Below are 56365 nucleotides of genomic sequence, written 5' to 3'. Positions count from 1 at the left end.
TTCAGGCGCACCGCCCAGGCGCCGCAGCAGGGCGCGTCGGGCGAGCATCACGATCCCCTAGGACGGGGGGCCGGGCGGCCCCACCACCAGTTGGTACATCCACACGATAAAGCCGTAGCCACCGACGATGGCCACGGAGAGCAGAGGGAACAGGCAGATCACGAGGAACAGGAACAGCCGGGTTTCCTTGCCTTTATCCGTGCCGGGTCCGGTCTCTTCAGTCATTTGGTCAGCCTCCCGCCAACGACTGGAATCAGCCTAGTCCCTGCTCCGAGTGTGGGCAAAATCCCGCATGCGGTATTCTTTTTTCATACAGCGCTTTCGTTCAGCGATGGTTCAGCGCTCTGACAGGTTCCGTTCAGAGCCCGCCTCGTAACCTTTTCCCCGTCAACACATTACTGACCTCTGACGGGAGAATCCCAATGAAAGCCATGAAGAAAATCGCCCTCGCCACCGCCATCCTCGGTGCCAGCGTCGCCGCTACCGCCGCCAATGCCGCCGACACCTTCGTCGGTATGACCTGGGGCGAAACCAGCAACAACATCCAGAAATCCGATGCGCTGAACCGCAACCTGGGTAACCCGAAATTCGACAGCGTGATCAACAACAGCGGCACCTGGGGCGTGCGCGCCGGCCAGCAGATGGAGCAGGGCCGCTATTACATCACCTATGAAAATGTCTCCGACACCGAGAACGGCCTGAAGCTGCGCCAGCAGAACCTGCTCGGTAGCTACGACGCCTTCCTGCCGCTGGGCGACCAGGGCACCAAGCTGTTCGGCGGCGGCACCGCCGGGCTGGTCAAGCTGGAGCAGGACTCCAAGGGCTACAGCCGCGACAGCGATGTGGGTTACGCCCTTGGCGCCCAAGCCGGTATCCTCCAGGAACTCGGCAAGAACGCATCCGTGGAGGGCGGCTACCGTTACCTGCGTACCAACGCGAGTACCGAGATGAGCCCGCACGGTGGCAGCAAGGTGGGATCCCTTGACCTGCACAGCAGCTCCCAGTTCTACCTGGGCGCCAACTACAAGTTCTGACCGGTACCGCAACCGGGCCCCGCGTGGCCCGGTTGCCTGACTCAGGGAGCACGCGCATGAAACTGCTGGTGGTGGAAGACGAGGCGCTGTTGCGCCATCACCTGTATACCCGGCTGGGCGAGCAAGGCCATGTGGTCGATGCCGTCGCCAACGCCGAAGAGGCGCTGTACCGCGCCAGCGAATACCATCACGACCTGGCGATGATCGACCTTGGCCTGCCCGGCATGAGCGGCCTGGACCTGATCCGCGAATTCCGCAGCCAGGGCAAGACCTTCCCCATTCTCATCCTCACCGCTCGTGGCAACTGGCAGGACAAGGTCGAAGGCCTCGCCGCCGGTGCCGACGACTACGTGGTCAAACCCTTCCAGTTCGAAGAGCTGGAGGCGCGCCTGAACGCCCTGCTGCGTCGTTCCAGCGGCTTCGCCCAGTCGAGCATCGAGGCCGGCCCGCTGGTGCTGGACATCAACCGCAAGCAGGCGCTGGTCAACGGCGAATCACTGCAGCTGACAGCCTTCGAGTACCGCATCCTCGAATACCTCATGCGGCATCACCAGCAGGTGGTGGCCAAGGAGCGCCTGATCGAGCAGCTTTATCCGGACGATGACGAGCGCGACCCGAACGTCATCGAGGTGCTGGTCGGCCGCCTGCGTCGCAAGCTGGAGACCGCTGCGGGCTTCAAGCCCATCGATACCGTGCGTGGCCAGGGCTACATCTTCAACGAGCTGTGTAAATGATCCGCTCGCTGCGTCTGCGGCTGATGATCGGGGCGGCGATTCTCGCCGTGCTGTTCATGGCAGCGCTGCTGCCGGCGCTCCAGCGTGCGTTCAGCATCGCCCTGGAGAACGCCATCCAGCAGCGCCTGGCGGCGGACGTGGCAACCCTGGTGTCCTCGGCACGCATCGAAGGCAATGTCCTGAGCATGCCCGACCACCTGCCCGTGGAGGATTTCAACCTCCCCGAATCGAAGTTGCTCGGCTTCATCTATGACCAGTCCGGCAAGCTGGTGTGGCGCTCCACGTCGGCCCAGGACGAAAGCGTCGATTACTCGCCCAAGTACGACGGCATGATCGACGAGTTCACCCGCATACGCGATGCCACCGGCCAGGAGTTCTTCGTCTACGATGTGGAGATCGACCTGCTCGGCGGCAAGCGCGCGGCCTACAGCATCGTCACCATGCAGCCGGAAAGCGAGTTCCGCGAACTGGTCAGCGGCTTCCGTGACCAACTCTACCTGTGGCTCGGCGGAGCGCTGTTGTTGCTGTTGGGGCTGCTCTGGCTCGGCCTGGGCTGGGGCTTCCGCTCCATGCGCGGGCTGCGCTCGGAACTGGACCAGATCGAGACCGGTGACCGCGAGCGGCTGAGCGACGATCACCCCGCCGAGATGCTGCGCCTGACCGACTCGGTGAACCGCCTGCTGGACAGCGAGCGCGCCCAGCGCGAGCGCTACCGCAACTCCCTGGGCGACTTGGCCCACAGCCTGAAGACGCCGCTGGCGGTGTTACAGGGCGTCAGCGAAACCCTCGCCGACGAGCCGAAGAACCGCGACCAGGTGCAGGTGCTGCAGACCCAGATCGAGCGCATGAGCCAACAGATCGGCTATCAGTTGCAGCGGGCGTCGATGCGCAAGAGCGGCCTGATCCGTCACCGCGCTGCCCTCGACCCGCTGCTGGATACCATCGCCGGCGCGCTGGACAAGGTCTACCACGACAAGCGCGTGAAGCTGGAACGCGACATCCCGCCAGGCTTGGCCCTGCCGCTGGAAAAAGGCGCTCTGCTGGAAATGCTCGGCAACCTGCTGGAGAACGCCTACCGCCTATGCCTGACCACGGTGAAGGTCAGTGCGCGCAAGAACGGCCGGATGTTCGAGCTGATCATCGAGGACGACGGTCCCGGCGTTCCCGCCAGCCAGCGCGAGCGCATCCTCAAGCGCGGCGAGCGCCTGGACACCCAGCACCCCGGCCAGGGTATCGGCACGGCGGTGGTCAAGGACATCATCGACAGCTACGACGGCGAGCTGGCGCTGGAGGATTCCGCGCTGGGCGGGGCGTGTTTCCGGATTCGCCTGCCGGGCTGATCGCGAGTCGGCGGGGATCAAGTTCGCGAGCAAGCTCGCTCCTACAAAAGGCGAATCGGGCACAGGGTTGATCCCTGTAGGGGCGAGCTTGCTCGCGAACACTCACCGCACCGCAGCCCGATGCAAGGAGCTCGCCATGCCCGTCGCATGCGCTCATGACGCGTTCCTTCAGACAGAGGCTGTGCCTTCGTCTCACTCCCCCTGCTGCGCCCGATACGCTCCGGGCGTCAGTCCTGTCCACTTCTTGAAGGCTCTATGGAAGGCCGAAGGCTCGGAGAAGCCGAGCTGGTCGGCGATGTCGTGAATCGAGAGTTCTTCGCGGCCCAGGTAGTAGATCGCCAGGTCGCGGCGCAGCTGGTCCTTCAGCTCCTGGAAGTTCGGCCCTTCTTCCCGCAGATGGCGACGCAGGGTCTGCGGGCTCATGTGCAGTTGCGCGGCAACCTGTTCCAGGTCCGGCCAGCTACGGCAGTCGCGGCCGAGCAGGCGGCGAATCTGGCTGGTCAGGCTGTCGCCGCCATCGGGGCGGGCGAGCAGGTCGGCGGGTGAATTCTTGAGGAAGTGCTTGAGCGTGCGCTCGTCCTGCAGCAGCGGCATGTCCAGGTAGCGTGCCTGCAACAACAGGCTGGTGCTGCCGGCGGCGAAGCAGCGAGGGCAGGGGAACAGCAGGTCGTACTCGGCCTGGTGCTCGGGCGCCGGGTAGCTGAAGGTGGCTTCCTCCAGGCGGATGCGCTGGCCGATCAACCAACTGGCCAGGCGGTGCCAGATCAGCAGCAGGCTCTCGGTGAGGAAGTGGTCCGGGTCGCGCAAGTGGGTCTCGTCCAGGGTCAGCCGGGCGCGGTCGCCGTCGCGCACCAGTTCGATCCGCGGCGCCTCGGGAAACAGGCCGTAGAACAGCGAGCCCCGGCCCAGGGCCTTCTCCAGCGTGCGGCAGTGGATGATCGCGTTGCACATCATGGCGAAGGTGCCGCGCTTGCTCGGCAGGCTGCCGAAGCCCATGTACTCGTCGTCCAGCGCTTCCCAGAGCGTCTGCATCAGGCGGCTGAACTGCTCGGGGTCGATCCGCGCACGGGGCTCTTCGAGGATGGCCGGGGCGATGCCGGCGTCGCGCAGCAGCGCCTGGATGTTCAGCCCTTTGCGTTGCGCTCCGTGGATGGCGGCGCGGACGAAGTGGCTGGCAATGGTGCGTTCTCGCATGTGCGGTCCTTGTTGTTATGGCCGGGCGTCCAGGAGCCGCGCGGTAATCCCGATCGAACCTGATCGGAGTTCTACAATCTACGGTACGAAGGTCGTGGCGGGTACCCGCCAGAGGGCGGGAAACCCGCCAGGGTAAAGGCGGGTTTCCGCCATTTTTCGAACCTTCGGTGCCGCGACTTTTTACGGAAGTAGCTGAATTTAAAGGGATTACAGTTTTTTTAAAGGTCTGGCACAGCACTTGCCATATGCGATCAAGGCCTGCCGTCTGGCATGCCCTGAAAACAAATTCTCCCATTGCAGGGAGATAACGCGTTCGGTCTTGTGTTCCCCCGTCGGAGCACTCGCCCGTGAGGACAGAGCTGCCATGACCAAGCAACCCTTCTACAAAAGCCTGTACGTGCAGGTACTGATCGCCATCGCCATCGGTATCGCACTCGGCCACTTCTACCCCGACACCGCCAAACTGATGAAGCCGCTGGGCGATGGCTTCGTCAAACTGATCAAGATGGCCATCGCGCCGATCATCTTCTGCACCGTGGTCACTGGCATCGCCGGCATGCAGAGCATGAAGGCCGTGGGCAAGACGGGCGGCATGGCGCTGCTGTACTTCGAAATCGTTTCCACCGTTGCGCTGATCATCGGCCTGGTCGTGGTCAACGTTGTCCAGCCGGGCGCCGGCATGCACGCCGACGTCGCCACGCTGACCGCTGAAATGAACAAGAACGCGGCGCTCACCGGCTTCATCGCTTCGGGCGAGAAGCAGAGCACCATCGACTTCTTCATGAACGTCATCCCGAGCACCGTGGTCGGCGCCTTCGCCAACGGTGACATCCTGCAGGTACTGTTCTTCTCCGTGCTGTTCGGCTACGCGCTGCACCGCCTGGGTGACTACGGCAAGCCGGTGTTCGAGTTCATCGATCGCATCACCCACGTGATGTTCAACATCATCAACGTGATCATGAAGGTCGCTCCCATCGGCGCCTTCGGCGCCATGGCCTTCACCATCGGCGCGTACGGTCTCGGCTCGCTGGTGCAGCTGGGCCAGTTGATGCTGTGCTTCTACATCACCTGCCTGCTGTTCGTGCTGATCGTGCTGGGTGGTATCGCCCGCGCCCACGGCTTCAGCATCCTGCGCTTCATCTCCTACATCCGCGAAGAACTGCTGATCGTGCTGGGCACCTCGTCCTCCGAATCGGCCCTGCCGCGCATGATCGCCAAGATGGAGAAGCTGGGCGCCGACAAGAGCGTCGTCGGCCTGGTGATCCCGACCGGCTACTCGTTCAACCTGGACGGCACCTCGATCTACCTGACCATGGCCGCTGTGTTCATCGCTCAGGCCACCGACACTCCGATGGACATCACCCACCAGCTGACCCTGCTGGTGGTGCTGCTGATCGCCTCCAAGGGCGCTGCTGGTGTCACCGGTTCGGGCTTCATCGTGCTGGCTGCCACCCTGTCCGCCGTCGGCCACCTGCCGGTTGCCGGCCTGGCGCTGATCCTGGGTATCGACCGCTTCATGTCCGAGGCCCGCGCCCTGACCAACTTGGTTGGCAACGGCGTGGCCACCATCGTGGTCGCCAAGTGGTGCAAGCAGCTGGACGAGAAGACCCTGTCCGCCGAGCTGGCCGCTGGCCCGGGCAACTCTGCTGAGCTGCAGCCTTCCTGACGCGCTTTTCAACGAGCAATTCGGCCCGGTGAACGTGAAGCACCGGAGCCTTTCCAGCCCGCTCAATTGAGCGGGCTTTTTTATGGGCGGGTGCTTGGCATCGTCGCGTGTTTTTGTAGGAGCGAGCTTGCTCGCGAACGGTTTCCCGACGGCTCTGGAGCTGGGTGGGTTCGCGAGCAAGCTCGCTCCTACAGCTGTGCCTTGGCTGCGCGCAGAGGAGGCTGGGTTTTGCAGAAGAACCGTCGGCGCGCGTAGGAGCGAACTCTGTCCGCGATTGGCCGGGCGTCGGCGAGGAGGGTGTGCGTCAATGAGAAAAGCGCACGCAGCGGCATGCGCTGACGAAGCGGAAACGGCTCAGAGAATGATCTTGTCCTTGAGCTTCTCCGCCGCCTGCTGCAGCGCCTGGATGACCCGTTCCTTGTCGTAGTTCTGCACGTTGTTGGTGTCCAGGTACATGGAGAAGCCCGGCACCTCGTGCTCGACGAAGCTGGGGTTGGAGCCCAGGTCGCGGCGGAAGTCGACTACCTGGTAGATCTGCACCGGCTTGCTGAAGCCCTTCACGGCGATCTGCCCCTTGTCGCGGCACATCAAAACGTCCTTCACCAGCGAGTAGGTCTCGTGGCTGATGAGGATCTCGCCGGCCTCGGCGGCGCTTTCCAGGCGGCTGGCGAGGTTCACTTCGCGGCCGATGATGGTGTAGTCCATGCGCGTGTCGGCGCCGAAGTTGCCCACGGTGCAGTAGCCGGTGTTCAGGCCCATGCGCACTTCCAATGGCTTGGTGATGCCCTGGGCGCGCCACTGCTGGCGCATGACCTTCATGTGCTTGCGCATGGCGACCGCCATGGACACGGCGGCTACGGCGTCCTTCTTGGCGCCCTGGGTGGCCGGGTCGCCGAAGAACACCATCACGCAGTCGCCGACGAACTTGTCGATGGTGCCGCCGTACTTCAGGGCGATCTTCGACATCTCGTTGAGGTAGTTGTTGAGCATGTCGGTGAGGGCTTCGGCTTCCAGCTCCTCGGACAGCTCGGTGAAGCCCTTGATGTCGGAGAAGAACACCGTGAGCTTCTTGCGCTGGGTTTCCAGGCGCACTGTGCGCTTGCCGCTGAAGATCGATTCCCACACCTGCGGCGACAGGTACTTGGCCAGGTTGCTGGCCAGGCGCGCGGCCTTTTCCTGCTCCAGGGTGATGTCCGAGCGGGCCTGGGCCAGGCGCAGGCCCTGCTGGTGCACGAAGAAGGCGGTGATGCAGATGTACAGGGTGGAGAACAGCACGCTGACCAGGGCGACGATGGTCGGCGTCTGGCCCTTGTAGGCCGGGGCGATCAACGCGGCGCTGAGCACCGCGGCGCTCAGCGCCACCAGTAGCGCCAGGCCCAGGGAGCGCAGGCCGCCGATGATCAGTGCGGAGAACGCGAGGATCAGCACCAGCATCAGGCTGGGCACTTCGGAGAAGCCCAGCAGCGTGGTGGCGATGCCGGCGTGCAGGGCGTCGATGAACAGCAGCACCAGGCGGGTGCGTTGCGGGTTGTCGCGCTTGAAGCGGCGGCTGATCTGCTGGGCCAGGTGCGGGTAGAGCAGGGCGTACGGAATCATCCAGAGGATGTCGTAGCCGAAGTACTTGGCGAAGGTGCCGGCAGTGATGGTCGCGGCGACGGCAATATAAGCCAGCACGCGGGAATGGTATTCGCGCAGAGGGGCGGGGGTGAGCGGACTGCTGGGGCGCTCGAGAACGTTAGGCTTCATGCGCAAGAAACTTCCCTGGTGCGCGTAGGCTCGTGGCCATTTGCGCGTCTGATTTTGGGAGGAATCTTATTCCATGCGCAGCCCCCGGGCCAGCGGCGGTTCGCCACTCTTCGTCGCGGACCGCCGGTCGCCTCGGGACCGTCAGGCCATGGTGCCGTCGGGCTTCTGGTAGATCGAGCGGCGGGGCTGGGCGAAGACCCGGCGCAGCATGGGTTCGAAGAACTCCAGGGGCAGCACTTCACCGTCCGGATCGAAGGCGGCGGCGTCGTAGCGTGCGCAGAATTCGATGGTCTGCTCGAACTGCGGGTGGTCCTTGAACTGCTCGCGCAGGTGCCGGTCCAGGCCCAGGTGATGGAAGAAGTAGTAGCCCTGGAAGATCGCGTGCTTCTCGATCATCCACAGGTTCTCCTCGCTGACGAACGGCTTGAGGATGGCCGCGGCGATGTCGGCGTGGTTGAACGAGCCGAGGGTGTCGCCGATGTCGTGGAGCAGGGCGCAGACCACATATTCCTCGTCACGGCCGTCGCGGTGAGCCAGGGTGGCGGTCTGCAGCGAGTGGGTCAGGCGGTCCACCGGGAAGCCGCCGAAGTCGCCGTCGAGCAGGCGCAGGTGGGTCATGATCCGGTCGGGCAGAAGCGCGGCGTACTGGCCGAAGTCCTTGGCGATGATCGCCCAGTCCTCGGCGCTGCCGTCTTCCATGTGGGTGAAGTTGGCGCGTGCGTTCATCGGGCTGTCCTCTTGTGATTGTTGGAGGGGGACTGCACCAGTCTAGAAGCGCAGGGCGTGGGCGGTAGTGTCCGTGCAGCGCCAGCGGGGTGTCCCGGCGCGCGCGAATGGCGCGGCATCAGCCGCGCCGATGGCGGCCGATGTTCCGGGCGCGCTCAGGGGTTTTCCGGGTCGTGCCCCAGCGATTGCAGGAACAGCGAGAACAGCTCCGGCTGCGAGCTGATGTCGAGTTTGTTGTACAGATGGCGGCGGTGGACCTTGATGGTTTCCGGCGAGATCGCCAGGCGCTCGGCCATGGCCTTGGAGGAGTAACCCCGCAGGATCAGCCGGGCGATCTCCAGCTCGCGCTCGGACAGCACGCCGGCGCCGAATTGACTCAGGGCGTCGCGCACCTGCACCGCCACGCCATCGCTGGTACCTGGCAGCAGGCGCTGGCTGCGTTGCTGCCAATGCTGCTGCATCAGCGCCAGCACCCAGGGGCAGAGCATCGCCAGCAGGCCGGTCTGCTCGCCATCGAACAGCCGGCGCATGCCCAGTGACAGCGACAGCGCACCCTGGCCGGGCAACTGGAGAATGAACTGCACCTCGTCCTCCAGCACGTTGTCGTGGAAGTAGCTGAGGTAGTACTCGCTCTGGCGGAACTGGTCCGGGGATATTTCCTCCAGCCGGTAAAGCCCGCTGGGCACGCCCTCGCGGCAGGCCTGGTAGAACGGATCGAGCTGGAACAGTCCGTCGAGGTAGATGGCCATCGCCGCCGGGCCCGCGGTGGGCTCGGCATCGTATTCCTCCAGCGCCACCGGAGTGCCGCTGGCTGGGTAAAACATCGCCAGGGCGTTATCGAAGGGCAGCCACTGGTGCAGTAGCAGGACCAGTTGCTTCCAGAAGCGCGGCTGGCCGATCTGCTCGATGGCGCGGCCGAGGTTGGCGTGCATGCCGACTTCTCGGAACAGGGTGTGCATCGGCGGGATATCTCCGAAACGGTGCGGCGAGGATAGGGCCCACGGTTTCCTCCTTTTACCTGGGCTCCGTCAAGAGGGCGTAACCCCAAATGGTGATTGGCCGCCCCTCTCGCCATGCCCAGACTGCACCCCACGCAGCACCCCGCACAGAGGGCGTGACAAGGTCTTCGTTCCTGCCTCAGCCACCAATAACAACACGAGGAAACAACGATATGAGCGCTTCCCCTGCGCCAGCGAGCGCGCTCAAGCCCAGCCTGGGCGTGCTCGACGTAGTCGCCATCACCGTCTCGGCGGTTACCCCCGCCAGTTCCGTCTTTGTCATCGCTCCGTTCGCCATCCAGCAGGCCGGCAGTGGCGCCTTCCTGGCCTTCGTCTTCGCCGGTTTCCTGGCCCTGATGTTCGCCTGGTGCTACGCCGAACTCGGCCGCGCGCACAGCTCCGCCGGCGGCGAGTACGTCTACGCCAAGCGCGTGTTCGGCGGCCTCGCCGGTTACGCCACCTTCCTTACGGTGCTGGTCTCGTTGCTGTTCATCCCGCCGGTACTGGCGACGGGGGCGGCGACCTACCTCAACAACGCCCTGGGGACGAACTTCGATACCCAGACCGTCGCCCTGGTGATAGTCGCCGCCAGCTACGTGCTGGGCATCCTCAATATCCGCGTGAACGCCTGGATCACCGGCGTGTTCCTGCTCTGTGAAGTGGCGGCGCTGCTGGTGATCGTGGTGCTCGGCTTCGGCCATGTCAGCCAGCCGATGAGCGTACTGGTGCAGCCACAGCACATCGACGGCGGGATACTGGCCGCCGCGCCCTGGGCGCTGGTGATCGGCGCCGTGGGCACTGCGCTGTTCTCCTACAACGGTTTCGGCGGTGCGGTGCTGCTGGCCGAGGACATGAAGTGCGGCGGGCGCAACGTGCACCGCGCGGTGATCTGGTCGCTGGTGCTGGTGGTGGCGATCGAGATCGTCCCGCTGACCGCACTGCTGCTGGGCGCGCCTTCGCTGCAGGACATGATCGCCAGCCCCGATCCGGTCGGCTACCTGCTCACCGCCCACGGCAACGCGACGCTGTCGCGGCTGGTCAGCGCCGGCATCTTCCTCTCGGTATTCAACGCCATCGTCGCCATCGTCATCCAGGTCGGCCGGGTGATTTTCAGCAGCGGCCGCGACGAGCTGTGGACGCCGCTGATGAACCGCGCCTTCACCCGCATCCACCCGCGCTGGGAGTCGCCATGGATCGCCACGTTGTTCCTCGGCGTGCCTTCGGCGGCGCTGAGCTTCAGCTCGAACCTGGCGGACCTGACTTCCTTCACCGTGCTGCTGCTGGTGATGGTCTACCTGGTGGTGGCGCTCTGCGCGCTGTTCAGCCGTGTGCTGCGCCGCGACCGCGAGCACCCGTACCGCATGCCGCTGTGGCCGTTGCCGGCGATGCTGGCGGTGGTCGGCGCCGGCTATCTGTTGCTCAACCTGCTACTGGACGCCTCTTCGCGGGACGTCATGATCATTGTCGGGATACTGGCCGTGTCGGTGATTCTCTACAGCACCTACGGCAAGCTCAGCCCGGCCTTTCAGAAGCTCTGAGCCTGCCCAATGTCTGCCTACGCTTGTCCATGCTGCGTTAGAAGCAGGCTCAAAATGCTCATTTACCATTCGTAAACTGCGCTTTTTTGCCTGCTTTTGCCTTGCCTGAACTGCGCTCGGCGAGACCTTGAACAGGCCCGTTTATAAGGAGACAGCATGCGCGCTCGTCAACTCGGCATCACCCTCGGCCTGGGCACGCCCGGCGAGTTCAACGCCATCACCGATGTGCCCGGCATCCGCGTCGGCCATAGCACCCTGATCGGGGAGCGCGAAGGCCGCGCCGTACGCACCGGGGTCACGGTGGTCCAGCCGCGCGAGGGGGCCGCGCGCCGGCAACCCTGCTTCGCCGGCTGCCATGTGCTCAACGGCAACGGCGACGCTACGGGGCTGGAGTGGATTCGCGAGGCGGGGCTGCTGACCACCCCCATCGCCATCACCAACACCCACAGCGTGGGGGCGGTGCGCGATGCGCTGATCGCCGCCGAGCATGCCGAGTTGGCGGACCCTTCCATCTACTGGTGCATGCCAGTGGTGATGGAAACCTACGACGGCCTGCTCAACGACATCTGGGGCCAGCACGTCGGCGCCGAACAGGTGCGCGAGGCGTTGGCCGCGGCCGAGGCCGGCCCGGTACGGGAAGGTCCGGTGGGGGGCGGCACAGGGATGATCTGCCATGAGTTCAAGGGCGGCATCGGCACCTCCTCGCGCAAGCTGCCAGCGGAGCAGGGCGGCTGGACGGTGGGTGCGCTGGTGCAGGCCAACCATGGGCAGCGCCGCGAGTTGCGGGTGGATGGCTATCCGGTCGGCCGCCACCTGGGCGACCCGCCGTCGCCCTTCGCTGAGCAGGGCACGCCCGGCATGGGCTCGATCGTGGTGATCCTCGCCACCGATGCGCCGCTGCTGCCGCACCAGTGTCAGCGCCTGGCGCAACGCGCTTCGCTGGGGATCGCCCGTACGGGGGGCGGCACCGATGACTCCAGCGGCGACATCTTCCTTGCCTTCGCCACCGGCAACCGCGACCTGCCGCCGGCGGATTACGGGCGCAAGAACCTGCCCTTCGCCACGCCGTTGGAAATGGTCAACAACGACCATATCTCGCCGTTGTTCGCAGCCGCCGCCGAGGCGGTGGAGGAGGCCATCGTCAACGTGCTGCTGGCCGGGAAGGACATGCGCACCGACGACGGTGTGTTGGTGCCGGCGCTGAGTGGGGAGCGGTTGCTGGCGGCTCTGCGCGAGGTGGGCTGGAAGGGGGAGCGCTAACCAGCGGTGCTCGGTGGCTGGGTATCCCCTGTAGGAGCGAGCTTTCTCGCGAACGGATTTTCCGGCGGCTCAGGAAGTGGGCGGGTTCGCGAGCAAGTTCGCTCCTACAAGTTGATGCCGTGCCATGAAAAAAGCCGGAGCTGCTGGGCAGCTCCGGCTTCTTCGTTTGTGTAGGAGCGGACTTTGTCCGCGATAGGTCCGCATTGCGCCGGATCCCATAGGGACGAGTTCGCTCCTACGCCATGCTCACCATCGGCGGCATGATCCCCAATCAGTTCGGGGTGTAGATCTGGTCGAACACGCCACCGTCGGCGAAGTGGGTCTTCTGCACGGTGCGCCAGTCGCCGAAGGTCTTCACCACGGAGAAGAAGTCCACCTTCGGGAAACGGTCGGAGAACTTGGCCAGCACTTCCGGGTTGCGCGGGCGCAGGTAGTTGTTGGCGGCGATGGTCTGGCCTTCGTCGGACCACAGGTACTTCAGGTAGGCCTCGGCTTCAGCGCGGGTGCCTTTCTTGTCGACAACCTTGTCGACCACTGCCACCGGCGGCTCGGCTTCGGCGGAGACGCTCGGGTACACCACTTCGAAGCCGCCACGGCCGAACTCGCGAGCGATCATCTCGGCTTCGTTCTCAAAGGTCACCAGCACGTCGCCGATCTGGTTCTGCATGAAGGTGGTGGTCGCCGCGCGGCCGCCGGTATCCAGCACCGGAACGTTCTTGAACAGCTGGGCGACGAATTCCTTGGCCTTGGCTTCATCGGCGCCATGCTTCTGCGCGTAGCCCCAGGCGGAGAGGTAGGTGTAGCGGCCGTTGCCCGAGGTCTTCGGGTTCGGCACCACGACCTGCACGCCCGGTTTCACCAGGTCGTTCCAGTCCTTCAGGCCCTTGGGGTTGCCCTTGCGCACGATGAACACGGTGGCGGAGGTGAACGGCGCGCTGTTGTTCGGCAGGCGGGTGGCCCAGTCCTTCGGCACCAGGCCGCCATTGTCAGCCAGGGCATCGATGTCGGTGGCCTGGTTCATGGTGATGACGTCGGCCGGCAGGCCATCGATCACCGCACGGGCCTGTTTGCTGGAACCGCCATGGGACATCTGGATGGTGATCTTCTCGCCTTTCTCGGCCTGCCAGTGTTTCTGAAAGGCGGCGTTGTAGTCCTTGTAGAAGTCGCGCATCACGTCGTAGGAGACGTTGAGCAGGGGCTGGGCGGCCTGGGCGGCGGAGGCCAGGGCGAGGCCGGCGGCCAGCAGCGAGGCGCTGAACAGACGTTTCACGAGCAGTTCCTTTTGGCAGTGTTGTTGGGTGTCGATTATGCCGACAGGTTATATGCCACTTAAATACTTAAAGGCTATTTGCTTATGCGGGGAGCAGGGCTCGCAACCCCCTGGCGATCCCCTCCCGCACGCTGCTTTCAATTCTGTCGCCGGGTTTCATGAACCTGCGCAATGGCGATTGCCCGGCAGCCTAGCAGGCTTGCCGGGCAATGACTGCCCCTGCGGCCTCAGTCCAGTCCGCTGACTTCCAGCTCCTTCGGATACTCGACACTGAACTTGAAGGTCGTGCTGCGTTTCTCGCCCGGCTTCAGCTGCCAGTCCCACAGCAGCTTGCCGTCGTCCTCGCGGGCGACGGACTGGCCTTCGGGCTCCAGCAGCGTCACCTTGATCTGCTCATTGCGCGAGATCGGCAACTGGTCCTTGAACTGCAAGCGCTGCTCGGTCTTGTGGTTGTTCTGGGCGTCGATGCGGAACTCGTAGGTGACGCGCTTGCGGCCGCCGGTGAGGCCGGTGTAGTCGGTGAAGCGATTGACCAGCTTGCGCTTGATCGACATGGCCTCGTCGCCGCCCAGGGCCAGCTCGAAGGTCTCGCCCGGCATCACCGCGCGCAACTGGCCGCTGGCGACGAAGGTGTTGCCCAGGTAGGTGTTGAGGGTGCCGGGCAGCAGCGGATAGTCGCTGGCATTGCGGGTGTCGGCCTGCAGGTAGGCGGCTTCACGCAGCGACGGTGTGGCCAGGTAGCGGAAGGTTGCCGGCAGCTTGAACTGGGCGATGGCGACCTTCTGCGAGCTGCCGTCGCTGTTCAGCGTGGCGCGGGTCGGGATATGGAAGGAAGCGCTGGTGGTGGCACCGCTGACTTCAGCGACGGCGACGGGCATCTCTTCCAGCGAGCCGGCCACGGCCATTTCGTCGGCGGCGAAGCGCTGGGCCTTCTTCGCCTCCAGCGCCATCATCGGTGCAGCTGGCGCCGGGGCGGGTCTGGCGGCCATCACCGTGCGCGGGTCGAAGGTGTCGACGAACCACGGCGAGAGCGCCGGCACGTTGCTGCCCAGGTTGGGGCGGGCGGTGGACAGGGTGAGGTCGACGTCGGTCCAGTCCTCGCCGCTGCTCTGCCGGACGATGCCCTGGTAGGTCATCTCGATCTTGTCCTCGCCGTCGCGCAGGCGGGCGTCATAGGCCGGGCGCCAGGAGGCGTCGTACAGTGTGTAGCTGAGCTGCAACTGGACTTGTGCCGGCTTCTCCAGCGCCACGCGAAGGATCGCGCGCTTGTAGTGGGTGCCGTCCCCGGCCAGATGGCTGCGCTGGCTCTCCAGCTCCTGCTTGCGCTGTTGCAGTTCCTCGCTCTGCTGGTCGAGCTTGCGCTGTTCGTCGAGGATGCGCCCAAGGTTGCCCTCGCTCATCTGCAGCAGGTTCTTCAGTTCATCAATGCTTGGCAGTGTCTGGTTCTTGCCCGGCTTGGTGCTGCTGGCCTGGATGTCGGCGAGGAACTGTTTCTGGTTTTCCAGCACGCTGCCACGGTCGCTGATCTCGCGCTCCTGTCGCTCGAGGTCGCGCAACTGCGTGTCCAGCTGTTGCAGGCGATTGTCCTCGGAGGGCGGCGAGACCTGCGGCGCGCTGCTGACGTCGAGCAGGGTCGCGGCGGCGCTGGCGCTGAGCGAGGCCTGCAGGCTGTTGTCGTCGATGCGCAGGGGCAACTGTTCCAGGGCGATCTCGTGTTGCCCAGCCGGCAGTTGAAGGGTGGCGGTGCGGGTGACGATGGCGCGGTCGGTGTAGACCGTGACCGCGCTGATGCGGCTGTCGGCCACCTGCGGCGCGGCCAGCAGCGAGGTGCTGGCCAGTGCGCCGGCCATGGCGAGAATCAGTGGGTGGAGTCGAAAGGGCATGTGCTCACCTCGGGGCCTGGTAGGCGACCGACACTGCGGAACGCCACCATGGCGTCCGTCCATGCCGCTTGTGACGAAGGGGGCGAGAAAATCGGGTTGAACGCGGCTGAAGTCAGATGGCCATGGGCGACGAACGGTTATCCGCGGTTCAGCTTTGAGCGTTGTCTGCCCGTGGGAACAGTGGGTTGCCGCAGCGCGAACAGAACGCCGCTCCGGCCTCGTGGCTGGCCTTGGCGCAGGCGGGGCAGGGCTTTGCCAAGCCCGGCGCGGGCTCCTGGCGCATCGCGTTGTGCAGTTCGGCGCTGAAGATGCCGGTGGGCACCGCAATGATCGAGTAGCCGGTGAGCATCACCAGGCTGGCGATCGCCTGGCCCAGCGGCGTCTTCGGAGTGATATCGCCGAAGCCCACGGTGGTCAGCGTGACGATGGCCCAGTAGATGCCGCGGGGGATGCTGGTGAAACCGTGTTCGGGGCCTTCGACCACGTACATCAGCGAGCCGAACACCGTCACCAGGCTCATCACCGAGACGAAGAACACGGTGATCTTCTGCCGGCTGCCGCGCAGGGCGGTGAGCAGGAAGTCGGCCTGGCGCAGGTACTGGCGCAGCTTGAGGATGCGGAAGATGCGCAGCACCCGCACGATGCGGATCACCAGCAGGTACTGGGCGTTGGGGTAGAAGATGGCGATCACCCCCGGCAGCACCGCCAGCAGGTCCACCAGTCCGTAGAAGCTCAGGGCGTAGCGCAGGGGCTTGGGCGAGCAGTACAGGCGCAGCAGGTACTCGATCAGGAACAGGCCGTTGATTACCCACTCGATGTCGCTGAGCAGGCCGCCGTAGGCGTTGCTGATCTCGTCCACGCTGTCGAGGATCACCACCAGCAGGCTGGCGAGGATGACGATCAGCAGCGCGCTGTCGAAGCGCCGGCCGGCGACCGTGTCGGACTGGAAGATGATGACGTAGAGGCGCTGGCGCCAGCTTTGGGGATCGGCCATGGAGGAATCCGCGGTACGGGTTCAGTCACCTTAGCCGAGATGCGGCAGGGCGGCCGGTGCCGCCCCGCCGGGAGGATCAGGCGCGCTCTGTCGCCTGCTGCTCGTCCACGTCACCTTCGGCGATGCACGCCGCCGCGGTGAACAGCACGTCGGTGGAGGAGTTCAGCGCGGTCTCCGCCGAGTCCTGGAGGATGCCGATGATGAAACCGACCGCCACGACCTGCATCGCCACTTCGCTGGAAATACCGAACAGGCCGCAGGCCAGCGGGATCAGCAACAGCGAGCCACCGGCCACGCCGGATGCGCCGCAGGCGCAGACCGAGGCGACCACGCTGAGCAGAATGGCGGTGGGCAGGTCGACGGCGATGCCCAGGGTGTGCACCGCTGCCAGGGTCAGCACGCTGATGGTGATCGCCGCGCCGGCCATGTTGATGGTAGCCCCCAGCGGGATCGATACCGAGTAGGTGTCCTCGTGCAGGCCCAGGCGTTCGCAGAGCTGCAGGTTGACCGGGATGTTGGCCGCCGAGCTGCGGGTGAAGAAGGCGGTGATGCCGCTTTCGCGCAGGCACATCAGTACCAGCGGGTACGGATTGCGGCGGATCTTGGCGAAGACGATCAGCGGGTTGACCACCAGTGCCACGAACAGCATGCAGCCCAGCAGCACGGCCAGCAGGTGCAGGTAGCCGAGCAGGGCGTCGAAGCCGGACTCGGCGATGGTGCCGGCCACCAGGCCGAAGATGCCCAGCGGGGCGAAGGCGATCACCACGCGGACGATCAGGGTCACGCCGCCTGCCAGGTCATCGAGCAGGTCGCGGGTGCTCTGGCGCGCATGGCGCAGGGCGATCCCCAGGCCGATGGCCCAGGCAAGGATGGCGATGAAGTCCGCCTCCAGCAGTGCCTTCACCGGGTTGGTGGTGACGCTGAACAGCAACGAGCGCAGGACTTCGCCGATGCCGCCGGGCGGTGCCAGCTCGCTGGTCGGAGCGCTCAATACCAGTGTGGAGGGGAAGGTGAAACTGGCGATCACGGCGATCACCGCTGCCGAGAAGGTGCCGATCAGGTAGAGCATCAGGATCGGCCGGATGTGCGTGCGCTGGCCTTGCTTGTGGTTGGCGATGGAGGCCATCACCAATACCAGGACGAGCACCGGGGCCACGGCCTTCAGGGCGGAGATGAACAGCTTGCCGAGCAGGCTGACCGCCGCTGCGCCTTGCGGCCAGAGCAGGGCCAGGGCGATGCCGCAGAGCATGCCGATGAATATCCGCAGGACCAGGCTGGTGCCTTTGAGTCGCTGCAGCAGGGTGGGAGTGGGGAGCGTCATGACGTCTTTCGCTGCTGGAAGTGGGATCGCCCCGGCGGCCGGGTACGAAAGGGCGCGGATTATGCCGTCTGATGCCGGGAAATGCGCGGTTACCCGTCGATTGATCGGTCAGGTTCTGCTTCGGCAGGTGTCAGGTTGCAGTCTGGACGGCCGCACGCGGACTGGCATTGATCCATGCCGGTCGCGGCGGGAATAGCGGGGATTCAGCCGAGGTCGGCAAAGGTTTCCGGGTCCAGGTCGATCGCCCCGACCCGCTGTACGGCGCCGCGCATGGTGACTTGGAAGTCATCGTCGACGCGAATATGCAGGTGGCCGCCGGCCAATTGCAGGTCGATGTGCTCGTCGCACAGGCCAAGCCGTCGTGCCACCGAGGCCGCCGCGCAGCTGCTGGTGCCGGACGACAAGGTGTAGCCGGCACCGCGCTCCCAGATTTCCACGCGCAGGGCGTCGCGGGACAACCATTGGACGAACTGCACGTTGGTGCGCCGGGGGAACAGCGGATGGTTTTCCAGCAGCGGACCGAGGCGGCAGGCCAGCTCGCGACTGGTGTGTTCGACGAACACCACGCAGTGCGGATTGCCCATGGAGACGGCGTTGATCTTCAGTGCTACGCCGTCGACTTCCAGGGGATAGCCCAGGGCCTCGGCGGTGTCGATCAGTACCGGAATCTTCGCGCAGGCGAATTCGGCGCGGCCCATGGACACCTCCACAGTGCGGCCCTCGTCGGATACCTGGCTGGTGACGATGCCGCCGGCGGTGACGATGTCGAACGGTCGCCCGGCAACCAGCCCGCAGTCCCACAGGTAGCGGGAGAAGATGCGCAGGCCGTTACCGCTTTTCTCCGCCTCGGAGCCGTCGGGATTGAGGATGCGCAGGCCAAAGGCGGCGTCGCTGTGGTTCGCCAGCAGGATGCCGTCGGAGCCGATGCCGTGGTGGCGGTCGCAGACGCGGTTGATCTGCACTGCCGTGAGGGCGAACGGCGCGTCGTCTGCGTAGACCAGGTAGTCGTTACCCAGGGCCTGGTATTTCACGAAGTTCATCGGTGCGATCCGTCGCCGCTAGAGGGCTCTCGACTATACACGCGGCCCGCTGTTTTCTCCCCGTGGAGCCTGCAGCAGCGCTTCCAGGGCGCGCTGGCCGAGGATCACCAGCCAGCAGGCCAGGATGAAGGGGGCGGTGAACGCGGGCAGCCCGACCAGCGCGAAGCAGGGTTGCAGCAGTACCGCCAGGAGGATGCCGCACAGCGGAGCCAGCGGGCTGCGGAAGCGCAGCGACAGGGCGATACCGGCCAGCGCACCATTCAACCCGAGCAGGCCAGCCTGGGCGGAGGAGGCGGGCAGGTCGAACAGCGGTGCGATGATCAGTGCACCAGCTGCGCCGATCAGTGCCCAGAGCGCCGCGCGGCGATCTGCCAGCAGCAGGCCGAGGGCGATGGTCAGGCCGGCGAGCGGTTCGCCAAGGAAGATCACTTCGCCGAAGCCCAGTGCGGTCGAATCCAGCAGCGGATTGGCCGCGCCACAGGACAGGCAGGCAAGGCTGTTGGCCGGCGCGAAACCGAGTGCCTTGCCCAGCGCCACCGACACCCAGCCCAGCAGCACGAAGGCCGAGGTGTACGCGGGCAGGCCGAAGCGCCGGTGCGACTGTCGCAGCAGCACGGCCTGCACCGCAACGCTGGTGAGGATGGCGGCGATGCTCAGCATCACCAGGCCCAGCGACCACTGGAACATGAAGGGCAGTAGCAGACCGATGAGGATCGGGTTGTAGTCGTGCAGGCCTGCGTCGATGTCTGCCTGCGGCTCGCGAACGAAACGTGCGGTGAGCGGGCCGAGCAGGGCGCCCAGCAGCGCGCCAGGCAGCAGTTGCGGAGCGGACCAGCCGATGGTCAGCAGCAGGATCAGGCCGAAGCGGGCGTCCGCCTGCAGGTAGATCTGGCCGAAGCCGATCAGCCGGGTGCGGAGCTGATGTTTCCAGGAGCGAGGATTCAGGTGCATGTGGGTACAGGGCAGGTTAAATGGGGCTCCGCAGCGCTTCGGTAGGTGTGGGGCATCGAGGCCCCATCGACGAGCAGTGCGTGAGCATTCTGTGACGCCGCCATACGGGGCCGCGCCACGGGGTTGGAAAAAGAAAAGAGGCTGCTGGCGGGATCACCGCCAACAGCCTCAAAGTTCCATGGCCAGCATTGGGAGTTGCTGCGTGGGGGCCATGGACCGACAAGCATTCGGTGCTGATCAAGGTCAAACCCGGACGGACGGGGACGCGGCCCCGTATTCCCGGCCCCGTCCGTCCGGGAGTGACTCGGTGCGGAGGCACGCGATATGGCGTGGCTCCTGAACTCAACTTCCCTCTCCCCCCGCCCTCTCCCGCAAGCGGTAGAGGGGGCTTGAGTGGCAGCAAGCGGAACACCTGAGTAACTGGCGGCGCCGAGCTGCCCCCTCTCCCTTCAGGGAGAGGGTTGGGGAGAGGGGCTCTCAGGCTTGCATCAAACTTCCAGTGCCGGCGCCACCGTCTCGATCCGCAGCATGTTGGTGCTGCCCGGCTGGCCGAAGGGCACGCCGGCGGTGATCACCACGGTGTCGCCACGGCGCGCCATGCGCTGGGCGAGGGCAATGTCCAGGGCGGTGGAGCAGATCTCGTCGACATGGGCGAGCTGCGCGTTGACCACCGAATGGACACCCCAGGCCACGGTCAGGCGGCGGGCGGATTTCAGTTGCGGAGTGAGGCTGAGGATCGGTGCCTTGGGCCGTTCGCGGGAGGCGCGCAGGGTCGAGGCGCCCGACTCGGTGTAGTTCACCAGCACCGCCACCGGCAGGATGCGACTGATCCGGCGGATCGCGCAGCTGATGGCGTCGGAGACGGTGGCGTCCGGTTCCGGACGGTTGATCTCCAGGGTTGCCTGGTAGTCCGGCTCGGCTTCGACCTGGCGGATGATCTTCGCCATCATCTCCACTGCCTCACGCGGGTACTGGCCCGAGGCGCTCTCGGCGCTGAGCATCACGCAGTCGGCGCCTTCGCTGACGGCGTTGGCCACGTCGGTCACCTCGGCGCGGGTCGGCGCCGGGGAGAAGCGCATGGATTCGAGCATCTGCGTCGCCACCACCACCGGGCGACCGAGCTGGCGGCAGACCTGGATGATGCGCTTCTGGATGCCCGGCACGCTCTCGGCCGGCATCTCCACGCCCAGATCGCCACGGGCGACCATGATCGCGTCGGACAGCTTCGCGATGGCTTCGATGGACTGCACCGCCGAGGGTTTCTCGATCTTGGCCATGAGGAAGGCCTTGTCGCCGATCAGTGCGCGGGCTTCCTCGATGTCTTCGGGACGCTGCACGAAGGACAGGGCTACCCAATCCACGCCCAGCTCCAGGCCGAATTCCAGGTCGCGGCGGTCCTTGGCGGTCAGCGGGCTGAGCTTGAGCACGGCCTCGGGGACGTTGACGCCCTTGCGGTCGGACAGTTCGCCGCTGTTCATTACGCGGGTCTCGATGGCATCGCTGTGGGCATTGAGCACCTGCAGGCGAATCTTACCGTCGTCCAGCAGCAGGCTCATGCCCGGCTCCAGCGCCTGGATGATTTCCGGGTGGGGCAGCATGACGCGCTGCCTGTCGCCCGGTGCGTCGTTCAGGTCGAGGGTGAAGGTCTGGCCCTTCTCCAGCTGCACCGCGCCGTCGGCGAAACGACCCACGCGCAGCTTCGGCCCTTGCAGGTCCATGAGGATGCCGATGGGGTAGTTCAGTTCGGCTTCCACTTCACGTACCCAGGCGAAGCGCTGGGCGTGGTCGCTGTACTCGCCGTGGCTGAAGTTCAGGCGGAACAGGTTGGCGCCGGCTTCCACCAGCGCGCGGATGTCGTCGCGGCTTTTGATCGCCGGGCCCAGGGTGGCGAGAATTTTTACTTTCTTGTCAGGGGTCATTTGTCGTTCTCGAGGACCAGGATGGCGCGGAAGTCGTTGACGTTGGTGCGGGTTGGCTTGGTGATCACCAAATCGCCCAGTTCGGCGAAGAAGCCGTAGCCGTTGTTGTTGTCGAGCTCGTGCAGCGGGTTCAGGCCGGCCTTGAGGGCGCGGTTGTAGCTGCACGGAGTCATCAGGGCACCGGCGTTGCTTTCCATGCCGTCGATGCCGTCGGTGTCCCCCGCCAGGGCCCAGATGTTCGGTTCACCCTTCAGGTCGGCGGTGAGGCTGAGGAGAAACTCGGCGTTGCGTCCGCCACGGCCATTGCCGCGCACGGTCACGGTGGTCTCGCCACCGGAGAGGATCAGGCACGGCGCCTTCAGCGGCTGGCCATGCTTGCGGATCTGCCGGGCGATACCGGCGTGGACCTTGGCCACCTCGCGGGACTCGCCTTCCAGGTCGCCCAGGATCAGCGTCGGGATGCCGGCGGCTTCAGCCTTGGCAGCCACCGCGTCGATGGCGTGCTGGGGCGTGGCGATCAGCTTGAAGTGGCTGCGCGACAGGCATTCGTCACCGGGTTTGACGGTCTCCGAGCGCGGGTCTTCCAGCCAGGCGCGGACGTTCGCCGGGATGTCGATGGCGTAGCGCTTGAGGATCGCCAGGGCGTCGGCCGAGGTGGTCGGGTCGCCCACGGTGGGGCCGGAGGCGATCACTGTGGCCTCGTCGCCGGGCACGTCGGAAATCGCATAGGTGTACACGCTGGCCGGCCAGCAGGCACGGGCCAGGCGGCCGCCCTTGATGGCGGAGAGGTGCTTGCGCACACAGTTCATTTCGCTGATGGCGGCGCCGGATTTCAGCAAGGCCTTGTTCACGCTGCGCTTGTCGTCGAGGCTGATGCCTTCGGCCGGCAGGGCGAGCAGGGCAGAGCCGCCACCGGAGAGCAGGAAGATCACCCGGTCGTTCTCGCTGAGGCCGCTGATCAGCTCCAGCACGCGACGCGCGACGCGCTCACCGGCGTCGTCCGGCACCGGGTGCGAGGCTTCCACCACTTCGATGCTGCGGCACTGCGCTCCGTAGCCGTAAGGCGCAACGACCAGACCCTGGACGTCACCATTCCAGTGCTTCTCAGCGACTTCGGCCATGGCGCCGGCGGCCTTGCCGGCGCCGATGACGATGGTGCGGCCGCCCTTGTCCGTGGGCAGGTGCTGCGCCAGTACCTGGGCCGGATGCGCGGCGGCAATGGCGGTGTCGAACAGCTCGCGCAGGAAGGCGCGTGGGTCGAGGCTCATGACAGGCTCCCGTGATTCTTCTTGTGGTGTATCCATGGCTCAGTCGCCTTGGCAAAAGGAGACTCAGCGATGGATTCGAACGCCCCGGCCGGCGAAGCCGTGATTCCCTCCGGCCGGGTGTTCGAGTCGCTTTGCAGCGTGGCGGGCGACGCCACTCCCATAACCTCGCCCGTCACCTTGCTTCGTGGCGTTATGCGCCCTACGTTGGCGTACCTCGCAGGGCGCATGAAGCGGAACGCTTCATCCGCCGATTCTCAGTCCTTGCGGATGGAGAAGTTGGCCATGTGCTCCAGGCCCTTGATCAGGCCGGAGTGGTCCCAGTTGCTGCCGCCGATGGCCGCGCAGGTGCTGAACACCTGTTGGGCGTTGGCGGTGTTGGGCAGGTTCAGGCCCAGTTCGCGCGCGCCGGCCAGGGCCAGGTTGAGGTCCTTCTGGTGCAGGCTGATGCGGAAGCCCGGATCGAAGGTGCCCTTGACCATGCGGTCGCCGTGCACTTCGAGGATGCGCGAGGAGGCGAAGCCGCCCATCAGCGCTTCACGCACCTTGGCCGGGTCGGCGCCGTTCTTGGCGGCGAACAACAAGGCTTCGGCGACGGCCTGGATGTTCAGGGCGACGATGATCTGGTTGGCCACCTTGGCGGTCTGGCCATCGCCATTGCCGCCGACGCGGGTGATGTTCTTGCCCATCGCCTGGAACAGCGGCAGGGCGCGTTCGAAGGTGTTCGGGCAGCCGCCGACCATGATGCTCAGGGAAGCGGCCTTGGCGCCGACTTCACCGCCGGAAACCGGGGCGTCCAGGTACTGCGCGCCGGTGGCCTTGATCTTCTCGGCGAAGGTCTTGGTGGCGGTGGGGGAGATCGAGCTCATGTCGATCACCACCTTGTTCGGGCCCACGCCTTCGGCGATGCCGTCCTTGCGGAACAGTACGTCTTCGACCTGCGGGGTGTCCGGGACCATCACGATGATGAACTCGGCTTCCTGGGCCACTTCCTTGGGGTTGGCCAGGGCGACGGCACCGCCGTTGGCCAGCTCGGCGGGAGCGGCATCGTGGTGGGTGGAAACGAAGATCTGGTGACCCGCTTTCTGCAGGTTCAGTGCCATGGGCAGGCCCATGATGCCGGTGCCGATGAATCCGATTTTGGCCATGAGGAGTTCTCCTGGTTGTTCTTGTTGGGCTGGCTGGCGCGGTGCGTACCCACCGCGCCAGCGAGTGAATTGCTACGGGTTTGGCATCAGCCGGATGACCAGGCGGGGCGCCGAAGACAGTGCTCTTGCACGGCGAGGCGGCCCAACGACGTCATACGGTTGAGGACAAATCCGTATCAGATAACGTTGTGGCTCTTCAGCCAGCCGAGGCCGGCTTCGGTAGTGGTCTTGGGCTTGTATTCGCAGCCGACCCAGCCGCGGTAACCGATGCGGTCCAGGTGGTCGAACAGGAAGCGGTAGTTGATCTCGCCGGTGCCCGGTTCGTGGCGGCCGGGGTTGTCGGCCAGCTGCACGTGGTTGATCGAGGCGAGGTTCTTCTCGAGGGTCCGTGCCAGGTCACCTTCCATGATCTGCATGTGGTAGATGTCGTACTGCAGGAACAGGTTGGCGCTGCCGACCTTCTCGCGGATGTCCTGGGCCTGCTTGGTGGTCTGCAGGTAGAAGCCGGGAATGTCGAGGGTGTTGATCATTTCCATGACCAGCTTGATGCCCGCGGCTTCGAGCTTGCCCGCCGCGTACTCCAGGTTGTTCAGGAAGGTGTTTTCGATGGTCGCGCAGTCATGACCCTGCGGACGGATGCCGGCCAGGCAGTTGACCTGGGTGTTGCCCAGCACCTTGGCGTAGGCGATGGCCTTGTCGACGCCGGCGCGGAATTCCTCGACGCGGTCCGGGTGGCAGGCGATGCCGCGTTCGCCCTTGGCCCAGTCGCCGGCGGGCAGGTTGAACAGCACTTGCTCGAGCTTGTTGGCGTCCAGGCGGGCCTTGATCACCTCGGCCTCGACGTCATACGGGAAGAGGTACTCGACACCGCTGAAACCGGCGCGTGCGGCGGCGTCGAAACGGTCGAGGAAGTCCACCTCGGTGAACAGCATGGACAGGTTGGCGCAGAAACGGGGCATTGTTTGACTCCTTGATGGCATGTTGCACGAACAGCCCCCTCTCCCTTCAGGGAGAGGGTGGGGGAGAGGGCGTCGCCGCACACTCCCGAGTTCGGTCCAGCTGATCAGTCCAGCAGCGAGATGGCGGTGGGCGCATCGACGCCTTTCAGGGCCAGCTCTTCGAACTCGTTGACCGCGTTGATCTCGGTACCCATGGAGATGTTGGTGACGCGCTCCAGGATGACCTCGACCACCACCGGTACACGGTGCTGCTGCATCAACTCGCGAGCCTGGGCGAAGGCTGCGCCGATCTGGTTCGGGTCGAACACGCGGATCGCCTTGCAACCCAGACCTTCCACCACCGCGACGTGGTCCACGCCGTAGCCGTTGAGTTCCGGCGCGTTGACGTTGTCGAAGGCCAGCTGCACGCAGTAGTCGATCTCGAAGCCACGCTGCGCCTGGCGAATCAGGCCCAGGTAGGAGTTGTTCACCAGCACGTGGATGTACGGCAGGTTGAACTGCGCACCGGCAGCCAGTTCTTCGATCATGAACTGGAAGTCATAGTCGCCCGACAGCGCGACGACCTGACGGCTCGGATCGGCCTTGACCACGCCCAAGGCTGCCGGAATGGTCCAGCCCAGCGGGCCGGCCTGGCCACAGTTGATCCAGTGGCGCGGCTTGTAGACGTGCAGGAACTGCGCGCCGGCGATCTGCGACAGGCCGATGGTGCTGACGTAGCAGGTGTCCTTGCCGAAGAACTCGTTCATCTCTTCGTAAACGCGCTGCGGCTTGACCGGCACGTTGTCGAAGTGGGTTTTGCGCTGCATCGTGCGCTTGCGCTCGCGGCAGGCTTCGACCCAGGCGCTGCGATCCTTCAGCTTGCCGGCGGCTTTCCACTCGCGAGCCACTTCCAGGAACACGTCCAGGGCTGAACCGGCGTCGGACACGATGCCCAGGTCCGGGGTGAACACGCGGCCGATCTGGGTCGGTTCGATGTCCACGTGAACGAACTTGCGGCCTGCGGTGTAGACGTCAACCGAACCGGTGTGACGGTTGGCCCAGCGGTTGCCGATGCCGAACACCATGTCCGACTCCAGCACGGTGGCGTTGCCGTAGCGGTGCGAGGTCTGCAGGCCGCACATGCCGGCCATCAGCGGGTGATCGTCAGGGATGGTGCCCCAGCCCATCAGGGTCGGTACCACCGGTACGCCGGTCAGCTCGGCGAATTCCACCAGCTTGTCGGAAGCGTCGGCGTTGATGATGCCGCCGCCGGCGCAGATCAATGGGCGCTCGGCGTCATTGAGCAGGGCCAGGGCTTTCTCGGCCTGGGCGCGGGTGGCTTTGGGCTTGTTGATTGCCAGCGGTTCGTAGGCGTCGATGTCGAATTCGATCTCAGCCATCTGCACGTCGAACGGCAGGTCGATCAGCACCGGGCCCGGACGGCCGCTGCGCATTTCGAAGAAGGCCTTCTGGAAGGCGTAGGGCACCTGGCCCGGCTCCAGCACGGTGGTCGCCCACTTGGTGACCGGCTTGACGATGCTGGTGATATCCACGGCCTGGAAGTCTTCCTTGTGCATGCGCGCACGGGGAGCCTGGCCGGTGATGCAGAGAATCGGGATGGAGTCGGCGGAAGCGGAGTACAGGCCGGTGACCATATCGGTGCCGGCAGGGCCGGAGGTGCCGATGCACACGCCGATGTTGCCGGCGTTGGTGCGGGTGTAGCCCTCGGCCATGTGCGAGGCGCCTTCCACGTGGCGAGCCAGGACGTGATCGATGCCACCGAGTTTCTTCATGGCCGCATACATGGGGTTGATGGCAGCGCCCGGTACGCCGAAGGCGGTATCGACGCCTTCGCGACGCATGACGAGTACGGCAGCCTCGATTGCTCTCATTCTGGCCATATTTTGTTCCTCGGTTCTTATACTGATTGTGTACAAAAGTTGAGGCGATTCTAGGCAGGCAATTCGACTAAGGTCAAGACAGGTTGTATACGAGGGACTGAATGGTCATTTTTCATGTAAAGCCCTCTATTACGGGGCTTTCATGAAAAAGCTGAACGATGGGTCAAACTATCGTTTGAAAAAATGTATACAAAAACAGATGCGGATTGTCCTTTTCGGTTGCTTTGAGTGAGACCTTCGGCTACTAGATTGCGTACAGATTTCTGATACGCGTGTGCGCAGCTTTGATCTCTGCGCGCGGCGTTGCCCCGGCTTGTCGACCTTGAACTGCCTTATCAACTTGAAGAGGAAAACCTCATGAGCACCCTGAGTCTGGAAACCGCACTGGACATCACCCGCCACGCCCTGGCCGCCAGCCGCGAGCTGTCCACGGCGCCGCTGACCATTGCCGTGCTGGATGCCGGCGGGCATCTGTTGAGCCTGCAGCGCGAGGACGGCGCGAGCATGTTTCGCCCGCAGATCGCGATCGGCAAGGCGTGGGGCGCGGTGGCGCTGGGCAAGTCGTCGCGCGTGCTGGCGGCGGATGCGCAGCAGCGGCCGTCGTTCATCGCTGCAGTGAACACCCTGGCGCAAGGCAACGTGGTGCCGGCCCCGGGTGGTGTGCTGATCCGCAATGCGGCCAATGAGGTGATCGGTGCCATCGGTATCAGCGGCGACGTATCGGACATCGACGAGCAATGCGCGATCCGTGGCGTGCAGGCGCTTGGCTTGGTCGCTGACGCGGGCTGATTGAATAACGGAAGGGCGTGCGGTTAACCGCGCACCTGGACGAATTTGTAGGAGCGAGCTTGCTCGCGAACCTCCATTAACACCGGACGTTTCAGGTGTGAAGCGGGTTCGCGAGCAAGCTCGCTCCTACGCGTTTTCGGGCGCCAGTAGGATGGGTGGAGTGAAACGATACCCAGGCTGCAACGGTTGAAAACGGTCAGATCGAGAGCGGCCGCAAACGCCCCTGCGGCTTGGGCTCGGTGCCATTGTCCGGCGCGGTGCCGCGCAGCACCAGGCGGGTGATGGTGTCGGTGGCTGCCTCGAAGTCCGCATCGCTGAGGCTGGTCTTGCCGGTAACCATGGAGATCTGCCAGTCGAAATCGGCGTAGGTCTGCGTCGCTGCCCAGATGGTGAACAGCAGGTGATGCGGGTCCACCGGTGCCAGCAGGCCACGATCGATCCAGCTCTGCAGGCAGGCGATGTTGCGCTGTGCCTGGGCGTTCAGTTCATCCAGATATTCCTTGGGCAGGTGCGGCGCACCGTGCATCAGCTCGCTGGCGAACACCTTGGAGGCATGCGGTAGCTCCTGGGAAATCTTCACCTTGGAACGGATATAGGCGCGCAGCGCCTCGCTCGGCTCGTCGTCCTCGCGGAATGGCGCGGACGCCTGCAGCAGAGGCTCTACCACGCTTTCCAGCACGCTGCGGTAGAGGTTTTCCTTGGACTGGAAGTAGTAGTAGACGTTGGGCTTGGGCAGCCCGGCGCGAGCGGCGATGTCGCTGGTCTTGGTCGCCGCGAATCCCTTCTCGGCGAATTCCTCGCTGGCTGCGCGAAGGATGAGGCGACGGTTACGCTCGCGGATGCTGGTCATTGGCTGGTCTTCTTTCTTTTATTGCTGTTGTCACAGAACAGAGCCGGGCATGGTAGCACCGGGCTCTTGAGCCCCTCAACTTGGCCCCCTCGTGAGTACTGGTGTTCAATTTCCTGACTCGCGAGTCGGTTTTGTGTGTACAGCGACGGCGTTCTAGGGTATTTCTAGCGCACTTTCGTTCGGCACCTGCCATCCGGAACTTCCCACTGCCCATGTCCGATTCCCAGTTGGTCGACCCCTTCGGTCGACGCATCACCTACCTGCGCCTGTCGGTTACCGACCGCTGCGACTTCCGCTGCACCTACTGCATGAGCGAAGACATGCAGTTCCTGCCGCGCGACCAGGTGTTGAGCCTGGAGGAGCTCGAAGCCGTCGCCGACGCCTTCATCGGCCTGGGCGTGAAGCGCATCCGCATCACTGGTGGCGAGCCGCTGGTGCGCAAGGGCCTGACCGGGCTGCTGGCAAGACTGGGTGCGCGTCCGGAACTGGATGATCTCTCCATCACCACCAATGGCTCGCAACTGCGCGAACGCGCGGCCGAGCTGCGGGCTGCCGGCGTGCGCCGCCTGAACATCAGCCTCGATTCGCTGCGCCGCGAACGCTTCGCTGCCTTCACCCGCTCCGACAAGCTGGATCAGGTGCTCGACGGTATCGACGCAGCTCGCGAAGCGGGCTTCGAGCGCATCAAGCTCAATGCCGTGGTACAGAAGGGCCGCAACGACGACGAAGTCTGCGATCTGGTGGCCTTCGCGCTGGAGAAGGGCATCGACATCAGCTTCATCGAGGAGATGCCGCTGGGCAGTGTCAGCAGCCATGAGCGCAAGCAGACCCTGTGCAGCAGCGACGAAGTCCGCGCGCAGCTCGCCGAGCGCTGGCAGTTGCTGCCGACGCCCGAGCGCAGCGGCGGGCCATCGCGCTACTACCGCATCGACGGCTATGCCAGCCGGATCGGCTTCATCTCCCCGCATAGCCACAACTTCTGCGGCGACTGTAACCGGGTGCGGGTGACCGCCGAAGGCAAGTTGGTGCTCTGCCTCGGCCACGAGGGCGCGCTGGATTTGCGCCAACTGCTGCGCGAACACCCCGGCGACAACGCGCGCCTGCGCGAAGCGCTGATGCAGGCGCTGCAGCTCAAGCCCGAACGCCACCATTTCGAAGCCGACCAGCAGGTGCAGGTCCTGCGCTTCATGAGCATGACCGGCGGCTGAGTCCGCCGCGACGGGCGCCCGGTCCGCCTGACAGAACAAAAACAACAGGTAACAAGGAGAGTCGTTTGAAGCTCAAGGCATTCTGCTGCGCGCTCGCCAGCATCCTTTCCACCGGCGCCGTGGCGCAGACCTACGTGGTCGGCGTGGAGAACCTCGCTTTTGCCCCGCATTACAGCACCGACGCGCAGGGCAGTTACCAGGGCTTCGCGCGCGAGGTGCTGGATCTGTTCGCCAGCTCCAGCGGCATCACCCTGGAATATCGTCCGCTGCCGGTGGATGCGCTGCTTCCGGCGCTGCTTGCCGGGCAGGTCGACCTCAAGTACCCCGACAATCCTAATTGGGCCCCGGAGCAAAAGGCTGGGAAATCCCTGCGCTACAGCCAGCCGGTGACCGAGTTCGTCGATGGTGTGCTGGTGGCGCCGGATCGGCTGGGGCAGGGCGTCGGTGCCCTCAAGAAGCTGGCGCTGGTGGACGGCTGGACGCCGCGCGGCTATGAGCAGCAAGTGCAGTCCGGGCAGATCGCCCTCGCGCCCAGTGCCGACCTCAAGCAGATGATCCACAGTGCGCTGAAGAAGCAGGCCGACGGCGCCTACTTCAATGTGGTGGTCGCTACCTTCTACCTGGACAACATCCGCGCAAAACCGGGGGCTCTGGTATTCGATCCATCGCTGCCGCACACGCGCAGTGCCTTCCATCTGTCCACGGTGAAACAGGGCGAACTGATCGAGCGCTTCGACCGCTTCCTCGCCGACCACGCCAAGGAGGTGGCCGCGCTCAAGGCCAAGTACGGCGTCGAGGCGAGTCTGGACTCCGAGCATCTGGGCGTCGAGCAGTGGAAAGTGGATTTCCTCGAGCGCCAGAAAGCGAAACAGAAGTCGCCGTAAGCCGTCTTCTTCCCTAGAATCGCCGCTGCCGTTTGCGCGCCAGCCGTAGGGAGGATGAAGTGCGCCGCGCTTTGTTCTTCCTTCACTGCGATTTCCCGCCGGGGCCGGCATGAGCGAACTCCGCATTCCCTTGCGCGAGGGCACGCTGGTCTGCCCCGGTTTCCGCATCCAGGCTCAGCCCGAGCCTTCGCTGGCCATCGATGGCGACCTGCTCTGGGCGCTGGAGCAGGCTCAGTGGTGTCCGCTGGCGGTGTCGCTGGAGGAGCGTGACGGCGCGCTGTGGATCACGCCGTTGCCGCTGGCGCGGCAAAGCGGCTTCGACCCGCGACGGGTAATCGGTTGGCGCGACGAGCCGGTGCGCATCCAGCAGCCGGAAGGCGTGGAGGATGCTGAGGCCGCCATCCACTGGTGGCGCGGAGGCACGGTCGAGGATGTGCGTGGGCGCATCAGTCACCATCCCTGGGGGCGGCTGCTGCGCCTCGAAGGCCCGGGCGTCGGTCCGGAGCACATTCTCTTTCCCCGCGGATGCGCCTGCATTTTCCTGGGGCATCTGGACGCCGACTGGCGCCAGTTACGCTTCGAACTCTTTTCCTGAACTGGCATCTCACAAGATAGCGGCCCTGCGGTTGCCGCCGACATGGCGGGAGCGTGGTGGTCGGTTGTCTCGCGTGCGAGCGGCCTGCACCTCCTGCTTAGTGCATGCAGTCCATGATGAGGTGACCCAGAATGACCATAACAAGACGGGTAAGACGCCTTGCAGCAGTCCTGGTTTTCGCGCAGTTGGGTGTTGTCGCGGAATTCCCGCTGGCTCAGGCCGCCATGGTTGGCACCGGTGAAGTGCTGCAGGCACAGCAGCAACAGGTCGACCGCGAGCAGCTGTTGAAGATGCTCGATGACCAGGGTGTGCAGAAAAAACTGCAGTCCCTCGGCGTTGAGCGCAGCCAGGTCGAACAGCGCATCAAGAGCCTGTCCAATGAGGAGCTGGCGCAATTCAACCAGCAACTGGATGAGGCTCCCGCTGGCGGTATCATCGGCATCATCCTGTTGTTCCTGCTGATCTTCGTGATCACTGACCTGCTCTGTATCACCCACATCTTCACCTTCGTGAGGTGCCAGCGTTGAGGCGCTGGGCCATGGCCGTCGCGCTCGCGGCGGCCGTGGCACTCGGCGGCTGCGCGCAGTCGCCGAGGTTGCCTTCGAGCGTTGATGCGCTCCCGCAGCGGGTGGAGCTGAGTGATGTGCAGTTCTTCCCGCAGCAGGAGTTCCAGTGCGGCCCCGCCGCGCTGGCGACCATGCTCAACCAGCGTGGCGTGCGGGTGACTCCTCGGGAACTGAAGGTTCGGGTCTTCATCCCCGGCCGCGAGGGCAGTCTTCAGGTGGAGCTGGTGGCGGCCGCGCGGGAGAAGGGCATGCTGGTCTACCCCCTGAAGCAGCGCCTGGAGAACATTCTCAGCGAAGTGGCGGCGGGCAATCCGGTGCTGATCCTTCAGAACCAGGGGCTGGACTGGCTGCCGGTCTGGCACTTTGCGGTGGTGGTCGGCTTCGACCGCAATCGTCACGAACTCATCCTGCGCTCGGGTATCACCGAGCGGCTGGTCATCGATTTCACCGCCTTTGACCTGACCTGGAAGCGCAGTCAGCGCTGGGCGGTGCTAACCCTGCCAACGGATCGTCTGCCGGCTACGGCAGAGCCGACTATCTGGCTACGGGCGGCCCATGATCTGGAAGAAACCGGGCAGCCGGCCTTGGCGGAACAGGCCTATCGCACCGCGACCAAGGCGTGGCCGCAGGAGTCCCTGGGTTGGTTCGCCCTGGCCAACGCACGCTACACGGACGGCAACCTGGGCGACGCCGAGGACGCGCTACGCCGCAGTGTCGGCGCGAGGCCAACGTTTGCGGCGGGCTGGTTCAATCTCGCCAATGTGCTGGGCGAGCGCGGCTGCTCGCAGCAGGCCGGTGCGGCGGCGAGTTGTGCGCGGCAACTGGCGCCGGATGATGCACGTTTCTCGCAGACAGTCGCCAGTACTGCGGCGGCCGGCGCCAGTTGCCAGGCGGTACCAGCCTGCCCGGCGAACTGAGGTGTGCAGGTTTCCTGAACCGAAGCGGGGAGGGCGCAGCCTAAACCTGCGATGCCCCTAGTGAGGTGCTTGGTATGGCCACGGAAAAAACTCCGGCACGCGGCCGCGCGCGTGCCAAGGCGAGCGAGTCGAACGCAAAGAAGGCGGCGCCTCGCAACCCTTCCCGCAGTGCGAAAGCCGGTAGTGACACGGCGGACGAACTCTCCGCCGAAGAGCGCCGCAAGGTCGAGAAAAGCCAGCCGCCCCGTGCGCTGGTGTTGCACGAAGTCATCCGCCTGCAGGGCAACCATGAGCTGGATCGCACCCTGGCGGCACTCTGGTGGTCGGCGCTGGCCGCGGGACTGACCATCGGCCTGTCGCTGATGGCGATGGGGCTGTTCCGCGCGCGTCTGCCGGACCACGACATGGCGGTGATCACCACCAGCCTCGGGTATCCGGTCGGCTTCCTGGCAATCATCCTTGCACGCCAGCAATTGTTCACCGAGAACACCCTGACGGCCGTGCTACCGGTGATGAGCGAGCCGACGCTGGAAAAGTTCGGCCAGTTGCTGCGGTTGTGGTCCGTCGTGCTGGCGGGCAACGTGGTTGGTGCGCTGCTGTTCGCCTACGGCATGCTGCACCTGCCAATCTTCGATACCAAGGCGGACCAGGCCTTCCTCGAGATCGGCCGTGAGGTGATGGAGAACGACCACTGGCAGATGTTCTCCAAGGGCATTGTCTCTGGCTGGATGATCGCCACCATGGTCTGGCTGGTGCCGGCGGCGGAGAACGCCAAGGTATGGATCATTTTTCTGGTCACTTACCTGATGGCGCTGGGTAGCTTCAGCCACATCGTGGTTGGCACCTGCGAAGTCGGCTACCTGATGTTCGCCGGGGAGGTAGGACTGGCAGCGTTCGTCGTCGACTTCGCGTTGCCGACGCTGGTGGGCAATATCGTCGGCGGCAGTCTGATTTTCGCGTTGATGAGCCACGCCCAGGTGCGCAGCGACACGTCGTCGCCGCCGGAAAAAGTCCCGACAAAGAAAACGGCGCCCTGAGGCGCCGTTTTTTGTGCGGGTATACAGCGAGGCGTCAGATGCCCAGCTTGTCGCGCATGGTGTAGTACCAGGCACCGATCGCGGAGAACGGAACCTGGAACATGCGGCCGCCCGGGAAGGGGTAGTGCGGCAGGGTGGCGAAGGCGTCGAAACGCTCGGCCTGGCCACGCAGTACTTCAGCCAGCAGCTTGCCTGCCAGATGGGTGTAGGTCACGCCGTGGCCGGAGCAGCCCTGGGAGTAATAGATGTTGTCGCCGATACGGCCGACCTGCGGCAGACGCGAGAGGGTCAGCAGGAAATTGCCGGTCCAGGCGAAGTCGATCTTCACGTCCTTCAGCTGCGGGAAGACCTTGAGCATCTTCGGACGAATGATCGCCTCGATGTTCGACGGATCGCGCGCACCATAGACCACGCCGCCACCGAAGATCAGGCGGTTGTCGCCGGTCAGGCGATAGTAGTCGAGCAGGTAGTTGCAGTCCTCGACACAGTAGTCGGTCGGCAGCAGGGACTTGGCCAGGTCGGCGCTCAGCGGCTCGGTGGTAATCACCTGGGTGCCGCACGGCATGGACTTGGAAGCCAGTTCCGGCACCAGGCCGCCGAGGTAGGCGTTACCGGCTACGACGATGAACTTGGCTTTTACGCGGCCTTTGGGAGTGTGCACGACCGGGTTGGCGCCACGGTCGATCTTCACGGCAGGGGACTGCTCGTGGATCACGCCGCCCAGGGATTCCACGGCTGCGGCTTCGCCCAGGGCGAGGTTCAGCGGGTGGATGTGGCCGCCGCTCATGTCGAGCATGCCGCCGACATAGCTGTCGGTACCGACGACTTCGCGGATGCGCTTGGCGTCCATCAGTTCCAGCTGGGTGTGGCCGAAGCGCTCCCACAGCTTTTTCTGCGACTCCAGGTGGCCCATCTGCTTGGCGCTGAGGGCCGCAAACACGCCGCCGTCCTTCAGGTCGCACTGGATGTTGTACTTGGCGATGCGTTCGCGAATGATGCGGCCGCCTTCGAAGGCCATGTCGCCCAGCAGTTTCGCCTGCTTGGCGCCAACGCTGCGCTCGATGACGTCGATGTCACGGCTATAGCTGTTGACGATCTGACCGCCGTTACGGCCCGACGCGCCGAAACCGACTTTGGCGGCTTCCAGCACGGTGACCTTGAAACCGTTTTCCAGCAGGAACAGGGCGGTCGACAGGCCGGTGTAGCCTGCGCCGATCACGCAGACATCGGTTTCCACCTCGCCTTGCAGTTCAGGACGGGCCGGGACCGGATTGGCCGAAGCTGCGTAATAGGAAGAGGGGTAGGAAGTGTGCGGCATAATGCACCTGTGTTTGTTATTTTTTACGAGATGTGCGGATGCTACCTGAGTCGAATCTGGCCGGCTAGTGCCCGTGCAAAATAATTTACGGACGGTCGAACATAAAAAAATTCACTTTTTCAGTGGGTTAGCTGAAAAAAGTGCTTGACGCTCCAAATCGATCGCGTAGAATGCGCCCCACACGACAGGCACATAGCTCAGTTGGTTAGAGCACCACCTTGACATGGTGGGGGTCGTTGGTTCGAGTCCAATTGTGCCTACCAAACATAATCGCTTCGGCGATTTCAGAAAGGGCGATCCGAAAGGATCGCCCTTTTTGTTTTGGGTGTTTTTCGGGTGGCGGGAATTGGTGACGCAGTGATGCGTTGATGGATGTTGTGCTCGGAGGGGCTGCTTGGGCAGGCGCTAATTCATCGCGCTTCTGCGTTCGCTGTCGGCTTCGTACTGCTGGCATTTCTGTTCGGCGTTGGCAGACGCCTGGTCTGGTGTCTGATCTCCGTGGTAGCCGAATCGCACGAAGTACCTGACGATCACCTGGGTATCCGCGTCCAGCTTGGCGCTTCTCTCGTGAACGGCTGCAATGGCCTGCTGTTCGGTTTTGCCCTCGTCCCGGTAGAGCGCCCCTGCGCGTGCAAACAGACCGATACCGGTGCAGAAGTCGGAGGCTCGGACGCCAGCGGAGAGGATCATGAGCAGGAACAATGCTGTGAGCTTTTTCATGGGGCCTCACTGAGCCTGCGATTTCATTCTGCCTATCAGTATGGAGCCTGCTGCTCTCTTCCGCTCGTCCTGTGGGGCGTATCTCGTTTTTGGCTCGTCAATCTGGTGGGCTGCCATCTGCTTCGTCGCCAGCGGCGCTTGGCTAAGGATGGGTGGTCCGATAGGGTTGCCCTTTCATTTGCTCTCGGAATATGACTCGCCCATGAAGGCATGGGGCGCCTGCTATGGTGTTGCCTTGGGGATGTCGGAGATGATGATGCGCGGTATTCGATCCTGGTTGTTGTTCGGTGCGTTGCTGGTGCCGTTGCCGGCATTGGCGGAAATGCAGGTGATCTGGCCGCAGGGCTGGGAGGTTTCGCGCTCGCCGGCAGATGCGGCGGCCGACGCGCCGGTGGTTCGTCAGCGCGGTGTGCGTATGGCGGAGGATGGTTCTCAGGACCTAGTCATGGAAATCACGCGCAGCCGTCTCAGTTCCAGCGTCGCGGTCAGCGTTGCGAATGTCATCGTCGAGATGCGCAAGGCGCTGCAGAAGGATTTCATGCGCCAGGGGTTCCAGGCGGCGTGCAGCAAACCACTGGATACGAAGCTGGGTGGGTTGGCGGGGTTGGAGGTCCATTGCGGCATCAGCCAGAACGGCACTGAGGTGCTCAAGCAGACTGTGCAGGTTGCGCTGGGTGACGGGGTGGCCTACTCGCTGACCTACGCGGCGCCGTCGGAGCGATATGCGGCAATGGCGGAGGAGATCGAGTCGGTGAAGGCGGGCATCAGCCTGAATTGATCGCCTCCTTTATACAGGAGACCAATAAAGCAAAAGCCCCGCTCATGCGGGGCTTTTTTCGTTTTCAGGCTCAGGCAGCGATGGTGGCTTGCACTCGCTGGATTACCGCGCTCAGCGGTGCCTCGCCCTGGTATTGCTGGGGGTAGAGTCGTTCGGTGTGCTTGGCGATGCCGTGCTCGTTCACCAGGGTGAAGCTGAAGCCGTGCTTGCGCTTGGCCTGGATGACGCAGTTCAGAGGGGCGAAGGCCGCCGAGAGGGTGCGAATCGCCTCCTGGATTTGCAGGGAGGTTTTCATTGTCTTGTCTTTCCAAATAGGTAACGGTCCTATGACCGTCGAAATCGTCAAAAGCTCCGGGTGCGATCTGAGAATGCAGAAAACGTATGACCGGAATATGGCAGCGATTGGAAACTTGAGGGTCTGTTCGCGTCAGGCTGCGATGTTGGGTGAAAGCAGAGAGTCTGACGTGGGGCGCTGATCGCTCGGGCAAATGTTCCTGGCGCGGTTGGCGTGCTCTGGAATCGATGCGGAGGATGCGCTGGCCGTGGCCCTGTAGAGCCCAGCTTCTGCCCTGGATCAGGTAGGGGGTGCTGGGAGGGGCGACCTTGGGTCTGGTGTTCGCTGTCGGCCAGTATAAGGATTTCTTCTAACGATGGCTAGTTTTTATACAGCCGTCTGTCAGAAGCCGCCGGGCGATGGGGGGATTCCGCGGAGCGGGAGCGCTCCGCGGAATATCGGTTTCACTGCAGCCAGGATTCCACGGTGTCGCCACCGTATTGTTGTTTCCAGGCTTTCAGGGTCTTGTGGTTGCCGCCCTTGGTTTCAATGGTTTCGCCATTATGCGGGTTCTTGTAAACCTTCAGTTGGCGGGTGCGGCGCGGTTGCTGTGCGGCCGCGGGCTCGGCAGAAGTCTGCGGATCGAGAATGTCGATGACATTGCGCAGGTTCATGCCGTACTGGTCCATCAAGGCTTGCAGTTGGTCCTTGAACTCCAGTTCTTTCTTCAGGCCGCCATCGCTCTTGAGTTTCTCGAGGAGGGCGAGTTGTTCCTGGAGTTTGCGCTCGGCTTCGCGGAATTCCGCAAGTTTGGACATCTGGGTGCTCCCGTTGGCAGGGTGATTTGTTCGGAGCGATTCTCTGTTCTAGCGAATGTTCGCGTCAACTGAATATATGAATTGTTGCGATTGGGGGAAACTCACTTCAAATGTTAAGGACGCATGAAGGGTTGGTGGGTTAATTGATCGATGAGGGATAATGCGCAGGCTAAAGGGGGTGGTGGAGTTTCTTGTCGAACGATAGCCCCTGCAAAATCTGTGTGCTTTATTGTGGTGCGTTGCGTGCGAGTGCTGGATGAATAACGAGATAGTGCAATATCGAGTCAATGATTATGAACTGACGTGCCAGGTTGCCGGGCGGGGCGTACCGCTGCTGCTGGTTCATGGGTCGCTCTGCGATTACCGCTACTGGCAGAGTCAGGTCCCTGCATTGTCCGCGGGCTATCGTGTGATCGTCCCCAGTCTGCGTCATTACTTCCCTGAGGCATGGAATGGCGAGGGGGCGGGATTTACGACTCAGCAGCATGTTGATGATCTGCTGGCACTGCTCGATCAATTGCCTGGCCCTGTTCATCTCCTGGGGCATTCACGGGGTGGCAATATTTGTCTGCGAGTGGCGTTGGCTGCTCCGCAGAAATTGCGCTCGTTGACGCTTGCAGACCCTGGTGGAGATTTTGCTGATGATGTATTTACTGCGGTAAATGTCGAATCGCCAGTATCTCCTGTCGAGCGCAATCAATTTCGCCAGCAGGCGCTGGAAAAGATTCGTGCCGGCGAGGTAGGGGAGGGGTTGCAACTCTTTGTCGATACTGTGAGTGGGGCGGGAGTCTGGGCGCGCTCATCCCGGCAGTTCCGCGAAATGGCTACAAGCAATGCAATGACTCTGGTTGGGCAGGTGGCCGATCATCCCGCCCCTATAGATCATCGGCAGATTGAACAGCTGCAATTGCCGGTATTATTGATTGGTGGTGCGAAAAGTCCGGAGCCATTTCCTCGGATCATTCAGGCATTGCAATCCACCCTTATGGTGGGGCGGTCGGTTGTGATTCCCGGTGCGTCCCATGGTATGAACGTGATCCGTCCGGCGTCCTTCAATCGGGCCGTGCTGGAATTTGTCGATCAGTATTGAGTGAAGTCAGGCTGGCCGCTCGTCAGCTTCCGCAACTTGCAGTAACATCCCACGCCTTGCTCGCTATCGTTGGCGGGCAGGTTTTCGATTTCTTCCAGTGATCTACGTCCGCGCGCGAAAGCGCAGGGTGCCGAGAAGGCGCCTGCCACTGTGAGGCAGGCTGACCCGGCGGGCGACGCTTACTGGCACATCCCAACCCATGTGGCCTTTCGTAGGGGTCACCACTAGGAGAGGAGGCGCCATGCCCATCATTACTCTTCCCGACGGTAGTCAGCGTTCCTTCGATCATCCGGTCAGCGTGACCGAGGTGGCGCAATCCATTGGCGCGGGCCTGGCGAAAGCCACCCTGGCCGGCAAGGTCAACGGTCGTCTGGTCGATGCCTGCGACATCATCGACAGCGACGCGACCCTGCAGATCATTACCCCGAAGGATGAGGACGGGCTGGAGATTATCCGCCACTCCTGCGCTCACCTGGTGGGCCATGCGGTCAAGCAGCTGTACCCGACCGCCAAGATGGTGATCGGACCGGTGATCGACGAAGGCTTCTATTACGACATCGCCTTCGAGCGCCCCTTTACGCCGGAAGACATGGCCGCCATCGAAAAGCGCATGGCCGAGCTGATCGAGAAGGACTACGACGTCATCAAGAAGATGACGCCGCGTGCTGAAGTCATCGAGACCTTCAAGGCTCGTGGTGAGGAGTACAAGCTGCGCCTCATCGACGACATGCCGGATGAGAAGGCCATGGGCCTGTACTTCCATGAGGAGTACGTGGACATGTGCCGTGGTCCGCACGTGCCGAACACCCGATTCCTCAAAGCCTTCAAGCTCACCAAGATTTCCGGTGCCTACTGGCGTGGCGACTCGAAGAACGAACAGTTGCAGCGCGTCTATGGCACCGCCTGGGCAGACAAGAAGCAGCTGGCTGCCTACATCCAGCGTATCGAAGAAGCCGAAAAGCGCGATCATCGTCGCATCGGCAAGCAGCTCGACCTCTTCCATCTCCAGGAAGAAGCGCCGGGCATGGTCTTCTGGCATCCGAACGGCTGGACCGTCTATCAAGTGCTCGAGCAGTACATGCGCAAGGTGCAGCGCGACCACGGCTACGTGGAAGTGCGCACCCCGCAGGTTGTCGACCGCATCCTCTGGGAGCGCTCCGGCCACTGGACCAACTACGCCGAGAACATGTTCACCACGTCGTCGGAAAGCCGCGACTTCGCGGTCAAGCCGATGAACTGCCCGTGCCACGTGCAGATCTTCAACCAAGGTCTGAAGTCCTACCGCGATCTGCCGCTGCGTCTTGCGGAATTCGGCGCTTGCCACCGCAACGAGCCGTCCGGCGCGCTGCACGGCATCATGCGCGTGCGTGGCTTCACCCAGGACGACGCCCACATCTTCTGCACCGAAGAGCAGGTGAAGAAGGAAGCGGCCGACTTCATCAAGCTGACCCTGCAGGTCTACTCGGACTTCGGCTTCAGCGACGTCTCCATGAAACTCTCCACTCGTCCGGCCAAGCGCGTGGGTTCCGAAGAGCTGTGGGATCGCGCCGAAAGCGCGCTGGCCGACGCCCTGAATGAATCCGGCCTGGAGTGGGAATACCAGCCGGGCGAGGGCGCGTTCTACGGTCCGAAGATCGAGTTCACTCTGAAGGACTGCCTCGGCCGTAACTGGCAATGCGGTACCCTGCAGTACGATCCGAACCTGCCGGAGCGCCTGGATGCCAGCTATATCGCCGAAGATAACAGTCGTACCCGTCCGGTCATGCTGCACCGCGCGATCCTCGGCTCCTTCGAGCGCTTCATCGGGATGCTGATCGAGCACTACGCCGGTCTGTTCCCAGCATGGCTTGCACCGACCCAGGCGGTGGTGATGAATATCACTGACAAGCAGGGCGAATGGGCCGAAGAAGTGGTGCGTCAGCTCGAGCAAAGCGGATTCCGTGCCAAGTCTGACTTGAGAAACGAGAAAATTGGCTTTAAAATCCGCGAGCATACTTTGCTCAAGGTTCCCTATCTGTTGGTTATCGGTGATAGGGAAGTTGAATCGCAGGCCGTCGCCGTACGTACGCGCGAAGGGGCAGACCTCGGCTCGATGCCGGTCGCCCAGTTCGCTGAGCTGCTTGCTCAGGCGGTTTCCCGGCGTGGTCGCCAAGACTCGGAGTAATCATTATTAAGCGTGAAATGAGACAGGATAAGCGGGCTCTCCCGAAACCACCGATCAACGAAAACATCACCGCCCGTGAGGTGCGTCTGATTGGTGCTGACGGTCAACAGATTGGCGTGGTCTCCCTCGACGAGGCCCTCCGTCTAGCCGACGAGGCCAAGCTGGACCTGGTGGAAATTTCTGCTGATGCGGTGCCTCCTGTCTGCCGCATCATGGACTACGGCAAGCACCTCTTCGAGAAGAAGAAGCAAGCCGCTGCTGCGAAGAAAAACCAGCACCAGCAACAGATCAAAGAAATCAAGTTTCGTCCAGGGACGGAAGAAGGGGATTACCAGGTAAAACTACGCAACCTGGTACGTTTCCTTAATGAAGGGGACAAGGCCAAGGTATCGCTTCGATTCCGTGGTCGTGAGATGGCCCACCAGGAGCTGGGCATGGAGCTGCTGAAGCGAGTCGAAAACGACCTCGCCGAAGTCGGCACCGTGGAACAGCATCCTAAGCTGGAAGGACGCCAGCTGATGATGGTCATCGCTCCCAAGAAGCGTAAATAACCTCCCGGGCACTGGCAGGCCTGATGGTTATCAGTTGTTAACGAATGCGGAGTACTAAACATGCCAAAGATGAAAACCAAGAGTGGCGCCAAAAAGCGCTTCAAAGTGACTGCTGGTGGCATCAAGCACAAGCACGCTTTCAAGAGCCACATCCTGACCAAAATGACCACCAAGCGTAAGCGTCAGCTGCGCGGCACTTCGATGCTCGCTGCTTCCGACGTTCGCCGTGTAGCGCGCTCCCTGCGTCTGCGTTGATTTCTGGTAGAGGATAAATAAATGGCTCGTGTTAAGCGTGGCGTAATTGCCCGTCGTCGTCACAAAAAGATTCTGAAGCTCGCAAAAGGCTACTACGGCGCGCGCTCGCGCGTGTTCCGTGTTGCCAAGCAGGCGGTAATCAAGGCAGGCCAATACGCCTACCGTGACCGTCGTCAGCGCAAGCGTCAGTTCCGCGCCCTGTGGATCGCCCGTATCAACGCTGGTGCTCGTCAGAACGGTCTGTCCTACAGCCGTCTGATCGCTGGCCTGAAAAAGGCGGCCATTGAGATCGACCGTAAGGTCCTGGCCGATCTGGCTGTGAACGAAAAAGCGGCGTTTACCGCGATTGTCGAGAAAGCGAAGGCCAGCCTGGCTTAAGCCCCACGACAGTTACCGGATCTCGGTCCGGACGTAACGTCACCGATAGGGGAAGAGCCTTACCGCTCTTCCCCTATTTTGTATCTGGAGTTGGTACATGGAAAACCTGGACGCGCTGGTTTCGCAGGCCCTGGACGCCGTGCGAAACACCGAAGACGTCAACGCCCTGGAGCAGATCCGGGTTCACTACCTCGGCAAGAAAGGCGAGCTGACCCAGGTCATGAAGACCCTGGGCGACCTGCCGGCCGAAGAGCGCCCGAAGGTCGGCGCGCTGATCAACGTCGCCAAGGAAAAGGTTCAGGATGTGCTGAATGCCCGCAAGGCCGAGCTGGAGGGCGCTGCCCTCGCCGCCAAGCTGGCAGCAGAGCGCATTGACGTGACCCTGCCGGGTCGTGGCCAGTCCTCCGGCGGCTTGCATCCGGTTACCCGCACCAAAGAGCGTATCGAGCAGTGCTTCACCCGCATCGGCTATGAAGTTGCCGAGGGGCCGGAAGTCGAAGACGACTACCACAACTTCGAAGCGCTCAACATTCCGGGGCACCACCCGGCTCGTGCCATGCACGACACCTTCTACTTCAATGCGAACATGCTGCTGCGCACCCATACCTCTCCGGTACAGGTCCGCACCATGGAAAACCAGAAGCCGCCGATTCGCATTGTCTGCCCGGGCCGCGTCTATCGCTGCGACTCCGACCTGACCCACTCGCCCATGTTCCACCAGGTCGAGGGTCTGCTGGTCGATGAAGACGTCAGCTTCGCCGACCTCAAGGGCACCATCGAGGAATTCCTTCGCGCCTTCTTCGAGAAGGAATTCTCCGTTCGTTTCCGTCCGTCCTTCTTCCCCTTCACCGAACCTTCGGCGGAAGTCGACATCCAGTGCGTGCTCTGCAGCGGCAAGGGTTGCCGCGTCTGCAAGCAGACCGGCTGGCTGGAAGTCATGGGTTGCGGCATGGTCCACCCCGACGTACTGCGTATGTCCGGCATCGACCCTGAGAAGTACCAGGGCTTCGCCTTCGGCATGGGTATCGAGCGTCTGGCCATGCTGCGCTATGGCGTGAACGACTTGCGCCTGTTCTTCGACAACGATCTGCGGTTCCTCGGCCAGTTCCGCTAGCCCGCACGACCGTCAACGCATTTAGGAGAACAGGATGAAATTCAGTGAACAGTGGCTGCGGAGCTGGGTAAATCCGCAGGTATCCCGTGACGAGCTGGTAGCCCGTCTGTCCATGGCCGGCCTTGAGGTCGACGCCGTGATCCCGGTCGCCGGCCAGTTCAGCGGCGTAGTCGTGGGCGAAGTGCTGTCGACCGAACAGCACCCGGACGCCGACAAGCTGCGTGTCTGCCAGGTCAGCAATGGTTCGGAGACCTTCCAGGTGGTCTGTGGCGCGCCCAATGTGCGCCCGGGTCTGAAGATTCCCTTCGCCATGATCGGCGCCGAGCTGCCGGGCGACTTCAAGATCAAGAAGGCCAAGCTGCGCGGCGTTGAATCCAACGGCATGCTCTGCTCAGCCAAAGAGCTGGAAATCAGCGAAGAGAACGCCGGCTTGATGGAGCTCGCCGCGGACGCGCCGGTAGGTGCCAACATCCGCGATTACCTCGAGCTGGACGACGCCTCCATCGAGATCGGCCTGACCCCGAATCGCGGCGACTGCTTGTCCCTGACCGGCCTCGCGCGCGAAGTCGGCGCGCTGTACAGCGCCGAGGTCAAGCCGGTAGTGGTCGGCGCCGTTGCTCCGCAGATCGATGAAGTGCGCAGTGTCGAGTTGCTGGCCCCCAAAGCTTGCCCGCGCTACCTCGGTCGCGTCATCCGCAACGTCGACCTGAGCAAACCGTCCCCCCTATGGATGGTTGAGCGCCTGCGCCGTTCCGACATCCGCAGCATCGATGCCGCCGTCGACATCACCAACTACGTGATGATCGAGCTGGGCCAGCCAATGCATGCCTTCGATCTCAACGAGATCAAAGGCGGCGTGCGTGTGCGCATGGCAGAGGAGGGCGAGAAGCTTGTCCTGCTCGATAGCCAGGAAGTGACCCTGCGCGCCGATACCCTGGTGATCGCCGACCACGAACGCGCCCTGGCTATCGCCGGCGTGATGGGTGGAGAGCACAGCGGCGTCAGCGCTAAGACCCGCGACCTGTTCCTCGAAAGCGCCTTCTTCGACAACATTGCCGTTGCAGGCAAGGCCCGTTCCTACGGTCTGCACACCGATGCCTCGCACCGCTTCGAGCGTGGCGTGGACTCGCAGTTGGCCCGTCGCGCCATGGAGCGCGCCACCGAACTGCTGCTGCAGATCGTTGGCGGCGAAGCCGGTCCGATCGTGGAAGCAGTCAGCGAAGCCGATCTGCCGAAGGTTGCGCCGGTCAGCCTGCGTGCCGAGCGCGTCACCCAGATGCTGGGCATGACCCTGGAAAACGCCGAGATCGAGCGTCTGCTCACCGCCCTGGAGTTCGACGTCCAGAAAGCCGGTGCCGACGCCTGGACCGTGGGCGTGCCGAGCCATCGCTTCGACGTTTCCATCGAAGTCGACCTGATCGAAGAGCTGGGTCGCCTCTATGGCTACAACCGTTTGCCGGTTCGCTACCCGCAGGCCCGCCTGGCACCGAACACCAAGTCCGAGTCCCAGGCCGAACTGCCGGCGCTGCGCCGCCTGCTGGTCGCTCGCGACTACCAGGAAGCGATCACCTACAGCTTCATCGATCCCAAGCTGTTCCAGCTGTTCCACCCTGGCGTCGAGCCTCTGATGCTGGCCAACCCGATCTCCGCCGACATGGCCGCCATGCGCGCCTCACTCTGGCCTGGTCTGGTGAAGTCCCTGCAGCACAACCTCAACCGCCAGCAGACCCGTGTGCGCCTGTTCGAAAGCGGCCTGCGTTTCGTCGGTCAGTTGGAAGGGCTGGTGCAGGAAAACATGCTCGCCGGCGTCGTCTGTGGTGCTCGTCAGCCGGAAGGCTGGGCCAATGGTCGCGAGAGCGTCGACTTCTTCGACGTGAAAGCTGACGTCGAGGCGCTCCTGGGTAATGCTGGCGCCATCGATGCCTTCACCTTCTCCCCGGCGCAGCACCCGGCGCTACACCCAGGCCAGACCGCCAAGATTGAGCGAGACGGTGTGCTGGTCGGCTATCTGGGCGCTCTGCACCCCGAACTGGCCAAGGCGCTGGACTTGGATCGTCCGGTCTACCTTTTCGAGCTGGTGCTGGCTGAAGTGGCCAAGGGTCGCCTGCCGAAATTCAGTGAATTGTCGCGCTTCCCCGAAGTGCGCCGTGACTTGGCGCTGATCGTCGATCTGGATACTCCGGCCGAGTTCGTGCTGGCAAATATCCGTGAAACGGCGGGCGAATGGCTGACGGATCTCAGGTTGTTTGACGTCTACCACGGTAAAGGCATTGATCCGCTTAGAAAAAGCTTGGCCGTTGGCTTGACCTGGCAGCATCCATCACGCACTCTTAACGATGACGAGGTGAACGCGACTACGCAGAATATCGTCGCCTCGCTGGAACAAAGGTTCAACGCCACGTTAAGGAAGTAGCGTATGGGGGCTCTGACGAAAGCTGAAATTGCTGAACGTCTGTACGAAGAGCTGGGCCTGAATAAGCGGGAAGCCAAGGAACTGGTGGAGCTCTTCTTTGAAGAGATCCGCCAGGCGCTGGAGCATAACGAACAGGTGAAGTTGTCGGGTTTCGGCAACTTCGATCTGCGCGACAAGCGCCAGCGTCCCGGACGCAACCCGAAGACGGGAGAGGAAATCCCGATCACAGCCCGGCGCGTCGTCACCTTTCGTCCAGGGCAGAAACTGAAGGCCAGGGTTGAGGCTTATGCTGGAACCAAGTCATAACGACGAACTGCCCCCCATTCCGGGCAAGCGCTACTTCACCATTGGTGAAGTGAGCGATCTTTGCGCGGTGAAGCCGCACGTGCTGCGGTACTGGGAACAGGAGTTCCCGCAACTCAACCCGGTCAAGCGAAGGGGCAACCGGCGCTACTACCAGCGTCAGGACGTGCTCATGATTCGCCAGATCCGTGCGCTGCTCTACGACCAGGGCTTTACCATCGGCGGCGCTCGCCAGCGCCTCACCGGAGACGAAGCTCGCGAGGACGCCACCCAGTACAAGCAACTGATCCGGCAGATGATCGCCGAATTGGAAGATGTACTGCATGTTCTGCGCAAGTAACTGAAAAAAATGAAAAAAGTACTTCTCCGAAGCAATTGCTTGGGGTATAGTGCGATCCGCTTCTGAGGGAACTCAAAGCAACGTCGGGGCGTAGCGCAGCCTGGTAGCGCACTTGCATGGGGTGCAAGGGGTCGAGTGTTCGAATCACTCCGTCCCGACCAAAAATCCCTAGAAAATCCAGTCACTTAGCGGTGACTGGATTTTTTTATGCCTGTTGCTTTTATAGTGCTCGGGAATTTTGCCCCACTTTTTGCCCCACCGAGAGTTTTAGTATTTGTGACCTTCTCTGGAGGGGGCTTGCGCGTAAATGTGCGACCTGGTCCTGTCCCGCTCTAGGCCTTCGGAGTTCGCTCTCGCCAGTTAGGTGAGTTCGCTCGAGCGCCTACCACTGCAGATCTCTTGAAGGCAGACACTCCCCTCGAATTTTCGGTGGAACGGTCAAGTATTCCAGTGAATCCATCATGTCTGTCCTGCCCAGCTATCAATAACGCGTGCCCAGGATCATAGGGGCTTTGCTTCCGGCGAGGAGAGCCAACATAACGTTCTCTAGATGGGGCCGGCTAAGCAGATCATCCACGCAGAAGGACACAATCACATGTTCGGAGTTTCCGCTCTCGGCTGGATTCACACCGTTTGCGGCCTGCCTGCCATTCCGGCAGCGGCTTGGATGTTTGCACGCCACGGTCGCATTGTTCCTCGTTCCAAATCGGGGCTGCTGTACTTCGCCTCAACGCTGGCCGGCGGCGGTGCGGTATTCCTAATCGCGCGGCGGCCGATAAGTAATGCTATCGGATTTGTCACCATAGCGTTATTGCTTGCTGGCTATGGGGTGGGATTTGCCCGTGCGCTGGGCCGTGCTCGAGCCTACCTGGAGACGATCTTGCTAAGCCTGACAGCGTTCCTGCTTATGCTGCCCACTGTCAGCGAAGTTCTGCGTCGTGTGCCGGATGGCCATCCTCTAGTTAGTGACCTGCGCTCGCCTATTGCTAATAGGCGTCCAGGGTTGTCTGCTTCTCGCTCTTGTCGTCGGAGTGATTGCACAAATTGTGTACCTGCGGCGGCAGCGCTCGCGGTCTGTAAAGGCTAGAGGGCCTGCGAGCGCCGAGAGCGCCTGACCACCGGAGAGTCTGGCCGCGGATGTAGCCCGATGCGTTGGCGCAGCAGTTCGCGCAGGTACGCTAAGACTTTACGGCTGCGGTTGGTGCGAGATTGCTGTGGTTTCTCTCACGGGGAAGTGTCGGTGCTGCATCCTCGGGCGTTAGAGTTTTCCGTTGGCGGATTGTCCCATATGGTCAGCCGATCAGCGCGTTCCATGGAGCCTCTCAAATCGTCATCGCGGGGCACTGTCACGAAAGCGGAGTGTTCATGGAGAATCCGGTTTGCACTTTTAGTACCCAGGCCTATCCGCAGAGGTCCCGATTCGAAGTTTGGCGGCAAGAGATCAACGCCCTCTTCGACATAAACATCGGTGCACCGCAGTCCTCCATATTCAACTACCACCTCGACACCCGTTACGTGGGGTCGCTGCTGATGGGCTTATGACTTGAGCACTTCATCACGGGTGCGAGCGTGTTCCTAGATCGGAACTCTCATTACTCCCAGCCGCAGAAGGGGCCGCAGCTCTCCCGCAGGCGACTGCTTCCACGGCCATGTGCGGTGCCAAATCACCGGCCATTCCGACGTCAATCAGGTGTGTAGTCGTCCGCTCCGCGCGCAGGGTAATCATGCGAGTGGAGCTATCCGCGACCTTTGTTTAATCGCGTAGGGCCAGGCCTATACGATGTATATCTAGCACATACAGGCGTGCCCAAGTTTTAGATATGAGAAATCACCTTCTGTTATCTCTATAGATCTTTAGCTTGATTTTTTTACATATTCTTTATGGTTGCTGGGTGAATCTTTCCCTCGGTTAAATATGAAAGAAAATATTATGGCTGTATGTTTTTCTTGTCATTTTTCCGGAGGCTTTGCGAAGATTTATGGTTCTTATAAATGTGTTGATAGGGTTTCTTTCGTTAAGCCTTTTTGTCTACTTGGTCTATGCGTTAGTAAAGCCTGAGAAGTTTTAATTGTTATTGGTTTGTCGAATTCCCAAAGCCTGGGTGGTAAATATGGGTGATCTTTTGTTTGTGGCGCTGACTCTCGTCTTCGTTTTGTCGACTGTCGGATTTATTGCTGGGCTGGATCGCATGTAATGGGAGCCATGATGCTTACCGATATTATTCAGTTCGCCATTGTTCTGGTGATCATGACGGGGCTCTCAGTCGTCGTCGGGAAGGGACTGGTTAGGCTGTTTGCCAGTACTTCGCACAGTTTCTTTGAGCGTATTTCATATCGAATGTTGGGCGTTGATCCTGATGAGAGGATGCCTTGGAACCGCTACGGCCTGGTATTGCTTCTTAGCAATGCTGCGATGATGTTGCTTGGGTACTTCCTTTTGCGTATTCAACAGATCCTGCCGGGAGACTCATTGCAGAGAGCCTCCCAAGCGCCTGACCTGGCCTTCAATACCGCAGCTTCCTTCATCACTAACACGAACTGGCAGTCCTATTCGGGCGAGTCGAGTCTCTCCAACTTTTCTCAAATGGCGGTGATCACTTTTCTGATGACCGTCAGTGCAGCCACTGGAATTGCGGCTGCAGGTGGCTTTATTCGAGGTCTAAGTCGGCGGAGCAGCGCAGACATCGGCAATTATTGGGTGGACTTTACGCGGGTAATCTATCGCTTGTTGTTGCCACTGTGCTTCGTCATGGCGCTGGTGTACGTCTGGCAAGGTATGCCACAGACGCTGAGCGCGGAGACCGTTGTCACGACTCTAGAGGGTGCGCACCAGCAATTGGTCATGGGGCCGGTGGCGAGTCTGGAGTCCATTAAGCATATCGGCACCAATGGAGGTGGCTTTTTCGCTATGAACGCTGCCCACCCCTATGAGAACCCAACACCTCTGACCAATACGCTCCACATTTTGAGCATGTTGTTGATTCCCTCGGCACTGACATACGTGTTTGGGGCGATGGTAATGCGTCGCCGCCAAGGCTGGGCATTCTTCATGGCCTTCCTCGTAATGTTCGTTGCCTTCCTTGCACTGGTCTATGGCAGTGAGCGTAGTGGTAACCCTCTGATGGCAGCTTTTGGGGTGGATATGGCTCCGTCCATGGAGCAGGCCGGCGGCAATCTTGAGGGAAAAGAGCTGCGTTTTGGCATCGCTCAAACCAGCCTATTTGTTACTACCACAACTGCTGCGACAACAGGCTCGGTGGACTCGATGCACGCATCATTAACCCCTTTGGGCGGCCTCGTGCCGCTCGCCCAAATGATGCTCAACAACGTGTTCGGTGGTGACGGTGTAGGACTGATCAACTTGGTCACTTATGCCGTTCTCACCGTCTTTCTTGTAGGCATGATGATCGGTCGTACCCCGGAGTTCCTTGGTAAGAAGGTGGAAGCCAGGGACATGAAGTACGTAATGATTGCCGTGCTCGCGCATCCCATGAGCATTCTTGGTTTCACGGCACTTGCCTGTCTGGTCCCGTCGACGATCGCAAGTCTCGCCAACCTGGGGCCCCATGGTTTCAGTGAAGTGCTCTACGCCTATACCTCTGGGACCGCCAACAACGGATCAGCCTTTGCTGGGCTCAACGCGAATACTCCGTTCTTCAACACTACCATCGGCTTCGCCATGCTCGTGGGTCGCTATTTCACGTTGCTACCGATGCTTGCTGTGGCCGGCTCCATGGCTTCCAAAAAGGCCCTCCCTGAAGGTCCCGGCACCTTGTCCACTTCCACCATGCTGTTCACCGGCTTGTTGGTGTTCGTCGTCCTGATTGTTGGCGGCCTCACCTTCCTTCCCGCGTTAGCGCTTGGACCTATCGTTGAGCATCTCATGATGCTTTCCGGCACCACTCTTTGAGAGCAGTAATCATGAGCCGTATTACAGCTTCGCCTAATGCCATCGTTAGACCTGATCACCAGACCAGTATCATTCGCCCGGTCCTCAGCTCGGCCTTACTGTTCATGCTAATTGCGGGTATTGCTTACCCACTGGCAACCACTGCGGTTGCGCAATTGCTGATGAGCGATAGAGCCAACGGCAGTCTTGTCATCCGGCACGATCTTGCCATTGGCTCTGAGGTGATTGGACAGCAGTTCACATTGCCTGAGTACTTCCATGGCCGTCCGAGTGCCACTGTGGGGACTGATCCGAGTGACAGCTCTAAAACGATTGATCAGCCGTACAACGCTGCCTCCAGCGGTGCAAGCAATCAGGGGGCACTCAGCAAGAAGCTGCTGGACGCAGTAGCAGGGAGAGCTGCTACCTATCGTGAGGAAAATGGTCTGGCCTCCACAGCCCTGATACCTGTTGATGCTGTTACAGCATCGGCTTCTGGGTTGGATCCAGATATCTCACTGTTCAACGCGCGTATTCAGGCAAAACGGATTGCGACTGCGAGAGGTGTGAGCATTGACCGTGTGCTTGCACTGGTCTCGGAAATTGCCAACCGGCCGCAGTTGGGGCTGCTAGGTGATTCACGCGTGAACGTCCTCACTCTCAACCTGACGTTGGATCAGGTTCTGCCATCCCCGTCCTCCGCGCGGTAATCACATCTATGAACACGCCACAACAAAACTCGATCGCCGATGAAAGCGTCAAGGGCAATACACAGCAATCCACCTGGGCAGCAGTGTTGATCGAGTCTCTCTACAAGCTTTCGCCGGCTGTGCAGCTGAAGAACCCCGTGATGCTAGTCGTATACGTCGGCAGCATCGTCACTACGCTGCTAGGAATACAGGCGCTCCTAGGGGAGAGTGATAACGCCCCAGCCTTCATCTTCTCCATCGCTGCGTGGCTTTGGTTCACTGTGCTATTCGCAAATGCCGCAGAGGCACTGGCGGAAGGACGCGGTAAGGCGCATGCGGAAGCACTGCGCTCAACTCGGCGCCGTGTTATCGCACATGTGATCAAAGAATCCGATCCGGACGGTGAGCCGTTGCGTGTTGCCAGTGACGAGTTGGAAATAGGTACTCTGATACTGGTTCGCGCTGGTGAAATCATTCCGGCTGACGGAGAAGTCGTGGCAGGTGCAGCGTCTGTAGACGAGTCGGCTATCACCGGTGAGTCCGCGCCGGTTATTCGCGAGTCCGGGGGGGATTTCTGCTCAGTCACAGGTGGGACGAGGGTTCTGTCGGATTGGATAATTGCGCGGGTGACTGCGAACCCAGGCGAGGCGTTTCTCGACCGGATGATCGCCATGGTGGAAGGTGCAAATCGTGGAAAGACGCCTAATGAAATTGCATTGACCATCCTTCTGGTGGCTCTGACACTGATTTTCCTCTTGGTCTGCGTCACCTTGTTGCCGTTCTCTTCCTTTGCCGTGAGCCTGAACGGCGTTGGCAGCACGGTGAGCATCACAGTACTGATTGCTCTGCTGGTTTGCCTTATTCCGACGACCATTGGGGCATTGCTCTCGGCGGTGGGCATCGCAGGTATGAGTCGGATGATGCGTGCCAATGTCTTGGCCACGTCGGGGCGCGCAATTGAGGCCGCAGGCGACGTTGACGTTCTTCTTCTGGACAAAACGGGAACGATTACTCTCGGCAATCGCGAAGCAACGCGTTTCATTCCTGCGCCGAATGTCGGTGAGCGTGTGCTCGCCGACGCCGCTCAACTGGCTTCGCTAGCAGACGAAACGCCGGAAGGGCGCTCAATAGTCGTGCTGGCAAAGCAGGCGTTCGACATTCGAGGGCGCGAACTTATTGATGCAGAGCCCATCGCGTTCAGCGCCCATACCCGTATGAGCGGCATCGACATTGAGGGGCGCAGATTACGCAAAGGAGCAGCATCGGCGATTCGCGTTCATATCGAGCGATTGGGTGGGGTATTCCCTCAAGCAGTTACAGCTGTGGTGGATGAAGTTTCCAAGCGGGGCAGTACGCCATTGGTGGTGGCGGAAGATGGCCGCGTGTTGGGAGTTGTCGAACTGAAAGACGTCATCAAGGGGGGGATCAAAGAACGCTTTGCTGATCTTCGCAAGATGGGGATCAAGACGGTGATGATCACAGGCGACAACCAGCTCACAGCTGCAGCCATCGCCGCTGAAGCAGGCGTGGATGATTACCTGGCCGAGGCTACACCGGAGGACAAGCTTCAGCTGATCCGTGAGTACCAGGCAGATGGAAGGCTTGTAGCCATGACAGGAGACGGCACCAACGACGCACCGGCGCTCGCCCAGGCAGATGTGGCGGTAGCAATGGGCAGTGGCACGCAAGCAGCCAAAGAAGCCGGAAACATGGTCGATCTGGACAGTAATCCGACCAAACTACTTCAGGTAGTCGAGGTGGGTAAGCAGATGATCATGACGCGCGGGGCGCTGACCACCTTCAGCGTTGCCAATGATCTGGCCAAGTACTTCGCCATCATCCCTGCGGCGTTTGTGGCTACCTATCCGGCATTGGGAGTGCTCAATGTCATGCGCTTGCACAGCCCTGCTTCGGCGATCTTGTCGGCAGTCATTTTCAATGCGTTGGTCATCGTAGCGTTGATACCGCTCGCCCTGCGCGGTGTGAGCTACCGTGCTGAGCCGGCGGCCTCCTTACTCAGTCGCAATCTGCTGATCTATGGAGTGGGGGGCGTGGTGGCTCCGTTCATAGGAATCAAGCTGATCGACCTTTTGATCGCACCGTTCTTCTGAAGCAGGTGTGGCTTTGGTGCTCAATCCTAGGAACCAGAGAATCCAAATGACTGAGGAACGCCCGGACCCGGATGAGCTTCTCAAGGCTGTTGGCGGGGGAGGGCCTCGGGCCCGAGGACAGCTGAAGATATTCTTTGGTGCTTGTGCCGGCGTGGGCAAGACTTACGCAATGCTCGAGGCGGCTCATCAGCAGCAGGCTCAAGGTGTCGCCGTCGGGCTGGGCATTGTGGAAACACATGGCCGGGAGGAAACGCGTGCGTTGACCGAGGGCCTGTTTTCCCTGCCTTTGGCGCGTCACCTTGCGGGAAATATGGAGGTTGCCGAGTTTGACCTGGATGGTGCCCTGATCTCAGGGCTGACGTTGGTGGTGGTCGATGAGCTCGCGCACTCCAACGCACCGGGAAGCCGTCACGCCAAGCGTTGGCAAGATGTTGAAGAGCTGCTGGATGCTGGAATCAGCGTATTCACTTCGTTGAATGTCCAGCATCTGGACAGCCTGAACGATGTGGTTGGAGGCATTCTGGGTATCCGTGTGCGTGAGACGTTGCCTGATCACGTGTTCGATAATGCCACGGAAGTACAGTTGATCGACCTTCCTTCCGACGATCTTCTAGCCAGGCTCACCACGGGGAAGGTTTATGTTGCATCGACGGTGCATCACGCAAAAAACAATTTCTTCCGCCGCGGCAACCTGATCGCCCTGCGAGAGTTGGCCCTGCGGCGCGTTGCTGATCGTGTGAACGCCGACGTGCGGACCTACCAGGTGTCGCACGCAATCCGAACCGTATGGCCGACACGCGAATTGTTGGTGGTGTGTGTGAGTGCGGATGTTTCGCAAGAGGGATTGATCCGTGAGGGCGCCCGGCTCGCGGCAAGACTGCGAGCCAAATGGCTGGTGGTGCATGTAGAGAGCCCTCAGCATGCGCAGAGTTTGAAGATTCAGCAGGCGCTCGCTGTCTTGGCGACTGCTGCTCAGCATGTAGGCGTTGAGTTCGTAAATATCTCAGGGCATGACACGGCAAAAACGCTGGCCCATTTCGTCCGCCAGCGGAACGTCACCAAACTCATCGTCGGAAGTGGGTCAAACACCGCGAGCATTTTCCGACCTCGTGGGTTGGCGCAGAAAGTCGGCAGCCTAAGTCCGCAGACCTCTTTGATCTTGCTGAATGTCGGATCAGGGCGAGCGTCGGAGCCTCGATGGACTTTCACGTTACCCAAGACGCAGTTCGGTGCTTTGTTCACCGCTACGGCAGCGTGCCTAGTCACGACGACAGTTGCAGGCTGGCTCCTAAGGTTTTTTGACCTCTCCAACGTGGTGATGCTGTTTCTCGTGGCGGTGGTATTCATCGCTCTGAAGCTTGGCCGGTTGTCTGGGGCGTTGGCCTCAATACTTTCAGTCGCCTTCTTTGACTTCTTCTTTGTCGAGCCGCGATTTTCGTTCGCGGTGACCGACACTCAGTACATTTTTACCTGCGCTCTGATGCTGGCCGTGGCTCTAATCATCGGCCAGCTCGCGACCAAACTTCGCTCCGAGGCTTTGGTGGCGCGGGAAGGTGAAAGGCGGGCATCAGTCTTGGTTCATGTCACCCGGGATCTTGCCGGCGCGATCGCGCTCGAGCAGATCGTGACGATATGTCGGGACACGCTCGAGCCATTATTCGACATCGATGCCGTCTTGATACTCCCAGATGAGCAAGGGCGCCTTACGGCGACAAAGTCATCGGAATTTGCCGATCTGTCCGTGGCGCAGTGGGCGTACGAGCACGCGGAAGAAGCTGGCAAGGGGACGCAGACGCTCTTTGGAGCTCCTGCTCTCTATCTCCCATTGAAGGCGCCAATGGCAGTACGTGGCGTATTGGCGATTCGTGCACGTGGACAGCCGTTATCAGTCATCTCCGACAGTCGACGCCTGCTTGATGCGTGCTGCTCAGCCATAGGTCAGACTCTAGAACGCATCCATTTTGTCAGCGTTGCGCAGGACACCATCATTCGGATGGAAGGCGAGAAGATGCGCAATACGCTGCTTTCCGCGGTATCCCACGATCTAAAGACTCCGCTCACTGCTATTCGTGGCCTGGCTGAGACACTTGAGCATCCTGAGAGTCTTGTCGAAGCCGAGCGTGTGGATATAGCTCGCTCAATTCGCATTGAGTCGGATGAGCTTAAGCACCTCGTAACTAACCTGCTCGATCTGGCTCGTATCCAAAGCGGAGGAGTGCGGTTGAACAAGGACTGGCATGCGATAAGTGAAATCGTTGGCAGCGCTTTGGCTCGATCCACCGTCTCCTTGGGGCGCCGACATATTGCTGTCGACATTCCGAACGAGCTGCCATTGGTGCGGCTGGATGCGATGTTATTTGAAAGGGTGCTGATCAACCTGCTGGACAATGCTGGGAAATACACGCCAACAGACAGCAGCATCATTATCCGCGCCGGCGTTGCCGAGCATCAGATGCGCTTGACGGTCCAGGATGATGGCCCTGGCCTTCCCGATCGGAGCGAGCTGAAGTTGTTCGAACCATTCGCTCGTGGCCAGAAGGAGTCCGCTATTACGGGCGTTGGGCTAGGGCTATCGCTTTGTCGACGCATAGTTGAGGCACACGGCGGCAGTATTAGCGCACGCCCTGCACACCCCCAGGGCGCACAGTTTGACATTGTCTTGCCGTTGCTCGGCGCTCCTGAAATGGAAGTTGAGGACGAAGTATGATCAAGCCCAAAGTCTTGATCGTTGAGGATGAGGCCAACATTCGACGCTTCGTTCGCATCGCGTTGGAAAAGGAGGAATTCCACGTGCTGGAGGCACTGGGTAGCGGGCAGGCTCGACTCGATGCAGCAACGCGGAAACCGGATCTAATGATCGTCGATCTAGGCTTGCCAGATGGCGATGGCAAGGAGCTGATTCAAGATATTCGAAGCTGGTACACCGCACCCATAATTGTGTTGTCGGCGCGTGATAGCGAAGAAGAGAAGGTCTCTGCTCTGGATGCAGGAGCGGATGATTATTTGGTAAAGCCATTTGGAGTACCTGAGCTTCTGGCCCGTGTGAGAGCACTCATGCGGCGAGCTCGTGCTCTGCCCGGCGACGAAGCGCCTTCATCCCGGGTGAGGTTCGGTAAGGTACTGGTTAATCTTGCTACCCATGAGGTATTCCGCGAGGGAGTGCCGGTGCACCTCACTCGCATTCAGTTTCGATTACTGGTAGCGCTTATTCGAGGCAATGGCAAAGTCATTACTCATAAACAGCTGCTCCTTGAGGGGTGGGGAGCAGCCTACGCCGACAGAAACCATTACATCCGGGTTTTCATGGGGCAGATTCGGCAAAAGTTAGAGGAAGATCCTTCGCAGCCTCGTCATTTCATAACCGAACTGCAATTGGGCTATCGACTGTCGGGAGTCGTCGTCGAGCCTGATTAGGAACCATCGCCCACTACAGAAGGGCTGCCGCAAG

General features: G+C 62.0%; 51 protein-coding genes and 2 tRNA genes (1 of these 53 only partly in view). 31 read left to right on the top strand and 22 right to left on the bottom strand.

Annotation, left to right across the window (positions count from 1 at the left end; translation table 11 throughout):
- Both napF and napE read right to left on the bottom strand, forming a co-directional pair.
- A protein-coding gene (napF, locus tag ACNFH5_RS22955) for a ferredoxin-type protein NapF (RefSeq protein ID WP_416749972.1) crosses the window boundary here: on the bottom strand, window positions 1-48 show its 5' portion. It extends 435 nt beyond the left edge of the window; 48 of the gene's 483 nt are visible here — the first part of the coding sequence; the start codon lies at window positions 46-48; its stop codon lies off the left edge, out of view.
- 9 nt (window positions 49-57) lie between these two features.
- Window positions 58-225: a periplasmic nitrate reductase, NapE protein gene (gene napE, locus ACNFH5_RS22950; RefSeq protein WP_169940580.1), complete on the bottom strand. Its 168-nt coding sequence runs from the start codon at window positions 223-225 to the stop codon at window positions 58-60.
- A 197-nt stretch (window positions 226-422) separates the two neighbouring features.
- Here napE and ACNFH5_RS22945 point away from each other — a divergent pair, with 197 nt between their 5' ends.
- From ACNFH5_RS22945 to ACNFH5_RS22935, 3 genes are read left to right on the top strand one after another with little or no spacing between them, the layout of a single operon-like run.
- Window positions 423-1034: a hypothetical protein gene (locus tag ACNFH5_RS22945; RefSeq protein WP_416749970.1), complete on the top strand. Its 612-nt coding sequence runs from the start codon at window positions 423-425 to the stop codon at window positions 1032-1034.
- A 56-nt stretch (window positions 1035-1090) separates the two neighbouring features.
- Window positions 1091-1768, top strand: a complete 678-nt coding sequence (locus tag ACNFH5_RS22940) for a response regulator (protein WP_416749968.1) — start codon at window positions 1091-1093, stop codon at window positions 1766-1768.
- Complete coding sequence (locus tag ACNFH5_RS22935) at window positions 1765-3108, top strand: ATP-binding protein (RefSeq protein WP_416749966.1); 1344 nt, start codon at window positions 1765-1767, stop codon at window positions 3106-3108. The genes ACNFH5_RS22940 and ACNFH5_RS22935 overlap by 4 nt, the downstream gene beginning before the upstream one ends.
- A 192-nt stretch (window positions 3109-3300) precedes the next feature.
- Here the strand turns inward: ACNFH5_RS22935 and ACNFH5_RS22930 are convergent, their stop codons facing one another.
- Window positions 3301-4302, bottom strand: coding sequence for an AraC family transcriptional regulator (locus ACNFH5_RS22930; RefSeq protein ID WP_416749964.1), 1002 nt, complete (start codon window positions 4300-4302; stop codon window positions 3301-3303).
- 364 nt (window positions 4303-4666) lie between these two features.
- Between ACNFH5_RS22930 and ACNFH5_RS22925 the strand changes: the two genes are divergently transcribed.
- On the top strand, window positions 4667-5968 hold the full coding sequence (locus tag ACNFH5_RS22925; protein WP_138526068.1) for a dicarboxylate/amino acid:cation symporter: 1302 nt from the start codon (window positions 4667-4669) through the stop codon (window positions 5966-5968).
- Between the two features lie 354 nt (window positions 5969-6322).
- Here ACNFH5_RS22925 and ACNFH5_RS22920 read toward each other — a convergent pair whose 3' ends face one another.
- From ACNFH5_RS22920 to ACNFH5_RS22910, 3 genes are all read right to left on the bottom strand, one after another.
- Window positions 6323-7714 carry an adenylate/guanylate cyclase domain-containing protein gene (locus tag ACNFH5_RS22920; protein ID WP_416749962.1) on the bottom strand — a complete coding sequence of 464 codons (1392 nt, stop codon included), beginning with the start codon at window positions 7712-7714 and terminating at the stop codon, window positions 6323-6325.
- A 141-nt stretch (window positions 7715-7855) separates the two neighbouring features.
- Window positions 7856-8440 (bottom strand): HD domain-containing protein, encoded by a 585-nt coding sequence (locus ACNFH5_RS22915; protein ID WP_236201195.1) that lies wholly within the window; start codon window positions 8438-8440, stop codon window positions 7856-7858.
- Window positions 8441-8595: 155 nt separating this feature from the next.
- On the bottom strand, window positions 8596-9399 hold the full coding sequence (locus tag ACNFH5_RS22910; protein ID WP_416749960.1) for a helix-turn-helix transcriptional regulator: 804 nt from the start codon (window positions 9397-9399) through the stop codon (window positions 8596-8598).
- Window positions 9400-9611: 212 nt separating this feature from the next.
- Here ACNFH5_RS22910 and ACNFH5_RS22905 point away from each other — a divergent pair, with 212 nt between their 5' ends.
- Window positions 9612-10976, top strand: coding sequence for an APC family permease (locus tag ACNFH5_RS22905; RefSeq protein ID WP_416749958.1), 1365 nt, complete (start codon window positions 9612-9614; stop codon window positions 10974-10976).
- A gap of 156 nt (window positions 10977-11132) precedes the next feature.
- On the top strand, window positions 11133-12236 hold the full coding sequence (locus ACNFH5_RS22900; protein WP_416749956.1) for a P1 family peptidase: 1104 nt from the start codon (window positions 11133-11135) through the stop codon (window positions 12234-12236).
- A gap of 271 nt (window positions 12237-12507) precedes the next feature.
- Here ACNFH5_RS22900 and ACNFH5_RS22895 read toward each other — a convergent pair whose 3' ends face one another.
- The 11 genes from ACNFH5_RS22895 to gcl form a co-directional block, all read right to left on the bottom strand.
- Complete coding sequence (locus ACNFH5_RS22895; RefSeq protein WP_401086974.1) at window positions 12508-13506, bottom strand: sulfate ABC transporter substrate-binding protein; 999 nt, start codon at window positions 13504-13506, stop codon at window positions 12508-12510.
- 227 nt (window positions 13507-13733) lie between these two features.
- Window positions 13734-15389, bottom strand: a complete 1656-nt coding sequence (locus tag ACNFH5_RS22890) for a mucoidy inhibitor MuiA family protein (protein WP_416749955.1) — start codon at window positions 15387-15389, stop codon at window positions 13734-13736.
- Between the two features lie 148 nt (window positions 15390-15537).
- On the bottom strand, window positions 15538-16383 hold the full coding sequence (locus ACNFH5_RS22885) for an ion transporter (RefSeq protein ID WP_416749954.1): 846 nt from the start codon (window positions 16381-16383) through the stop codon (window positions 15538-15540).
- 76 nt (window positions 16384-16459) lie between these two features.
- Window positions 16460-17704, bottom strand: coding sequence for a serine/threonine transporter SstT (sstT, locus tag ACNFH5_RS22880; protein WP_416749952.1), 1245 nt, complete (start codon window positions 17702-17704; stop codon window positions 16460-16462).
- Window positions 17705-17907: 203 nt separating this feature from the next.
- Window positions 17908-18744, bottom strand: a complete 837-nt coding sequence (gene dapF, locus ACNFH5_RS22875; RefSeq protein ID WP_416749951.1) for a diaminopimelate epimerase — start codon at window positions 18742-18744, stop codon at window positions 17908-17910.
- A gap of 33 nt (window positions 18745-18777) precedes the next feature.
- Entirely contained in the window at window positions 18778-19695 is a 918-nt protein-coding gene (locus ACNFH5_RS22870) for an urea transporter (RefSeq protein ID WP_416749949.1), read from the bottom strand.
- Between the two features lie 488 nt (window positions 19696-20183).
- Complete coding sequence (gene pyk, locus ACNFH5_RS22865) at window positions 20184-21614, bottom strand: pyruvate kinase (RefSeq protein WP_416749947.1); 1431 nt, start codon at window positions 21612-21614, stop codon at window positions 20184-20186.
- The gene (locus ACNFH5_RS22860) at window positions 21611-22882 is read right to left on the bottom strand and encodes a glycerate kinase type-2 family protein (RefSeq protein ID WP_416749945.1); all 1272 of its coding nucleotides are present in this window, start codon (window positions 22880-22882) and stop codon (window positions 21611-21613) included. The genes pyk and ACNFH5_RS22860 overlap by 4 nt, the downstream gene beginning before the upstream one ends.
- A gap of 254 nt (window positions 22883-23136) precedes the next feature.
- Window positions 23137-24027 carry a 2-hydroxy-3-oxopropionate reductase gene (locus ACNFH5_RS22855; protein ID WP_138526055.1) on the bottom strand — a complete coding sequence of 297 codons (891 nt, stop codon included), beginning with the start codon at window positions 24025-24027 and terminating at the stop codon, window positions 23137-23139.
- Between the two features lie 176 nt (window positions 24028-24203).
- Window positions 24204-24986, bottom strand: a complete 783-nt coding sequence (gene hyi, locus ACNFH5_RS22850; protein WP_416749943.1) for a hydroxypyruvate isomerase — start codon at window positions 24984-24986, stop codon at window positions 24204-24206.
- A gap of 104 nt (window positions 24987-25090) precedes the next feature.
- Window positions 25091-26866 (bottom strand): glyoxylate carboligase, encoded by a 1776-nt coding sequence (gcl, locus tag ACNFH5_RS22845; protein ID WP_416749941.1) that lies wholly within the window; start codon window positions 26864-26866, stop codon window positions 25091-25093.
- 357 nt (window positions 26867-27223) lie between these two features.
- On the opposite strand from gcl, the gene ACNFH5_RS22840 reads away from it, so the two are divergent.
- Window positions 27224-27655, top strand: a complete 432-nt coding sequence (locus tag ACNFH5_RS22840) for a GlcG/HbpS family heme-binding protein (protein WP_416749939.1) — start codon at window positions 27224-27226, stop codon at window positions 27653-27655.
- Window positions 27656-27851: 196 nt separating this feature from the next.
- Here the strand turns inward: ACNFH5_RS22840 and ACNFH5_RS22835 are convergent, their stop codons facing one another.
- Window positions 27852-28505, bottom strand: a complete 654-nt coding sequence (locus tag ACNFH5_RS22835) for a TetR/AcrR family transcriptional regulator (RefSeq protein ID WP_416749937.1) — start codon at window positions 28503-28505, stop codon at window positions 27852-27854.
- 212 nt (window positions 28506-28717) lie between these two features.
- On the opposite strand from ACNFH5_RS22835, the gene moaA reads away from it, so the two are divergent.
- The 6 genes from moaA to ACNFH5_RS22805 all read left to right on the top strand — a co-directional run bounded on the left by moaA (window position 28718) and on the right by ACNFH5_RS22805 (window position 33712).
- The gene (gene moaA, locus ACNFH5_RS22830) at window positions 28718-29713 is read left to right on the top strand and encodes a GTP 3',8-cyclase MoaA (RefSeq protein ID WP_416749935.1); all 996 of its coding nucleotides are present in this window, start codon (window positions 28718-28720) and stop codon (window positions 29711-29713) included.
- Between the two features lie 65 nt (window positions 29714-29778).
- Window positions 29779-30597: a substrate-binding periplasmic protein gene (locus tag ACNFH5_RS22825; RefSeq protein WP_416749933.1), complete on the top strand. Its 819-nt coding sequence runs from the start codon at window positions 29779-29781 to the stop codon at window positions 30595-30597.
- Window positions 30598-30706: 109 nt separating this feature from the next.
- Window positions 30707-31192: a hypothetical protein gene (locus tag ACNFH5_RS22820; RefSeq protein ID WP_416749931.1), complete on the top strand. Its 486-nt coding sequence runs from the start codon at window positions 30707-30709 to the stop codon at window positions 31190-31192.
- Window positions 31193-31323: 131 nt separating this feature from the next.
- Window positions 31324-31719, top strand: coding sequence for a PA2779 family protein (locus tag ACNFH5_RS22815; RefSeq protein WP_416749929.1), 396 nt, complete (start codon window positions 31324-31326; stop codon window positions 31717-31719).
- Window positions 31720-31730: 11 nt separating this feature from the next.
- Complete coding sequence (locus tag ACNFH5_RS22810; protein WP_416749927.1) at window positions 31731-32675, top strand: PA2778 family cysteine peptidase; 945 nt, start codon at window positions 31731-31733, stop codon at window positions 32673-32675.
- Between the two features lie 74 nt (window positions 32676-32749).
- Entirely contained in the window at window positions 32750-33712 is a 963-nt protein-coding gene (locus tag ACNFH5_RS22805; RefSeq protein ID WP_416749925.1) for a formate/nitrite transporter family protein, read from the top strand.
- A gap of 34 nt (window positions 33713-33746) precedes the next feature.
- Here the strand turns inward: ACNFH5_RS22805 and ACNFH5_RS22800 are convergent, their stop codons facing one another.
- The gene (locus ACNFH5_RS22800) at window positions 33747-35030 is read right to left on the bottom strand and encodes an NAD(P)/FAD-dependent oxidoreductase (RefSeq protein WP_054911130.1); all 1284 of its coding nucleotides are present in this window, start codon (window positions 35028-35030) and stop codon (window positions 33747-33749) included.
- A gap of 186 nt (window positions 35031-35216) precedes the next feature.
- On the opposite strand from ACNFH5_RS22800, the gene ACNFH5_RS22795 reads away from it, so the two are divergent.
- Window positions 35217-35293 (top strand) — tRNA-Val (locus ACNFH5_RS22795).
- Between the two features lie 142 nt (window positions 35294-35435).
- Here the strand turns inward: ACNFH5_RS22795 and ACNFH5_RS22790 are convergent.
- On the bottom strand, window positions 35436-35750 hold the full coding sequence (locus tag ACNFH5_RS22790) for a hypothetical protein (RefSeq protein ID WP_416749923.1): 315 nt from the start codon (window positions 35748-35750) through the stop codon (window positions 35436-35438).
- A gap of 202 nt (window positions 35751-35952) precedes the next feature.
- Here ACNFH5_RS22790 and ACNFH5_RS22785 point away from each other — a divergent pair, with 202 nt between their 5' ends.
- On the top strand, window positions 35953-36528 hold the full coding sequence (locus ACNFH5_RS22785) for a DUF4946 domain-containing protein (protein ID WP_416749921.1): 576 nt from the start codon (window positions 35953-35955) through the stop codon (window positions 36526-36528).
- 70 nt (window positions 36529-36598) lie between these two features.
- On the opposite strand, the gene ACNFH5_RS22780 is transcribed toward ACNFH5_RS22785, so the two are convergent.
- Both ACNFH5_RS22780 and ACNFH5_RS22775 read right to left on the bottom strand, forming a co-directional pair.
- The gene (locus ACNFH5_RS22780; RefSeq protein ID WP_045217792.1) at window positions 36599-36823 is read right to left on the bottom strand and encodes a hypothetical protein; all 225 of its coding nucleotides are present in this window, start codon (window positions 36821-36823) and stop codon (window positions 36599-36601) included.
- A gap of 443 nt (window positions 36824-37266) precedes the next feature.
- Entirely contained in the window at window positions 37267-37620 is a 354-nt protein-coding gene (locus ACNFH5_RS22775; RefSeq protein WP_416749919.1) for a histone-like nucleoid-structuring protein, MvaT/MvaU family, read from the bottom strand.
- A 256-nt stretch (window positions 37621-37876) separates the two neighbouring features.
- Here ACNFH5_RS22775 and ACNFH5_RS22770 point away from each other — a divergent pair, with 256 nt between their 5' ends.
- The 16 genes from ACNFH5_RS22770 to ACNFH5_RS22695 all read left to right on the top strand — a co-directional run bounded on the left by ACNFH5_RS22770 (window position 37877) and on the right by ACNFH5_RS22695 (window position 56331).
- Entirely contained in the window at window positions 37877-38710 is an 834-nt protein-coding gene (locus ACNFH5_RS22770; protein ID WP_416749917.1) for an alpha/beta fold hydrolase, read from the top strand.
- 241 nt (window positions 38711-38951) lie between these two features.
- Window positions 38952-40874: a threonine--tRNA ligase gene (gene thrS, locus ACNFH5_RS22765; protein WP_037015433.1), complete on the top strand. Its 1923-nt coding sequence runs from the start codon at window positions 38952-38954 to the stop codon at window positions 40872-40874.
- Window positions 40874-41425: a translation initiation factor IF-3 gene (gene infC / locus ACNFH5_RS22760; RefSeq protein ID WP_169887484.1), complete on the top strand. Its 552-nt coding sequence runs from the start codon at window positions 40874-40876 to the stop codon at window positions 41423-41425. Before thrS ends, infC begins: the two co-directional genes overlap by 1 nt.
- A gap of 60 nt (window positions 41426-41485) precedes the next feature.
- Complete coding sequence (gene rpmI, locus ACNFH5_RS22755; RefSeq protein WP_017516491.1) at window positions 41486-41680, top strand: 50S ribosomal protein L35; 195 nt, start codon at window positions 41486-41488, stop codon at window positions 41678-41680.
- Between the two features lie 21 nt (window positions 41681-41701).
- Complete coding sequence (gene rplT / locus ACNFH5_RS22750) at window positions 41702-42058, top strand: 50S ribosomal protein L20 (protein ID WP_003099086.1); 357 nt, start codon at window positions 41702-41704, stop codon at window positions 42056-42058.
- 97 nt (window positions 42059-42155) lie between these two features.
- Complete coding sequence (gene pheS / locus ACNFH5_RS22745) at window positions 42156-43172, top strand: phenylalanine--tRNA ligase subunit alpha (RefSeq protein WP_024763164.1); 1017 nt, start codon at window positions 42156-42158, stop codon at window positions 43170-43172.
- 34 nt (window positions 43173-43206) lie between these two features.
- Window positions 43207-45585, top strand: coding sequence for a phenylalanine--tRNA ligase subunit beta (pheT, locus tag ACNFH5_RS22740; protein ID WP_416749913.1), 2379 nt, complete (start codon window positions 43207-43209; stop codon window positions 45583-45585).
- A gap of 3 nt (window positions 45586-45588) precedes the next feature.
- Entirely contained in the window at window positions 45589-45891 is a 303-nt protein-coding gene (gene ihfA, locus ACNFH5_RS22735) for an integration host factor subunit alpha (protein WP_003090661.1), read from the top strand.
- Complete coding sequence (locus ACNFH5_RS22730) at window positions 45872-46228, top strand: MerR family transcriptional regulator (RefSeq protein ID WP_015476661.1); 357 nt, start codon at window positions 45872-45874, stop codon at window positions 46226-46228. The genes ihfA and ACNFH5_RS22730 overlap by 20 nt, the downstream gene beginning before the upstream one ends.
- Window positions 46229-46312: 84 nt before the next feature.
- Window positions 46313-46389: transfer RNA gene (locus ACNFH5_RS22725), tRNA-Pro, on the top strand.
- Between the two features lie 1818 nt (window positions 46390-48207).
- A complete protein-coding gene (gene kdpF, locus ACNFH5_RS22720; protein ID WP_416749909.1) occupies window positions 48208-48297 on the top strand; it encodes a K(+)-transporting ATPase subunit F in 90 nt (29 codons plus the stop codon).
- A gap of 134 nt (window positions 48298-48431) precedes the next feature.
- Window positions 48432-50138 (top strand): potassium-transporting ATPase subunit KdpA, encoded by a 1707-nt coding sequence (kdpA, locus tag ACNFH5_RS22715; protein WP_416750007.1) that lies wholly within the window; start codon window positions 48432-48434, stop codon window positions 50136-50138.
- Window positions 50139-50149: 11 nt separating this feature from the next.
- Complete coding sequence (gene kdpC / locus ACNFH5_RS22710) at window positions 50150-50827, top strand: potassium-transporting ATPase subunit KdpC (protein ID WP_416749907.1); 678 nt, start codon at window positions 50150-50152, stop codon at window positions 50825-50827.
- Window positions 50828-50835: 8 nt separating this feature from the next.
- The gene (kdpB, locus tag ACNFH5_RS22705; protein WP_416749905.1) at window positions 50836-52917 is read left to right on the top strand and encodes a potassium-transporting ATPase subunit KdpB; all 2082 of its coding nucleotides are present in this window, start codon (window positions 50836-50838) and stop codon (window positions 52915-52917) included.
- A gap of 46 nt (window positions 52918-52963) precedes the next feature.
- A complete protein-coding gene (locus ACNFH5_RS22700) occupies window positions 52964-55624 on the top strand; it encodes a DUF4118 domain-containing protein (protein ID WP_416749903.1) in 2661 nt (886 codons plus the stop codon).
- Window positions 55621-56331 (top strand): response regulator, encoded by a 711-nt coding sequence (locus ACNFH5_RS22695; protein WP_416749901.1) that lies wholly within the window; start codon window positions 55621-55623, stop codon window positions 56329-56331. The genes ACNFH5_RS22700 and ACNFH5_RS22695 overlap by 4 nt, the downstream gene beginning before the upstream one ends.
- The last annotated feature ends 34 nt before the right edge of the window (window positions 56332-56365 follow it).

The sequence above is a fragment of the Pseudomonas sp. NY15435 genome (assembly GCF_048068295.1).
Taxonomy (GTDB): Bacteria; Pseudomonadota; Gammaproteobacteria; order Pseudomonadales; family Pseudomonadaceae; genus Pseudomonas.
The sequence above is the reverse complement of the archived record's forward strand: the minus strand, read 5'-3'. Positions and strand labels throughout refer to the sequence as shown.

Bases quoted from the DNA above. Each gene is read 5' to 3' on its own strand.
- napE (WP_169940580.1), bottom strand. From the start codon at position 225: ATGACTGAAGAGACCGGACCCGGCACGGATAAAGGCAAGGAAACCCGG.
- ACNFH5_RS22945 (WP_416749970.1), top strand. From the start codon at position 423: ATGAAAGCCATGAAGAAAATCGCCCTCGCCACCGCCATCCTCGGTGCC.
- ACNFH5_RS22940 (WP_416749968.1), top strand. From the start codon at position 1,091: ATGAAACTGCTGGTGGTGGAAGACGAGGCGCTGTTGCGCCATCACCTG.
- ACNFH5_RS22935 (WP_416749966.1), top strand. From the start codon at position 1,765: ATGATCCGCTCGCTGCGTCTGCGGCTGATGATCGGGGCGGCGATTCTC.
- ACNFH5_RS22930 (WP_416749964.1), bottom strand. From the start codon at position 4,302: ATGCGAGAACGCACCATTGCCAGCCACTTCGTCCGCGCCGCCATCCAC.
- ACNFH5_RS22925 (WP_138526068.1), top strand. From the start codon at position 4,667: ATGACCAAGCAACCCTTCTACAAAAGCCTGTACGTGCAGGTACTGATC.
- ACNFH5_RS22920 (WP_416749962.1), bottom strand. From the start codon at position 7,714: ATGAAGCCTAACGTTCTCGAGCGCCCCAGCAGTCCGCTCACCCCCGCC.
- ACNFH5_RS22915 (WP_236201195.1), bottom strand. From the start codon at position 8,440: ATGAACGCACGCGCCAACTTCACCCACATGGAAGACGGCAGCGCCGAG.
- ACNFH5_RS22910 (WP_416749960.1), bottom strand. From the start codon at position 9,399: ATGCACACCCTGTTCCGAGAAGTCGGCATGCACGCCAACCTCGGCCGC.
- ACNFH5_RS22905 (WP_416749958.1), top strand. From the start codon at position 9,612: ATGAGCGCTTCCCCTGCGCCAGCGAGCGCGCTCAAGCCCAGCCTGGGC.
- ACNFH5_RS22900 (WP_416749956.1), top strand. From the start codon at position 11,133: ATGCGCGCTCGTCAACTCGGCATCACCCTCGGCCTGGGCACGCCCGGC.
- ACNFH5_RS22890 (WP_416749955.1), bottom strand. From the start codon at position 15,389: ATGCCCTTTCGACTCCACCCACTGATTCTCGCCATGGCCGGCGCACTG.
- ACNFH5_RS22885 (WP_416749954.1), bottom strand. From the start codon at position 16,383: ATGGCCGATCCCCAAAGCTGGCGCCAGCGCCTCTACGTCATCATCTTC.
- sstT (WP_416749952.1), bottom strand. From the start codon at position 17,704: ATGACGCTCCCCACTCCCACCCTGCTGCAGCGACTCAAAGGCACCAGC.
- dapF (WP_416749951.1), bottom strand. From the start codon at position 18,744: ATGAACTTCGTGAAATACCAGGCCCTGGGTAACGACTACCTGGTCTAC.
- ACNFH5_RS22870 (WP_416749949.1), bottom strand. From the start codon at position 19,695: ATGCACCTGAATCCTCGCTCCTGGAAACATCAGCTCCGCACCCGGCTG.
- pyk (WP_416749947.1), bottom strand. From the start codon at position 21,614: ATGACCCCTGACAAGAAAGTAAAAATTCTCGCCACCCTGGGCCCGGCG.
- ACNFH5_RS22860 (WP_416749945.1), bottom strand. From the start codon at position 22,882: ATGAGCCTCGACCCACGCGCCTTCCTGCGCGAGCTGTTCGACACCGCC.
- ACNFH5_RS22855 (WP_138526055.1), bottom strand. From the start codon at position 24,027: ATGGCCAAAATCGGATTCATCGGCACCGGCATCATGGGCCTGCCCATG.
- hyi (WP_416749943.1), bottom strand. From the start codon at position 24,986: ATGCCCCGTTTCTGCGCCAACCTGTCCATGCTGTTCACCGAGGTGGAC.
- gcl (WP_416749941.1), bottom strand. From the start codon at position 26,866: ATGGCCAGAATGAGAGCAATCGAGGCTGCCGTACTCGTCATGCGTCGC.
- ACNFH5_RS22840 (WP_416749939.1), top strand. From the start codon at position 27,224: ATGAGCACCCTGAGTCTGGAAACCGCACTGGACATCACCCGCCACGCC.
- ACNFH5_RS22835 (WP_416749937.1), bottom strand. From the start codon at position 28,505: ATGACCAGCATCCGCGAGCGTAACCGTCGCCTCATCCTTCGCGCAGCC.
- moaA (WP_416749935.1), top strand. From the start codon at position 28,718: ATGTCCGATTCCCAGTTGGTCGACCCCTTCGGTCGACGCATCACCTAC.
- ACNFH5_RS22820 (WP_416749931.1), top strand. From the start codon at position 30,707: ATGAGCGAACTCCGCATTCCCTTGCGCGAGGGCACGCTGGTCTGCCCC.
- ACNFH5_RS22815 (WP_416749929.1), top strand. From the start codon at position 31,324: ATGACCATAACAAGACGGGTAAGACGCCTTGCAGCAGTCCTGGTTTTC.
- ACNFH5_RS22810 (WP_416749927.1), top strand. From the start codon at position 31,731: ATGGCCGTCGCGCTCGCGGCGGCCGTGGCACTCGGCGGCTGCGCGCAG.
- ACNFH5_RS22805 (WP_416749925.1), top strand. From the start codon at position 32,750: ATGGCCACGGAAAAAACTCCGGCACGCGGCCGCGCGCGTGCCAAGGCG.
- ACNFH5_RS22800 (WP_054911130.1), bottom strand. From the start codon at position 35,030: ATGCCGCACACTTCCTACCCCTCTTCCTATTACGCAGCTTCGGCCAAT.
- ACNFH5_RS22790 (WP_416749923.1), bottom strand. From the start codon at position 35,750: ATGAAAAAGCTCACAGCATTGTTCCTGCTCATGATCCTCTCCGCTGGC.
- ACNFH5_RS22785 (WP_416749921.1), top strand. From the start codon at position 35,953: ATGAAGGCATGGGGCGCCTGCTATGGTGTTGCCTTGGGGATGTCGGAG.
- ACNFH5_RS22780 (WP_045217792.1), bottom strand. From the start codon at position 36,823: ATGAAAACCTCCCTGCAAATCCAGGAGGCGATTCGCACCCTCTCGGCG.
- ACNFH5_RS22775 (WP_416749919.1), bottom strand. From the start codon at position 37,620: ATGTCCAAACTTGCGGAATTCCGCGAAGCCGAGCGCAAACTCCAGGAA.
- ACNFH5_RS22770 (WP_416749917.1), top strand. From the start codon at position 37,877: ATGAATAACGAGATAGTGCAATATCGAGTCAATGATTATGAACTGACG.
- thrS (WP_037015433.1), top strand. From the start codon at position 38,952: ATGCCCATCATTACTCTTCCCGACGGTAGTCAGCGTTCCTTCGATCAT.
- rpmI (WP_017516491.1), top strand. From the start codon at position 41,486: ATGCCAAAGATGAAAACCAAGAGTGGCGCCAAAAAGCGCTTCAAAGTG.
- rplT (WP_003099086.1), top strand. From the start codon at position 41,702: ATGGCTCGTGTTAAGCGTGGCGTAATTGCCCGTCGTCGTCACAAAAAG.
- pheS (WP_024763164.1), top strand. From the start codon at position 42,156: ATGGAAAACCTGGACGCGCTGGTTTCGCAGGCCCTGGACGCCGTGCGA.
- pheT (WP_416749913.1), top strand. From the start codon at position 43,207: ATGAAATTCAGTGAACAGTGGCTGCGGAGCTGGGTAAATCCGCAGGTA.
- ihfA (WP_003090661.1), top strand. From the start codon at position 45,589: ATGGGGGCTCTGACGAAAGCTGAAATTGCTGAACGTCTGTACGAAGAG.
- ACNFH5_RS22730 (WP_015476661.1), top strand. From the start codon at position 45,872: ATGCTGGAACCAAGTCATAACGACGAACTGCCCCCCATTCCGGGCAAG.
- kdpF (WP_416749909.1), top strand. From the start codon at position 48,208: ATGGTTCTTATAAATGTGTTGATAGGGTTTCTTTCGTTAAGCCTTTTT.
- kdpA (WP_416750007.1), top strand. From the start codon at position 48,432: ATGATGCTTACCGATATTATTCAGTTCGCCATTGTTCTGGTGATCATG.
- kdpC (WP_416749907.1), top strand. From the start codon at position 50,150: ATGAGCCGTATTACAGCTTCGCCTAATGCCATCGTTAGACCTGATCAC.
- kdpB (WP_416749905.1), top strand. From the start codon at position 50,836: ATGAACACGCCACAACAAAACTCGATCGCCGATGAAAGCGTCAAGGGC.
- ACNFH5_RS22700 (WP_416749903.1), top strand. From the start codon at position 52,964: ATGACTGAGGAACGCCCGGACCCGGATGAGCTTCTCAAGGCTGTTGGC.
- ACNFH5_RS22695 (WP_416749901.1), top strand. From the start codon at position 55,621: ATGATCAAGCCCAAAGTCTTGATCGTTGAGGATGAGGCCAACATTCGA.